This is a genomic window from Mesorhizobium sp. M0037, from assembly GCF_040323635.1.
Lineage (GTDB): Bacteria > Pseudomonadota > Alphaproteobacteria > Rhizobiales > Rhizobiaceae > Mesorhizobium.
In genome coordinates this window covers 57,672-112,115 of the sequence record NZ_JAMYVB010000019.1, presented here as the reverse complement: position 1 = coordinate 112,115, position 54,444 = coordinate 57,672, and the positions used below count along the sequence as shown (strand labels likewise).

Sequence of the window (54,444 nt, the reverse complement as noted above, 5' to 3'; positions counted from 1 at the left end):
GCGCCTTTTTCGCGATACAATCGCTCGGCCTCGAAATCGGCACCGCCTTCCGCATGGGACCGGGTTATTTCCCGCTGGTGCTGGCGACCGTGCTGATCGTGCTTGGCGCCATCATCCTCGTCCAGGCGGTGCGCGTCGAGGGCGAGCCGATCGGCCCCATTGCGTGGCGCGGCATGCTGTTCATCCTGCCGGCGCCGATCTTTTTCGGCATGACCGTGCGCGGCCTCGGCTTCGTCCCGTCGATCTTCCTGACGGCGTTGATCGCCTCTTTTGCCAGCGCCCGCATGAAGCCGCTGACGGCACTTCTGCTGTCGGCCGGCCTGACGCTGTTTTCGGTGCTGGTCTTCAGCTACGCGCTCGGGCTGCCATTCCAGCGCTTCGGCCCCTGGTTGCCCCAATGGTTGGCATTGTGAGGCGCTGAGATGGACCTCCTCAGGAACCTCGAACTCGGCTTCTCGACGGCCACCACGCCGGCAAATCTCGGTTTCTGCCTGATCGGCGTCCTGCTCGGCACGCTGATCGGCGTCCTGCCCGGCATCGGCGCCACCGCAACCATCGCCATGCTGTTGCCGATCACCTTCCAGATCGGCGACCCGGTGTCGTCCCTCATCATGCTGGCCGGCATCTACTACGGCGCCCAGTATGGCGGTTCGACCACCGCCATTCTCATCAACATGCCCGGCGAATCCTCCTCGGCCGTGACCGCGATCGACGGCTACCAGATGGCGAGGAACGGTCGCGCCGGGGCGGCTCTGGCGATCGCCGCGATCGGCTCGTTCTTCGCCGGCACGGTGTCCACCTTCCTCGTCGCCGTCTTTGCCCCGCCGCTGACGGCAATAGCCCTGCAATTCGGCGCGGCCGAATATTTTTCGCTGATGATCGTCGGCCTCGTCTCGTCCATCGCGCTCGCCCACGGCTCGATCGTCAAGGCGCTGGCGATGGTCGTGCTCGGCCTGCTGCTCGGCATTGTCGGCACCGACATCTACACCGGCACGCCGCGCTTCACGCTCGGCATCCGCGAATATGCCGACGGGCTGAACTTCGTCGCGGTGGCGGTCGGCGTCTTCGGCGTCGCCGAGATCCTGCGCAATCTCGAAAATGAGCACGAGCGCTCGGTGATGATCAAAAAGGTCTCCGGCCTGATGCCGACCCGCGACGACTTCAAGGCGATGGCAGCGCCCATCGTGCGCGGCACGATCATCGGTTCGGCGCTCGGCATCCTGCCCGGCGGCGGCGCGGTGCTTGCGGCCTTTGCCTCCTACACGGTCGAAAAGCGCGTGTCGAAACACCCGGAGGAGTTCGGCAAGGGCGCCATCGCCGGCGTCGCCGGCCCGGAATCGGCCAACAATGCCGGCGCCCAGACCTCCTTCATTCCGATGCTGACGCTCGGCATTCCGGCCAACCCGGTCATGGCGCTGATGATCGGCGCCATGATCATCCAGGGCATCGTGCCCGGCCCCAATGTCGCGATCGAGCAGCCGGCGCTGTTCTGGGGCATCATCGCCTCGATGTGGATCGGCAATCTGATGCTGATCGTGCTGAACCTGCCGCTGATCGGGCTGTGGGTGAAGCTGCTGACGATCCCCTATTATGTGCTCTTCCCGATCATCATGGCGTTTTGCTCGATCGGCGTTTACAGCGTCAACACCAACGCCTTCGATCTCTACGCGGTGGCATTCTTCGGCCTGCTCGGCTACATCCTGACCAAGCTGCGCTGCGAACCCGCACCCCTGCTGCTCGGCTTCGTGCTCGGCCCGCTGCTCGAGGAAAACCTGCGCCGCGCCATGATCCTGTCGCGCGGCGACCCTTCGACCTTCGTGACGCGGCCGATCAGCGCCGGCCTGCTGCTCGTCGCACTGGCCGTGCTCGTCGTCGTCTTCCTGCCGTCGGTCAAGAAGAAGCGCGAAGAGGTGTTCGTGGAGGAAAGCTAGTTGTCGGGACGCCGGGCGCCGCGATTTCCACGAGCGGCGCCGGCACGTCTGTCGTCTTCACCTCGGCCTTGCAGAGATCGGCGATGACGCAGGCCGGGCAATCGGGCTTGCGCGCCTTGCAGACATAGCGGCCATGCAGGATCAGCCAGTGATGTGCATGGCGCATATACTCGTCCGGGATGATCCGCAGCAGCCCTTGCTCGACTTGTTCGGGCGTCTTGCCTGGCGCCAGGCCGAGGCGGTTGCCGATGCGGAAAATATGGGTGTCGACCGCCATCGTGTGCTGGCCGAATGCCATGTTGAGCACGACATTGGCGGTCTTGCGACCGACCCCCGGCAGCTTGACCAATTCATCGCGCTCGCTGGGCACCTCGCCGCCGTAATCGCGTATCAGCGCCTCCGAGAGCGCCACGACATTCTTGGCCTTGTTGCGCCAGAGCCCGATCGTGCGGATGTACTCGCCGACCCTGGCTCCGCCCAGCGCCAGCATCTTTTCAGGTGTGTCGGCGACCTTGAACAACGCCCGCGTCGCCTTGTTGACGCCGGCATCGGTCGCCTGCGCCGACAGCACCACGGCCACCAGCAGCGTGAAGGCGTTGACATGCTCGAGCTCGCCCTTCGGCTCGGGCCGTTGCACCGAAAACCGCCGGAAGATCTCATGCACCTCGGCCGCGCTGTAGAGCGAACGGACCCGCGCCGGCGCCGGTCGCGGCTTGGCATTCGAGCCGTCGCGCCGCCCGGGCGGCAGTTCACTTTTGGATAGGGAAAGATTTTTGGACTTGGGGCTGGCCATTCCCTTCCTATAATATCCTGGGATGAGCGACACAAACGCCTCGTTTCAGGCCGACGAGCCATTCTTCCAGGCGCTGCTGACACCGCACCGCTCGCTGGGCCGCACCGGCTTTGCCGTGCTGATGGGCGCGCTGCTGTTCGGCTGGGTGGTGACCGGGGCGTTTTTCCTGTCGCGCGGCGCTTGGCCGGTGTTCGGCTTCTTCGGCCTCGACGTCATCGCCGTCTACATCGCCTTCCGCGCCAACTATCGTGCCGCCCGTGCCCGCGAGGAAGTGTCGGTGTCGCGCACCAGCCTCGACATCCGCAAGACGGCGCCCTCGGGAAAGTCGGAAGCGCATCGCTTCAACCCGTTCTGGGCGCGCTTTTCCGTCGCTCGCCGTGCCGAGATCGGCATCACCAGGATGACGGTGGAAGCACAAGGACAGAATGTGCCGATCGGGTCATTCCTGGACCCCGACTCCCGCGAGAGTTTTGCCACTGCATTTTCGCGCGCCCTGGCAACTGCCAAGACACGATGAGCCGGCGTTAGAACCGATAGCGCAAGATCCGGCCGACCTTGCGCAGCGCTGGGATATGCCTCCACAGCCCGATGAACAGTTTTGCGGACCAGCTCATGTGCGCTGTGCGTTCCGCGCTGTAGGCCGAGATATCGTCGACAAAGCGCAGCTTCGGAACGGCACGCTCCAGTACCTGCGGGTCGTCGATCGCCCAGTGAACCTCGGCGCCCGTCGCCCTGATGGTCGGATTGAGGCGCAGCATCTTCAGGCCGAAGCGGCTGTAGGCGTCGAACATCAGCTCGCCGCCGGCAAGATGCGCGACAAGGCGTGACAGCAGCCGTGGCCCCTCCTCTACCGGGAGATAAGGCGTCAACCCCTCCATCACCACGACGGCCGGACGATTGCGCGGCACTTCTGCCAGCCAGTCCGGGTCGGTTACCGAAGAGCCGACGAGGTGGTAATGGTCGCGGGACGGGTAAAGCTTGCGCCGGAGCGCGATGACATCCGGAAAATCGACATCGAACCACTCCACGCCTTCGGGTGGATCGACACGGAAAATGCGCGTATCGAGCCCGCAGCCGAGATGCAGCACGATGGCGCCGGGATTTCTGGCGATGAAGTCTTGAACTCGCACGTCGTAGGTCTTGGCTCGAATCGCCAATCCGATGCCGAGATTGGTGTCGACCTTGAGGTGCGAGAAATCATAGTCGATCTTGCGCACGGCCTCGTCGGCGAAGCGATCCCCGAGCAGCGAATGCGGCAGCCGGCTTTCCAGTGCCTTGCCATAAAGCGTCATCAGCAAGGTCTCCCTTGCTCCGCTCAGATTCACCCTTTCGCCGGCCATTGGCATCTCCCGGGGCGCAATCCAGTATTTATCTGGGAACAGGCGGCAACAAGGCAAGTTTCGGGTGGTTGCAAGGGGCGGAGAGACCGATATTCGCGGTCAAGGAGATATTGCCATGAACGCCCAGATGACCATGAATACGCAGATGAAACCGACAGCGATCCTGCAGCACGACATCACCCCCAAGGGCAGCGACTACGAGGTCGTGCGCCGCGCCATCGAGAAGATCAGCCTCGACTATCGCGACCAGCCCTCGCTGGAAGCCCTGGCAGCCGATGTCGGCGAGACACCCACGGGCCTGCAAAAACTGTTCACCCGCTGGGCCGGCCTGTCGCCAAAAGCCTTCCTGCAGGCGGTCACCCTCGACCATGCCCGCAAACTGCTCGATTCCGGCATGCCGCTCCTCGAAACATCGTTCGAACTCGGCATGTCCGGCCCCGGCCGGCTGCACGATTTGTTCGTCACCCATGAAGCGATGTCGCCGGGCGACTACAAGACGCGCGGCGCTGGCCTGACCATCCGCTACGGCTACCACATCTCGCCCTTCGGCATCGCCCTGATCATGGTCACCGACCGTGGCCTTGCGGGGCTCGCCTTCAACGATCCGGGCGGCGAGCGGGCGGCTTTCGCCGACATGTCGGGCCGCTGGCCGAACGCCACCTATGTCGAGGACATGAGCGCCACCCAGCCCTATGCGGCGCGCATCTTCGATCCGACATTGTGGCGCGCCGACCAGCCGCTGCGCGTGGTGATGATCGGCTCCGACTTCCAGCTGCGCGTCTGGGACGCGCTGCTCAGGATCCCGATGGGCAAGGCCTGCACTTATTCTTCGATCGCCTCCAGGATCGGCGCGCCAAACGCCAGCCGGGCGGTGGGGGCGGCGGTCGGCGCCAACCCATTGTCCTTCGTCGTCCCTTGCCATCGGGCGCTGGGCAAGTCCGGCGCACTCACCGGCTACCACTGGGGCCTGACCCGCAAACGCGCCATCCTCGGTTGGGAAGCGGGCCAGACCGCGTCCTGAAGCTGCCCGCATCAAACAACACCGGCGAAATCCCTTCGCCGGTGTTTTTCTTTTTGCGAGCTCCCGGCGCAAAACATCCGCACGCTCTGGCAAGCCGCCGGCTTACAGGTTAGCTTCCCGCGCATTCCGCAGGAGGCTTTCTTGATCATCGTTGTCGGCTCGATCAACCTCGACCTTATCGCCAATGTCGACCGCCTGCCTTCGCCGGGCGAGACGGTCCGCGGCTCCGGCTTCACCACCGCGCCCGGCGGCAAGGGCGCCAACCAGGCGCTGGCTGCGGCGCGCGCCGGCGCCAAGGTGCGCATGGTCGGCGCCGTCGGCAAGGACAATTTCGCAACCGAAGCCCTCGCTTTGCTCGTGGCCGGCAAGGTCGATCTCTCCGGCGTCGGCCAGAGCTTCGCCTCCACCGGCACGGCGCTGATCCTCGTCGGCGCCGATGGCGAGAATGTCATCGCCGTCGTGCCGGGCGCCAATGATTCGGTGCTGCCCGGCGATCTCGCCAAGGCTTTCCTTGCGAAGGGCGACGTCGTCCTGCTGCAGCACGAGATCCCGTTGCAGACTGTCGATGCAGCGCTTGACGCCGCACGCGCCGCCGCCGCGGTCACCGTGCTCAACACCGCGCCGTTCCGTAGCGAGGCGGCAGCGTTGCTCGGCAAGGCCGACTACGCCGTCGCCAACGAAACCGAATTCGACCTTTACGGCGAGGCGCTGTCGCTGAAAGGCCGAGACCGCCCGGCGCGCATGCGCGACTTCGCCGGCAAAACCGGCCGCACCATCGTCGTCACCCTCGGCGGCGACGGCGTGCTGGCGGCGACCCCGGAGGATTTCCTGACCGTGCCGGCGCTGAAAATCACGCCGGTCGACACGGTCGGGGCCGGCGATACTTTTTGCGGTTATCTCGCTGCCGGGCTGGCGTCCAACCTGCCGCTGGAGCAGGCTCTCACCCGCGCCGCAGCCGCCGGCTCGCTCGCTTGCCTGAAGCCCGGCGCCCAGCCGGCCATCCCGCTGGCGGCGGATGTGGACACCGCCCTGCGCAACAACGCCGGATGACAGCCCTGCGCCCCGCAACGAAGCACGCCGTGCCCCCCGCCGGCGACATCTGCCGGATGTCCGCTGTCGACCTGGCCGAGGCGATCCGGCTGCGCCGCCTGTCCGTGCGCGAGTTGGTCGCCGCATTCCTCGACCGCATCGACGCGGCAAAACCCGCTGGTCAATGCCATCGTCTCGTTGCGCGAGCGCTCCGACATCCTGCGCGAGGCCGACGCGGCGGACGCGCATCTAGCGCAAGGCGGGCCGGCCGGCTCGCTGTTTGGCCTGCCGATGGCGATAAAAGACCTCGCCATGACGCGCGGCTTGAGGACCAGTTTCGGCTCGCCGATCTTCGCCGATTTCGTGCCGCAGGAGGATGATTTCTTCGTCGAGCGCATCCGCAAGGCCGGCGGCATCATCATCGGCAAGACCAATGTTCCCGAATTCGGGCTGGGATCCAACACCTATAACAACGTGTTCGGCCCGACGCTGAACGCCTTCGATCCGGCGCTCACCGCCGGCGGCTCGAGCGGCGGCGCAGCGGTCGCCCTTGCGCTCGACATGGTCCCGGTCGCCGACGGCAGCGATTTCGGCGGCTCGCTCCGCAATCCGGCGGCGTGGAACAATGTCTATGGCTTCCGCCCGTCGCAGGGCCTTGTCCCCGGAGGGCCGGACCTGGAAGTCTTTCATGCTCAGATGGGCATAGACGGGCCGATGGGCCGCAGCATCAGCGACATGGCGCTGCTACTCGATGTGCAGGCGGGCTACCATCCGCATGCGCCCTTGTCCTGGGAAAAGCCTGGTTCATTCCTCGAAGGGCTGGCAACGCCGGCAAGCGGCGGCCGCGTCGGCTGGCTCGGTGATCTCGGCGGTCACCTGCCGGTAGAGCCTGGCATCCTCGATCTGTGCGAGGCCGCACTCGGCCGCTTCGCGGAGGCATCCTTCCTGACCGAGCCCTTGCTGCCGGATTTCGATTTCGAGGCACTGTGGCAAGCCTTCGTGACGCTGCGGCAGGCGAGCAGCGGCTCGGCGCTGAAAGTCCATTATGACGACCCGCACAAGCGCGCCCTGCTGAAGCCGGAAGCCGTCTGGGAGGTGGAGAACGCCATGCGGCTGACGGCGCCGCAGATCCGCGCGGCCTCGGTCATCCGCACCTCCTGGCACCGGACGCTGCTGTCGCTGTTCGAGCACTTCGATCTCATCTCGCTGCCGACGGCGCAGGTGTTTCCTTTCGAAGTCGGCACGCATTGGCCAAGTGAGGTCGCCGGACGGACGATGGACAGCTACCATCGCTGGATGCAGGTTTCGGCCTTCGCCACGCTCGGCGGCTGTCCTGCGCTCAATGTGCCGGTCGGCTTCGACGACAAAGGCCGTCCCATGGGCATGCAGTTGATCGGACGCCCGCGCGGCGACCTCGCCGTGCTCAGGGCCGGCGCGGCCTATGAGGCGACCTTGCCTTGGCAGGCGGGGGCGTCCTGACGCGAGGGGCGGCACGGTCTGCGACCGGCTTGCACCAGCCCCGCCGCCATGCATTGATTGCAGCCAGCCGCCTAAGCGCATCCTCGAGGAAATCCCCATGTCGCTGGAACTCTACGCTGCCTATGTCCTTGCCTGCATCGTCATCATCCTGGTGCCCGGTCCGACTGTCACGCTGATCATCGCCAACAGCATCCGCCATGGCTACCGCGCCGGCCTTGCCAATGTCGCCGGCACGCAGGCCGGGCTTGCCATCATGATCGCCATCGTCGGCATCGGCCTCAACACGCTGATATCGGGCATGGGCCACTGGTTCGAGTGGGTGCGCCTGATCGGCGCCGCCTATCTGATCTGGATGGGTGTGCAGATGTTCCGCGCCAAGGGCACGCTGAATGCCGACGGCACGGCGAGAAAGCCGCGCGGCGGCTTCTTCCTGCAGGGCCTGCTCGTGGCGCTGAGCAACCCCAAGACGCTGGTGTTCTTCGGCGCCTTCTTCCCGCAATTTATCGCCCCGCAGGGCAATTACACGCTACAGATCGTCGTCATGGGCCTCACCGCGATGATCTTTGCCGCCGCCTCGGACTCGACCTACGCGCTCGCCGCCAGCCGCGCCGGACGCCTGCTCTCGGCCAGCCGCATCAAGCTGATGTCCAGGATCAGCGGCAGCTTTCTGGTCGGCGGCGGCCTGTGGCTGGCTTTTTCGAAGGCGAAGTGACGACCGCCAACGGTCGTTCCCAACGGAGCCGGTACGTGAAGGCTGATTGAAAGTCAGTCTTCACGCCACCACATGAATCGGCGTGGGGGGATTCACGTCGATGTCATGGACTTACGCTGGCATAAAAAGGGACGCGCCCGGCGTGGTCCTGATCGTCGTCCTGTTTGCGGTGATGGTTCCTTCGGCTCTCTACAAATGGACGAATGATGCGAGCCCCATCCGGTCGGTCGAGCTAATCGACGCAACGGTCAAAAGTACCCATTCAGACAACGGCCGCACGCTTTATCTGGTTGCACTCGAAACCGGTTCGTCCATTCTTGTCGAAGACGACCTCCCGCATCTGATCGGCGCGCCGGCAAGATTGGAGCGCGTCACGCGCGAGAATGGATCGACCTTCTACAGGTTCGCAAATTGAACTACCGCCGGTCACGATACCAGTGAAACGCAGCGTCCTTGCTGTCAGGTGATACGCATTGGCCAAGGCTCGGCATTCCCTTGCCTGGATGACCCTGCAGGAGAACCTCAGGGGCATCCTCATCACCATCCTCGTCGTGGGCGTTTGCGCCCTTGCAATTGGCATCCCGATTGCGAGGCAAAGCAGCCCCATCGTCAATGTCGAACGCCTGACCGGTACAGTGGTCAACGTTCTCAACGCTCCTGCAAGTCCCGAGGTCGCGATCGGCAGCGGGTTCCGTTACTTGTATGGAATTCGCCTCGATGAAAATGACGGCCTGGTGTTTGCACATGACAACACGACAGTGCCGAGAGCCATTGGCTCCAAGGTTTCGATCGAGCGGCAGCGTCGCCGCAACGATACCGAAACATACCGCCTGCTTCGCGAATAAGTGCACAGGTATCGCCCAGAAGCGCTAAGCCCCTGGGCGAACGATCTGTATCAAGGCAGGCTTAAAGCCGAGCCAACCGCTCCACCAGCAGCGCAAAGAACGCGTCATGGTCGATGTCGCGCATCACCATGGCGTTCTTCGGCCGCTTGGTCACGCCCCACCAGTCGATCACGGTCATGCCCATGGTGAGTTCGGAGGCGGTTTCGACGGTGACGTTGCAGTTGCGGCCCTTGAACAGCTCCGGCTTCAACAGATAGGCGATGACGCAGGGGTCGTGCAGCGGGCCGCCATCGGTGCCGTATTTCTCCTCGTCGAAGCGCTCGAAGAACTCCAGCATCTCGGCCGTCGCGGTGCCGACCCGGGTGCCGAGCTGGCGGATGGCCTGCGTGCGCTTGGCCGTGGTCAGCGCCTTGTGGGTAACGTCGAGCGGCATCATGACGATCGGAATGCCGGATTTGAACACCAGGTCGGCGGCTTGCGGATCGACATAGATGTTGAATTCTGCGGTCGGCGTGACATTGCCGCCTTCGAAGAAACCGCCGCCCATCAGTACGATTTCCTTGATGCGCGGCGCGATCTTCGGCTCACGGATCAGCGCCAGCGCGACATTGGTGAGCGGGCCGAGCGCGCACAGCGTGATCGTGCCGGCCTCTTCCTTCATCAGCGTCTCGACGATGAAGTCGACCGCATACTGGCCCTGCAGCTTCATCTTCGGATCGGGCAGTTGCGGGCCGTTGAGGCCGGTCTTGCCATGCACTTCCTCGGCGGTGACCAGCTCGCGCGCCAACGGGCGGATGGCGCCTGCATAGACCTTGATGTCGGGCCGGCCGGCCAGTTCGCAGATTTTCCTGGCGTTCTTTTCGGTCAATTTCAGCGGCACGTTGCCGGCAACAGCAGAGATGCCGACGATCTCCAGCTCGGCGCTGCCGAGCGCCAGCAATATGGCGACGGCATCGTCCTGGCCGGGATCCGTGTCGATGATGATCTTGCGGGTCTGGGGCATTTCATTTCCTTATGCGGGGGAGTCTTTTTGGCGGGGGTGTTCGGCGGCTTGAACTTGGCCGCGGCGCGGACCATATCAAGACCATCGGGAAAAATGCCATCCGGGTTTTTCCAGTTTATGTCGCTCCAAAGAGGACAGTGTAACATGAGCCGAATGACGCCCTTCTCCAGCCCGCTTCTCCTTGGTTTCGATGCCATGGAAAAGACCCTGGAACGACTGGCGAAATCCGGTGACAGTTATCCTCCCTACAACATCGAGCGCCTCAGCGGTGCTGACGGCAAGGCCGAAAGGCTGCGCATTACGCTGGCTGTCGCGGGTTTCGCCGAAAGCGATCTCGATGTCACCACGGAGGAAAACCAGTTGGTCGTGCGCGGCCGTCAAACCGACGACACCGAGCGCGAATTCCTCCACCGCGGCATCGCCGCGCGCCAGTTCCAGCGCTGTTTCGTGCTGGCCGACGGCATGCGGGTGATCGCAGCGGAACTGAAGAACGGCCTTTTGTCGATCGATCTCGATCGGCCGGATACCGAACGGCTGGTACGGAAAATAAATATATCGGTGAAAGACTGATCTTTACCGATGGCTCTCATGCGGGATGGCCTTGAGCGGCGTCCTCGCGCCAAGGAGGCTTGAAATGACCAGAACTGACGAAACCATCATCATGACCAGCGGCGAATTCGCCCATCTCGGCGAAGGCTCGGTCGCTTATCTGCGCAAGGTCTCGAGCGACGAATTGCTCGGCCGCTTCCCCAATCTGGGCGAAATCGCGCCCGGCATGGTCCTGTGGGCCCTGTTTGCCGCCAACGGCCAGCCAATCCTGCTTTCGGATGCGAAAGACCGGGCTTTGGCCGGCGCCATGGAAAACGACCTGACCACGGTCGCCATTCACTAAGGCGACTGCTGGCGGTTGAAATGGAGAGGGCCGCCTTCGGCGGCCCCTGGAAGACTTAAATCCGAAGAACTTCAGGCGGCGTGCGAGGCCTGCGTGTCCGAAAGCAGTGCGTGGATGGCGACCGCGTCGCGCGTGCCTCTGATCTTGGCCACCGTGTCGGCGTCGCGCAAAACCCTGGCGATGCGCGACAGTGCCTTGAGGTGATCCGCGCCGGCGCCTTCCGGGGCCAGCAGCAAAAACACCAGATCGACCGGCTGGTCATCCAAGGCCTCGAAATCGACCGGCGTCTCCAGCCGGGCAAAGACGCCGGCGATGCGCTTCACCCCGGCGAGCTTGCCGTGCGGAATGGCGATGCCGTTGCCGACGCCGGTGGAGCCCAGCCGTTCGCGCTGCAGGATGGTGTCGAACACTTCGCGCTCCGGAATGCCGGAAATCGCCGCCGCTCTCTCGGACAGCAACTGCAGAAGCTGCTTTTTGGAGTTCGCCTTCAACGCCGGCAAGATCGCCGGAACGTTGAGAAGATCGCTCAGATCCATATTTGAAATCCCTTATTCGCCTGCCGTCGCCAGTCCTCGCCCCTCGCGCGGCTGGCTATTATCCCTGTGCGACCATTGTCGTCACCTGTGCGACCATTTTCGTTGTCGTCACGCCTGTGCGACTTTGGTCGTCGACGGGTCGATCCAGCCGATATTTCCGTCCGGCCGCCGATAGACGATGTTGAGGTGGTCGTTTCCGGCGTTGCGGAATACGAAAACCGGGCTGTCCTTGGTGTCGAGTTCGATAACCGCCGACGCCACCGACATGGTCTGCAGCGTCATGGTTGATTCGGCGACGATGGCCGGGGCGTAGTCCTCCGGAATGTCCTCATCGTCATCGGTCAGCGGCGCCATCACCGTATAGGCGATGTCGGTGATTTCACCATTTCCATTGCCTGAATTGTGCGATTTCAGACGGCGTTTGTAGCGCCGCAGCCTGGTTTCGAGGCGGTCCGCGGCCGCCTCGAAGGCAAGTGTCGGATCCTGGGAATCGCCGGTTGCCTGCAGCGAAGCGCCGGAATCCAGCCTGATCATGCAATCGGCCGAGTAACGCGACCCCGATTTGATGACCGTGACGTGCCCTGAAAAACCGCGATCGAAATATTTTCCAATCGCCTCGCCGACACGATCGGTAATGCGCGTACGCAGCGCATCGCCGATATCCATGTGTTTACCCGATATGCGCAATTTCATCTGAAAACTGACCTTCCTTGCTCAGGCTTCAAACTGGCCAGAGTTTATACTCGTGATCCGTGCGCACAAGCTTTGCGGCGTCAACTCGCGCCGATTTTAGATCCGAACTTTCCGGTTGATCACAATCCGCCTTCTTGGCCGTCCCGTGGCCTTCATCGTGACGGACCATCCGCATGCGGGCCGCGAGCCCGTCTCATGCGGGCGGGCTTCTAGACACTTCATTGCAGCTTGTCAATTAATGCATGTCGCCCAGAAGTGCGCTGCGGTTCTGGGACAACGACATGCATCAAAACAAAGACTTAAAGCGCGTCGTATGAATCCGTTTCAGCGCGATGCGCTTTGAGGTCGGAAAGTTGTGGAATCCAGCCATAGCAAAAGCCCTGCCGGGCAAGCAGACCTAGCGCCCCGCGCTCGCCAGAGCGCGCTTTTCACGCCGCCGCTGCACCGACGAGGGAATATTCATACCCTCCCGGTACTTGGCCACCGTGCGCCGGGCAATATCGACGCCGCTTTCCTTCAACATGTCGACGATTGCGTCATCGGACAGCACATCGGCGGGCTTTTCCTCGTCGATCAGCTGCTTGATGCGGTCGCGCACCGCTTCCGAGGAATGCGCATCACCGCCGCCCGACGCCGCGATCGAGGCCGTGAAGAAATAACGCAGCTCGAACACGCCGCGCGGCGTCAGCATGTATTTGTTGGCCGTCACCCGGCTGACGGTCGATTCATGCATGCCGATGGCATCGGCCACCGTGCGCAGGTTGAGCGGCCTGAGCTGGCGCACGCCATGGACGAGAAAAGCGTCCTGCTGGCGCACGATCTCCGACGCCACTTTCAGGATCGTCTTTGCCCGCTGGTCGAGACTGCGCGTCAGCCAGTTGGCATTCTGCAGGCATTCGGCCAGGAAATCCTTCTCCGCCTGATTCTTCGCATGCGGCGAGACCTGGGCGAAATAGATGTGATCGACCAGCACGCGCGGCAGCGTCTCGGCATTGAGCTCGACCGTCCAGCTGCCGTCATTGGCGGCGCGGACTTCGACATCAGCGACGATGGCGTCGCTGGCGCCTCCTGAAAACGCCATGCCCGGGCGCGGGTCGAGCGCGCGGATTTCGGCCAACATGTCGAGGAGATCCTCCTCGTCGACCCCGCAAAGCCGCTTCAGCGTCTGGAAATCGCGCCGCGCCAGGAGTTCTAGGTTGCCGATCAGCGTCTTCATCGCCGGATCGAGACGATCGCGCATGGCAAGCTGCAGCGACAGGCATTCGGCAAGGTCGCGCGCAAACAGGCCGACCGGCTCGAATGTGTGGCAGGCTGCCAGCACATTGGCCACCATCGCCTGATCGGCGCCGAGCCGTTTGGCGATCTCGGCGGGATCGGCGCGCAGATAGCCGGCCTCGTCCAGGCCGTCGGCCAGTTCGGCTGCGATCAGCCTTGCGGCCGGATCGGCAAAGGCAAGCGCGATCTGCTCGCCGACATGCTGGCGCAGCGTGATCGCCGCGGCTGCCATGTCGCCGACGTCGAAGCCTTCGGAAGAACCGGACGAACTATTGCCGGTGGCCGACTTCCACTGCGCCGTCAGGTCCGGACCGAGCCGCTCGCTGGTGCCGGGATCGTCGGGGAACAGATTTTCCAGCGAGCTGTCGAGCTTGTCGGAGATCGCTTCGGCGCTCCACGCCGTGTCGTTTTCGAACCAGTCGCCATCGGCGGCAGGCTCAGGAGCGGCATCGCCCTTCTGCACCTGGTCGCTTGCGGCGTCATCCTGGGGCTCGGCGCGCTCCAGCAGCGGGTTGCGCTCGATCTCGTCGTCGATGAAGTGGTCGAGCTCGACATGGGTGAGCTGCAACAGCCTGATCGACTGCATCAGCTGCGGCGTCATCACCAGCGACTGGGATTGTCGTAGCTGTAGTTTCGCCGCCAACGCCATGGTTCGGTTTCAAACGCCCTTCTGCACCCGGAAGCCTACACATCAGAAGCTGCCGGAAAATGAATTTTCCCGACCTTCCATAGAAACTGGCCCGGCTTTTGCTTGTCAAGGCGAACGATGGCAAAAGGCCCCTACCGAAGCATTATCTCACGCAAAATCGGAGAAAAAAGCCCGGCGGGGCGGCAAAAATCACGTCAGGAAACAAATTTCACGCTCAGAGCGTGAAACCTTCGCCGAGGTAGAGCCGGCGCACATCGGGGTTCGCCACCACCTCGTCGGCACGGCCATGAGTCAGCACCTGGCCGGCATGGATGATGTAGGCGCGGTCGATGAGGCCGAGCGTTTCGCGCACATTGTGGTCGGTAATCAGCACGCCGATGCCGCGCGCCGTTAGATGACGAACCAACTGCTGGATGTCGGCGACGGCAATCGGGTCGATGCCGGCGAACGGCTCGTCGAGCAGCATGTAGGCCGGGCGCGTCGCCAAAGCTCGGGCGATCTCAAGACGCCGCCGCTCGCCACCCGACAGCGACATGGACGGCGACTTCCGCAGATGGCTGATGTGAAATTCCTCGAGCAGTTCGTCGAGATTGCGCTCGCGCACCTTGCGGTCCTTCTCAACCACTTCGAGCACGGCGCGGATGTTCTGCTCGACATTCAGGCCGCGGAAGATCGAGGCTTCCTGCGGCAAATAGCCGATGCCGAGGCGGGCGCGGCGGTACATCGGCATCGAGGTGACGTCGAAACCGTCGATCTCGATCGTGCCCTCATCGACCGGCACCAAGCCGGTGACCATGTAGAAACAGGTGGTCTTGCCGGCGCCGTTCGGCCCGAGCAGCCCGACAGCCTCGCCGGCGCGCACGCCGATGGTGACACCGCTGACCACCTTGCGGCCCTTGTAGCTCTTGGTCAGACCCTTGGCGATCAGGGTGCCCTTGAACTTCGAGGAATCAACGGTGACTGTGGCCGGTGCTGCAAGTTTACTGGCCGCCCGTCCCGGAAGGCGGGTCAGCAGCGAAGACACGCCAGTCATTCGGGCTTCGGGGCCTCGGATTTCGGTGGCGGCGTCATCGACATGATGACGCGCCCGCCGCAGCCATCGACCTGAGCAAGGCCGCTTTTCATCTGCACGGTGAGCTTGCAGCCCTTAAGGACGTTGGGTCCTTGGGACAAGACGACCTCCTTGCCCGACAGAACTAGCACCTGCGTCTTCATGTCGAACGTGGCGTTGTCGCCGGTGGCGATCTGGTCATTCGACTTGATGTAGACTTTGTTCTTGACCACCAGATGGTCGATATTGGCCGAACCGGTCATCGCCGAAGCGCCGGCGGCAGCACCTTTGGCGGCGTTGGGGTCCTTGACGTAGTAGACCTCCATGCTGCCGGCCTTGAGCAGCGTTGGCCCTTGCGTGACGGTGACGTTGCCGCTGAACAGCGCCATGCTGTCGGCCTGGCGGACCTCAAGTTTGTCGCTCTCGATCTGGATCGGCTGGTCGCCCGACAGTTTGAGCCCGGACTGGCTGCTGGCGCTGGACTGAGCCCAGGACGGCGCCATACCCAGCAACAGCAAGGCCGAAGCTGCGGCGACTAGCCGTGCCGAATTACTGGGACGCATTCGTTTCTCCGCTCTTTGCCTCTGCCGCCTTCATAGTGGCCGGATCGATGTGAACGCTTACCTTGTTCTCGAAAACGATGACCTTGCCATTGTCTTCGACCGACATTGAACCCGCGGTGATCCGCGAGCCGTTACGGCTGACATCGACCGCATCACCTGTCTTCATAGAGCCTTTGCCCATATCGAGGAAGACCGATTTGAAGATGGCAGCGACGCCGTCGGTGGTGGTGACGGTAACGTCGCTGGTCATGTCCATCGTGTTGGCGTTTCTGTTGTAGATCCCGCGCTTGGCGTCGACGGTCGCCACATTGTCGGCCGTCAGCGGCAATTTGGCATGGATGCCTTCGAGTTCGATGATGTCCTGCTTGCCGACATCCTGGATGGCGCGCAAGGCCGTCAGCGAATAGGGCAGCTTGTCCTTGGTGAAGCCGTTGAGCTTCGGATTGGCCATCACCAGCTTGCCATCCGCGAAAGCGGTGCCGTCTGCCTGTATCGAAATGTTGATCGGCGCCGCCAGATAGGAATAGACCGGAAACGCAACCGCGATCCCGGCGGCAAGCACCGGCACGGCAAACTTAAGCACGCGCACGCGGCGCGAGTGGCGCTGGGCGCGGTCGAAGGCGTCGCCGCGCGTGCCCGCTGGCGCCGTGGGCGCCAAGGCCGCATCGGCATTGGTCGGTTCGTTCGATCGCGCAAGCATGACTGACTTCTAATAAACCCTTGTCCGCCAAAACACCTGCTATAGGTGGGTTGCCGGCCCCCGCAAGCAAGCACAAGCGGAGGAAAACCGCAAAAATGTGACGGCCGCTGTTTTACAGACGGAACTCAGGCGACACAATTTCGTCACTTCATAGCAGAAACGAACGCGCCGCGTCATTTTTTCCTGAAATGCCTCCGTCGTGAAGGTCGCTTCGTCGCAGGCTCTTGAGGAAGAGGTAGCCGGGCGCGGACGCTTGCTTTAAAAGCATCGCTTCCCACCGACTGTGAGGCAGACCATGGCACTGAGAGCCGACGACCTGATCGACCGCCGCCGCTTGCGGCGCAAGCTGACCTTCTGGCGCGGCGCCGCCATTGCCATCGTGGCCCTTGGGGTGATTGCGCTTGCAAGCTGGTTCTATGGGGGCGACCTCGGCGGTTCTTCCGTCGACCACATCGCCAAGGTCAGGATCGAAGGCACCATCACCGAGGACGAGGAACTGATCAAGCGGCTGGAAACCATCCGCACATCCTCGCAGGTCAAGGGCGTCATCCTGGCGATCGATTCGCCCGGCGGCACCACGGTCGGCGGCGAATCGATCTACGAGGAGGTGCGCAAGCTTGCCGCCGACAAGCCGGTGGTGGCCGAGGTCGGCACGCTGGCCGCATCGGCCGGCTACATGATCGCCAGTGCCAGCGACCATATCGTTGCCCGCAAGACGTCGATCGTCGGCTCGATCGGTGTGCTCATCCAGTATCCCGATGTCAGCGGTCTGATGGACAAGGTCGGCATCAAGCTCGAGGAAGTGAAATCCTCGCCGCTGAAGGCATCGCCCTCGCCCTTCAAGCCGACCAATGAAGACGAGCGAGCCATGGTCCGCAAGCTCATCCTCGACAGCTATGACTGGTTCGTCGGCATCGTCGCCGAGCGCCGCAAAATGACCCGCGATCAGGCACTGGCCCTTGCCGACGGCTCGATCTTCACCGGCCGCCAGGGCCTTGCCAACGGTCTGATCGACGCTGTCGGCGGCGAGAGCGTGGCGATCGACTGGCTGGCGACCAAGGGTGTCGACGCCAAGCTCAAGGTGGTGGAATGGAAGGACACCGAGCGGCGTGGCGGCTTCCTGTTCTCGAAAGCAATAGCGCGCAGCGTCGGCAGCGCGCTCGGCCTGTCGGAGGCCGGCAGCGACGTGCTTCACGAAATTGGCGCGGATCGCTTGTTTCTTGACGGTCTCGTTTCCGTCTGGCACCCTTGATCTGCCGGTTGGGGCGAGTAAAAAAGCAAATAAAATCATCCTGATAATTTGACCGCAGCGCTTTCACGGGGACCTTTCTAATGATCAAATCCGAGCTTGTGCAGATCATTGCCACGCGCAACCCGCATCTTTTCCTGCGCGACGTCGAAAACATCGTGGGAGCGATCTTCGACGAGATCACCGATGCCCTGGCGGAAGGCAATCGGGTCGAGTTGCGTGGCTTCGGCGCTTTTTCGGTGAAAAATCGCCCTGCCCGCACCGGCCGCAACCCGCGCACCGGCGAATCCGTAGAGGTCGAGGAGAAGTGGGTGCCGTTCTTCAAGACCGGCAAGGAATTGCGTGAAAGGCTGAATGGCGGCAAGTAGGCGCGGACCACGCGCCGACCTTATCAAGGCCTGCCTTCTCCAGGGAATCTCTATGTTGAACCGCTTCATACTTATCGTGGTCTTCGTGCCGCTCGCCGTCATCCTGATCGCGCTGGCCGTCGCCAACCGCGAGCTGGTCGCCTTCACGCTCGACCCGTTCAACCCCGGCAATCCGAAACTGACGCTGACCTTGCCGCTGTTCATCTTCCTGTTCGTGGCGCTCGCCATCGGCATGGTCGTCGGCAGCCTGGCGACCTGGGTCAAGCAGGGCCGCTACCGCAAGCTGGCGCGCCAGCGCGGGGTCGAGGCCGAGAATTTGCGCCAGGCGGTCAGCCGTATACCCGCCGTGCAGCAGGGCGCGGCCACCGGGCCGGCGCTGCCGAAGTCAACGGCCTGAAGCCGGCGCTTTTACCTTCGCGGAGTTTTGCATGCTGACCATTTCGGCCGACGCTGTCGACCAGGCGCTGACCTTTCCCGGGCTGGTCGAGACATTGCGCGCGGCCTTCCGCGAGGGTGCTGTGCAACCCGTCCGCCATCATCACGGGGTCGAGCGGCCCGACGGTGCCACATCCACGCTGCTTTTGATGCCGGCGTGGACCGACTTCCATGCGGCCGGCACATCGGTCGGGGGTCATATCGGCGTCAAGATCGTCACCGTATCGCCCGACAACAACGCCATCGGCAAACCGGCGGTGATGGGGCTCTACCTCCTGCTCAACGGCTCCACCGGCGAGCCCGAAGCGCTGATCGACGGCCAACGGCTGACACAGTGGCGCACCGCTTGCGCCTCGGCGCTGGCGGCCTCCTATCTCGCCTGCGAGGACGCATCGCGGCTTCTGGTGGTCGGCGCCGGCGCCCTGTCGCCGTTCCTCGCCAAGGCGCACTCCGCGGTGCGGCCGATCAAGACCATCCGCATCTGGAACCGCACGCCCGCCAATGCCGAAAAGGTCGCGGCTGATTTGCGCGCGGACGGTTTCAACGCCGAGGCCGCAAGCGATCTCGACGCCGAACTCGCCGAGGCCGACATCGTCTCATCGGCGACGATCACGACGACGCCGCTGGTCAAGGGTGCGCTGCTCAAGCCGGGCGCGCATGTCGATCTGGTCGGCGGCTTCACGCCGACCATGCGCGAGAGCGACGACGACGCGATCGCGCGCGCCCGCGTCTATGTCGACACCCGCGCCGGCGCCACCAAGGAAGCCGGCGACATCGTCCAGCCGCTCGCCTCCGGCGTGCTGAAGCCGGAAGCCATCGTCGCCGATCTGCATGAGCTGGCGCGCGGGGAAAAACAGGGCCGGCAGAGCCCCACTGAGGTCACGCTGTTCAAGTCGGTCGGCGCCGCGCTTGAGGACCTTGCCGCCGGCATTGCCGTCTACAGCGCGCTCAAGCAGTAGCGTCTGCCTGCACCGGCGCCGGCGCCGTTCCTGAGACCAAACTTCCTGACCGCTTCCGCGCTGCCCGCGCCTTGGTCCCATCCAAACATTAGGCGTAGGAGACCAAGCGACTGAGAAGCGTGGGGAAGCGGAACGGCGGCTTTCGGGCCAAATCGCCGCTTCGCGTACGTCAGTGGTGACCGACAAATCTACGGGCGTTTGAAAGAAACTAGAATTGTGAAAGCGAGGAGACCCAACCCAACGCTTATTGGTACGGCTCTTGGCGAAATCCAGTCCATGAGTGACCCGGTTCCAGTCGATCCCATAACGCTGCCTATGGAGTAGGCCAAAGAAAAGCTGGCAGTTCCGGCTACTAGCATCCCGCCCTCGAAGCGCTCGCCCAAGATTGTGAGGGCACAAGTGCTCAAGGCGAATGTTGCAACGCCGATTATAGCGAACACCACCAGGATAGCGGCCTCGGATTGCAAAAACGGGATTGCCAGGAACGCGACCGCTCCTAAAAGGCCGCAGCAGATCGTCACACCGGCACGCGATGTCTTGTCCAGCAACCATCCGACCAGAGGCTGGGCAAACGCGGTGGGAAGTGACAGCACGGTAATGGCATATGCTGCGAAAGCTTCGGAGTGGCCGACGCGAACGAAGTAGACCGCCATGCCTGAAATCGCGGCAATATCGGCAAAGCCGAAGGCCAATTCTATCAGAACCAGAATGGGTGCGGCGCTGATAAATCGGAGCAGCGCGCCTGCCGGCGCGCGTTCAGGCGATGTGCGGGTACTGCCGGTAAAGGCTGCGCAAGCAAAGCCAATCAATGCAATGTAACCGGCCACCAAGGCAAAAGCAGAACCGTTAGACGTGCCGACAAGCGGAATGGCCAATGGTCCGATGGCAAAGCCAGCGCACATGCCCGCTCCGTAGAATCCGGAGATACGCCCACGTATCCGGTCGGGACTCGCAGTATTTAGCCACGCTCCGCTTAGAATCGAGATCAAGCTCGCGCAGAAGCCGATCAAGAAGCGCGCTATGAACCAGATAGGCAAATAGTCAATTGTCGCGAATGTCGCCAAGCTGATCGAGCAGATAAACAGGGCCGCTACGATCAGCCTGTTTCCGCGAAACCGAGCTGTGAGCTGATCAATCCACAGGACGGCGACGATAGCTCCGGTCGCGTAGGCAGCGGCATTTAGCCCTATCAGGCTTCCGGCCACGCCCCTTCTTTCCAGCACAAGAGAGATGAGCGGAAACGTCAGGCCTTGGGCAACCGCAAAAGCTGTAACGCTCAGTATGACTATCACGATAGCAGCCCAATCCGGGGCATCGACTTCATGCGTTCTCGTGGCGACCATGGCTGCTGCTCTCCGTACGTTTATCAGCGCGGGCGGCCAGCTTAGGAGATATCGTTGTGTCTTAATGTCGATGATACGTTTATGAATATCTAGGATTCGTCAAACCGCTGGTTGTTACAAGATGATGCATCCAGGAGCGCATCCTCGATATATCCGCGAAATCGAAAGCCAAGAGATTGGCCAGGATCTCGGCTGGCACACTCATGATTTCGGGCAGTTCTTTTCCGCCATTCGCGGATCGATATACGTTGGCACGCGCAACCGCGTTCTCTTGCTAAGCCCAGCCATGGCAGTGTGGATACCGCCAGATGTGGAACACTGGCTGCGATATGTTACGGGCAACGAAATTCTTTATGTCGACGTCAACCGCGCGGAGTCAGGTAAGTTGGGCGCAGCGCCCCGTATCGTGCAAATGACGCCGCTTCTTCATGCTCTGATGCACGCGATTCCAGACAACAACTCCTCAAGTCTCCCAAAACCGCATGAGGCAGCTCTACACGAACTGCTTTTTCACGAAATTTTGGCGGCAAGGGATGTGCCGCTTTCAATCGCGATGCCCAAAGACAAGCGGATTTCCGATCTGGCGCATTCCGCCATGGACGATCCGGGTTCGATTGTCTCTGTTGATGAATGGCTCACCGGCGCTTCGGCCAGCCGCAAGACCATTGAACGCCTGTTCATAGCCGAAACCGGAATGCCGCCTTCGCGGTGGCTAAGACACGCCCGCATTCTCCAGGCCATCTCACAGCTCTCTGCTGGCAAGAAAATCAGTTCTGTTGCATTCGATCTCGGGTACGAATCCCCAAGCGCGTTTACCTACATGTTTCGTAGCGCTATCGGCTTGAGTCCACGCCGCTTCCTGCGGTCAGGAAACAACGTCGGCTAAAGTTCCCGGCGATCCGCCGCTTTGGGGCAACGGCAGAGCATCTCGAATGTCTCGGAAGCTGCCGCTACCTCTCATGGTAGGAATGGCCGGTCAGTCGGCCTTCATGGCAGCGCCCATCGCCTCGGCGATCAGCGCGAAATCATGCGCCGTAATTTCGAACAGGCCAAAGCGCAGTTGATAACCCCAGTTCGATTTGCCCGCGGTGAAGTCGAGCTGCTCGAGCAGCGGCTTGATCGGCGCCTCCTCGGCCTTGGCCCATTCGACATCCCTGCGGAACGGCGTGAAGCCACCGCCCATGTCGCCCTGGTAAGGCTCGCCTTCGCGCACGGTGCCGATTGCCGTGAAAGCCTGCAGGCCGTCCTTCTCGCGCAGAATTGTGGTCGGCGAGTAGTAGATGATGCCGTCGCCGGGCTTGATGCGGCGCAAAGGTGCCGCCTTGCCGTGGTTGACCTGCATGAAGCCGGCCTCGCGGCCGCGCCGGACATGTTCGGCGGAAGCGACAGCGATCCAGTGCGCACTCATTTCTGTTCTCCATTGGCCTGTTCCCCATTGGCCTGTTCTCCGTCGTTCAGCCAGTAGACGCGCAGCCGGTGCTTGTCGGGATCGAGCGCAACGAAGGTGCGGCCGAAGTCCATGTCGGTCGGCGTCTGCAGGATGGTCAAGCCGCGTCCTGCCCAGTCCGTGTAAGCGGCGTCCACCGCATCAGGCCGGTCCAACGCGAAGACGAGCTCCGCACCGCCGCCCGCGGCTGCGGCCGCCGGCTCCACGGTGTGGCGCGACCACAGGCCGAGCTTGAAGCCATTGTCGAGCACGAACAGCACGAAGGTCGGCGACGTCTCCACCGGCTGGCGTCCCAGCAGCGCACCGTAGAAGGCGCCGCTCCGCTCCGGGCTGTCGACATAAAGGATGACGAAATTGGGGGTGTTCATGTCTGCTCTCCAGGGTTTCGATTGGAGGAGCATAGGTGACCCCACTGTCAGATTCTGGCAGCAGCGGCTTGCGAGGGCGTAGAAAGGAGCATTAAGCGCCGGGCTGGCGCTTCGGTGCGTCCAGCGTCGCGCGCCATTCCTTCAGCAGCGCCTGCCGACGACGCGGATAGCGGATATCCGTGGTGTTGAGCCCCGACATCCGGTCGGCGCGAAAATGTCTGAAATCCTGCCGCGTCTCGCACCAGGCCACCACCACCCGCACCTTGTCGAAAAAGCCGAGCGCGAATGGCCAGATCAAGCGCTCGGAGGCGGCGCCGCCGGCGTCGCGGTAAAGAAAGCCGAGTTTTCTCTCGTTGCGGATCGCCTGGCGCACCAGGCCAAGGTCGATGCTTTCGACAGCATCGCCGTGCGGCCCGACCAAAAGCGCGGTCGCATCGAGGTCCTCGCGCAGATCATCCGGCAGCACAGCGGCGATCTTGGCCAGCGCGTCGGTGGCGGCGGCCGACAGCCGCTTGTCCGGTTGTCTGGCAACCCAACGCGATCCCAGAACGATGGCCTCGATCTCCTCGTCGGTGAACATCAGCGGCGGCAGCATGAAGCCGGGTTTCAGCACATAGCCCAGCCCAGCCTCGCCCTCGATCGGCGCGCCTTGCCCCTGCAGCGTGGCAATGTCGCGGTAGAGCGTTCGGATCGAAACGTCCATCTCGCCGGCAAGCGTGCGACCGCTCACCGGCCGGCGATGCCGGCGCAGGATCTGGATCAAGTCGAGCAGGCGTTCGGAACGGGACATGATTCCAGATTTGCCTGTTTCCTCAGCGAGGTCCACCACCTCAGACATTCGCACGCTGGACCATTTTGTTTGCGCAGCCGGTGACCCTATGTCAAAAGCGGCCTGCCGCCTCCGGAGACGCTCCTGCTTGAAGTCCTTTCGCGACAAACGCCGCGACAACCGTCCGCCCGCAAAGGGCAGGACCGAACAGGCGCGGCCGCAGCCGGGCACCGTACCAGTCCGACCCGAAGCCAGACAGCAACGCCACGAAACAAAACCGGACGACCGGTCTGATCCGAAGCCCGCCCCCCGTATCCTGGCGCGTCGCGAAGGCGTCCTGCCCACTGAGCGCCTGCCGGTGATCCTCGAAGTTGCGCCAAATCAGGATTATGCACTGCTCGACAGCGGCGCCGGCGAAAAGCTCGAACAATACGGCCCCTACCGCATCGTGCGGCCCGAGGGACAGGCGATCTGGCAAAAGGCCTTGCCCGCCAGGGACTGGGACCGAGCCGACGCCATCTTCACCGGCGATACCGACGAAGAAGGCATCGGCCGCTGGCGTTTTCCGAAGGTGCCGCTGGGCGAGACCTGGCCGATGAGGCATGACGGCATCGACTATCTCGGCCGCTTCACCTCGTTTCGCCATGTCGGCGTCTTCCCCGAGCAGGCTTCGCACTGGGACCATATGGCCAGCCTGATCGCGGCGGCCAACCGCCCGGTCAAGGTGCTGAACCTGTTCGGCTATACCGGGCTCGCGTCTCTCGTAGCCGCCCGCGCCGGTGCCGAGGTCACCCATGTCGATGCCTCCAAGAAGGCGGTCGGCTGGGCGCGCGAAAACCAGGAAATGGCCGGTCTCGGCAGCAAGCCGATCCGCTGGATCGTCGACGATGCTGTGAAATTCGCCGAGCGCGAAGAGCGCCGCGGCAGCCGCTACGACATCATCCTGTTCGACCCGCCCGCCTATGGCCGCGGCCCCAAGGGCGAGGTCTGGCAGTTGTTCGAGGACCTGCCCGGCCTGACCGACCTTTGCCGCGCGATCCTGACGCCGAAACCGGCCGCCATAGTGCTGACCGCCTATTCCATCCGCGCCTCCTTCTTCGCCATCCATGCCTTGATGCGCGACACCTTTGCCGGCATGGGCGGCACGGTTGAATCAGGCGAACTGATCATCCGCGAGCAGTCCGCCGGGCGGGCGCTGTCGACATCGCTGTTTTCGCGCTGGGTGGCCTGAATGCCCGGGAGACCTGAATGCCCGGGAGTCCCGAATGAATGAGCGGCACGCAGGTGCGCCCGGGCAGGTCAAGGAAGTCACCAGCCTTGCCAATCCGCTGATCAAGGACATCAAGGCGCTCGCCCAGAAGAAATTCCGCGACCAGCAGAACGCCTTCATGGCCGAAGGGCTGAAGCTGGTCATCGACGCCCTCGACCTCGGCTGGTCGATCAGGACGCTGGTTTTCGCCAAGGCCGGACGCGGCAATGCGGCGGTCGAAAAGGTGGCGGCGCGCACGGTTGCCGCCGGCGGCACCGTGCTCGAAGTGTCCGAAAAAGTGCTGGTCGCCATCACCCGCCGTGACAATCCGCAAATGGTGGTCGGCGTCTTCCGGCAAAAACTGCTGCCGCTAAGAGACATCCGCGCTCACGACGGCGACGTCTGGGTGGCGCTCGACCGGGTGCGCGATCCCGGCAATCTCGGCACCGTCATCCGCACCGTCGATGCCGTCGGCGCCAAGGGCGTCATCCTGGTCGGCGAGACTACCGATCCTTTTTCTGTCGAGACCGTGCGCGCCACCATGGGCTCGATCTTCGCCGTGCCGGTGACCAAGGCGACGCCGGAAGCATTTCTGGCTTGGCGAAACAGCTTCTCGGGCCTGGTGGTCGGCACCCATCTGAAGGGTGCGGTCGACTACCGCTCGGTCGATTTCTCCCGAGGACCGGTGCTCTTGATGATGGGCAATGAGCAGCAGGGCCTGCCCGACAATCTGGCGGAAAGCTGCGACCGGCTGCTGCGGATTCCGCAGGCCGGCCGCGCCGATTCACTCAATTTGGCGGTCGCCACCGGAATCATGCTGTTCGAGATCCGGCGCGGCGCGCTGAAACTTGCCCCCGAGGACGCCACATCGTGAAATCATGGTCTCCCTATGCGCTGCTGGTGGTGGTGGCAATCGCGCTCGACCAGTGGATAAAGCATCTGATCGAGACCGGCCTCGTCTTCCAGGAAAAGCTCGACCTGGTGCCATTCCTGGCGCTGTTTCGCACCTACAATACCGGCATCGCCTTCTCGATGTTCTCGTCCTTCGGCGACACCGGCCTGGTCGTCATCGCGGTCGTGGTCGTTGCCTTCGTGCTTTATCTGGCGACGCGCACGCCCTCCGGCCATGTGCTGGCCCGCATCGGCTTTGCCCTGATCATCGGCGGCGCGATCGGCAATCTGATCGACCGCGCCGTCTACGGCCACGTCATCGACTATATATTGTTCCACACGCCGGTATGGTCCTTCGCCGTCTTCAACCTTGCCGATGCCTTCATTTCGGTCGGCGCGGCGCTGGTCGTCTTCGACGAGTTCATCGGCTGGCGGCGCGAGGCCAAGCCGCAAGGCCCAGAAGCCTGACGGCCCGACTCTTTTGACCAATTGACCTCGCCGGACGGTCGCCGCACAGTTCGGCCAGAGCCAGCCAATGCCGACCGCCAGCCTTTGCGAAGCCGAGGAGAAGAGATGCCTGAAACCTTCAAAGCCATCCTCGTTTCGCGCGACGCCGAAAAGAAGCAATCGGTCGAGATCGTCGATTTCGGCGAAGCCGATCTGATGGAAGGCGACGTAACTGTCGCGGTCGAGGCGACGACGGTCAACTACAAGGACGGGCTGGCCATCACTGGGAAAGCGCCAGTGATCCGCCGCTGGCCGCTGGTGCCGGGCATCGATTTCGCCGGAACCGTCCTCTCCTCATCGCATGCCGACTGGCGCAAGGGCGACAAGGTCATCCTCAATGGCTGGGGCGTCGGCGAGACGCATTTCGGCGCCTATGCCGGGCGCGCGCGCGTCAACGGCGACTGGCTGGTGCCGTTGCCCGACGGCATCAGCGCGCACGATGCGATGGCGGTCGGCACCGCCGGCTATACGGCCATGCTTAGCGTCATGGCGCTGGAGCGGCACGGCATCCTGCCGGATCGCGGCCCGGTGGTGGTGACGGGTGCAGCCGGCGGCGTTGGGTCGGTCGCGGTCTCGATCCTGTCCAGCCTTGGCTATCACGTCATCGCCTCGACCGGCCGCAACGCCGAAAGCTCCTATCTGATCGACCTCGGTGCCGCCGAAGTGATTTCGCGCGAGGAACTCTCCCAGCCGGCCAAGCCGCTGGCCAAGGAGCGCTGGGCCGGCGGCATCGATGCCGTCGGCAGCCACACGCTGGCCAATGTGCTGTCGATGACCGCCTATGGCGGCGCGGTCGCCGCCTGCGGCCTGGCGAGTGGCATGGATCTGCCGTCGAGCGTCGCCCCTTTCATCCTGCGCGGCGTCTCGCTGCTCGGCATCGATTCAGTGACGGCGCCAAAGGCTGTGCGGCTGGAAGCCTGGCGCCGCATCGGCAGCGATCTTGATCTCAAGAAGCTCGCCGGCCTGTCGACGACCATCGGCTTCGACGGCATCATCACCGCCGCCCATGACATCGTCGAGGGCAAGATCAGGGGCCGCGTGGTTGTCGATATGTGAGGCTCCCGAAGCATGATCCCGAAAGGGAATCAGGTTTCGGAAAAGATCAGGCGATGCGGAAAACCGCCAAAAATGCATGACCGCTAAAATTCGAACGATCCGCCGCGCTTTTCCATAATCTCTATCTGGCAAGGAGTTCCGCATGATCGCGGAGTCCGCCAGGAAAGAGAAGAGCCGTGCCGAAAGCGTCGACGGGCCGAGTCCGGCGACGGCGAAGCGGCAGCGTGTTGCGCCGCCGCCTCTGGCGCCGGATTTGCCGCGCGCCACGTCCGAGGGCCTGCCGTTCCTGACGGTGGTCGCCAGTGTCGTGCTGGCGGGCCTCTCCCACCTCACCGGCGCTCCGATCTTCATCACCCTTGGCTTGCTGGCGACAGGCCTTGCCGGCGTCGCCATGCACCTGCGCAGCCGGCGCACCGTCCGCCGCGCGGCGGCCTTGCTCGACGAAACCGCGGCCCGCAGCCGCGCCGAGATCGAGACGCTGGCCGACCGCATGTGGGAGATGCAGGAGAGCGAGGAGCGTTTTCGCGGGCTGATCGATGCGCTCGGCGATCTCGTCGTCCACCGCGACCGCGACGGCCACATCGTCTACGCCAACAAGGTTTTCGCCAGCCTCGTCGGAACCGACCAACGCGACCTTGCCGGGAGGACCCTCGCCGAACACGGCATCGATGTCGGCATCGTCCCCGACGCCGCCTTTTCCGATCATGAATGCCTGAGTTCCACCGACGTCTCCATACGCACCCCGAACGGTCCGCGCTGGTTCTCGTGGATCGAACTGTCGGTACGCGACAAGGATAGCGGCGCCGTCTCGCACCGGGCGATTGCCCGCGACATCACCGCGCGCAAACGCGCCGAATCCTCGCTGATCACCGCGCGCGAGCGCGCCGAATATGCCAGCCAGGCCAAGTCGCGCTTCCTCGCCACCGTCAGCCATGAGATCCGCACGCCGATGAACGGCATCATGGGCATGGCCAAGCTTCTGGCTGACACCAATCTGTCGCCCGAGCAGCGCACCTATGTCGGCGCCATCTCGACCTCGGCCAGCGCGCTTTTGGCGCTCATCGAAGACCTGCTCGACTATTCCAAGATCGAGGCCGGCCGCTTCGACCCGGAACCGCAGCCGACATCGTTGCGTGAAATTGCCGACAACATCATCGAACTGATGGCGGCGAAAGCCTTCGCCAAGAACATCGGCCTCGGCTGTCATGTCGAGCCCGACGTGCCACAGATGATCATGGCCGATCCGGGAAGAGTCAGGCAGGTGCTGCTCAACCTGATCGGCAATGCGATCAAGTTCACCGACACCGGCGGCGTGCTGGTTTCGGTTGCACGGGCCCGCACCGAGACCAGCGAGCGCATCTGCTTCACCGTCGCCGACACCGGCCCTGGCCTGCGCGAAGAGGATATGGAGCGCATCTTCGAGGAGTTCGAACAGTCCGACGGCACCTCGACCCGCACCCATGGCGGCGCCGGCCTCGGTCTGGCCATATCGAGGCGCCTGGTCGCCGCCATGGGCGGTGCCATTTCGGTGTCGAGCCGGCTTGGCGAGGGATCGGAATTCGTCTTCGAGATCCCGGCGGCAGGAGCAACCGAAGCACCGCAGAGCCGGCAGAACATCCTGGCCGGCCGGCGCGCCGTGATCGTGTCGAAGAACGCCGTCGAGGCCGACGCCATCGCCCGCACCATCCGCGCCCATGGCGGCGCCGTCGACGTCGCCGCAACCGCTTCCCAGGCGACGCCCTTCGGCGAACATTGCGATGTGCTGTTGATCGACGCGGCCCTGGAGGACGGCGACGGCAGACTGCTCAAGCGCCTGCGCCAGAGTGGCTTTGCCGATTGCGAGGCGATCACGCTGATCGCGCCGACCGACCGCGGCATGCTTGGCGAATTCCGCACCAGCGGCTACGCCACCTTCCTGGCGAGGCCGGTGCGCGGCGAAACCCTGCTGCGCGTGCTGCTGACCAGTCATGCCCCTGCCTTGCCGCCGCCCAAGCCGGAAAAGACCCGCGCGTCCTCGCTTCGTGCCCATGGCGGGCGCCAGCAAGGTTTGTCGGTGCTGATCGCCGAAGACAACGACATCAACGCCATGCTTGCCCGCGCCACGCTTTTGAAGGCGGGACATCGCGTGAAAGTGGTCGGCAATGGCAAGGCCGCGGTCGAGGCGGTGACCGAGGCCGGGCTGAAAAATCGCTTCGATGTGGTGCTGATGGATTTACACATGCCGGTCATGGACGGGCTGGACGCGATCGCCGCCATCCGCCGCCACGAGGAGGAAATGGCTGTGCCGCCGGTTCCGATCATGGTGCTTTCGGCCGACAGCCAGGAAAAGACCCGCCACACCGTGCTCGCCCATGGCGCCAGCGGCTTTGTCACCAAGCCGCTCGATCCCGACGCGCTGGTCCATGCCGTCGAGGGCCAGGTGGCCGCCTGAATTCATGTCGCTCAAAAATGGCCCCGGTTTTGAGAAGACGACATGCACAAAACAAAGACTTGAAGCGGGTCGCGTGAATCGTCCCAGCGCGACGCGCTTCAAGGCGACATTGGCGCAATCCTCGCGTCACGTAGGTAGCCGAATGAGGGTTTTCGCCAGCCGACGAAGTATTGCCCGTCGCGCCGTATCACGGTACTGTCACAATCCTGTTGCACCTACACCGTATCCCCGTGCCAAGAGGGATGGCTCGAAGGAGAATCACTCGTGCACACAGTTATGCCGGAATGTGACACTCGGCCCAGCGCAGGCGGCGCTTTGCTCGCCGCGCGGAACGCCGATGCCGTCGCAACAGGCGCACCGCTGGGCCGTATCGGCAATCTCGAAGTGCGGCTTGCCCGCAATGAGGCCGAGATCGCCGCCGCGCAGGAAGTGCGCTACCGGGTGTTTTATGACGAGCTTGGCGCCAGGAAGGACCTGTTCCAGGCGCAGGACCGGCGCGACGCCGACCGCTTCGACCCGCTGTGCGACCATCTCCTCGTGCTGGACACTTCGATCTCCGGCCCCGAGCATCGCCGCATCGTCGGCACTTACCGCCTGCTGCGGCAAGAGATTGCCGCGACCGCCGGCGGCTTCTATTCCGAAGGCGAGTTCGAGCTGACCAAGCTGATCGCCCGCCATCCCGGCCAGCGCTTCCTTGAGCTCGGCCGCTCCTGCGTGCTGCCGGAATACCGCTCGAAGCGCACCATCGAGGCGCTGTGGCAAGGCATCTGGGCCTACATCAACCACTATGAGATCGGCGTGATGACCGGTTGTGCCTCGTTCCCTGGCACGGTGCCGGCTGCGCATGCCGAGGCGCTCACCTACCTTGCCCATCACTGCCGGACCAACTCCGCCTGGGATGTGCGGGCGGTCTCCGGGCGCTATTGCTCGATGGACCTGATGCCGATCGAGGCGGTCAACGCCAAGGCGGCGATTGCGGCCATGCCGCCGTTGGTCAAGGGCTATCTGCGCGTCGGCGCCCGCATCGGCGACGGCTGCGTCATCGACCGTGAGTTCTCCACCGTCGATGTGTTCGTGGTGATGCCGGTCAAGGAAATCGGCGCCCGCTACGTCAACTATTATGGCGGGGAAGCGCAGCGCTTTGCGGCGTGAGGCAGTAGGCAGTAGGCAGTAGGCAGTAGTGAAGGCTGCCGCGAATTGCTGACTACCGACTATTCCCTACTCACTAATCCCTCTCCCTATGGAATATCCTCCGGTCGCCGTCCCGGGCGGCTCTTGTAGGACGGAAAGGTCCAGCCGAATTTCAGCGCGCCGCCGCGCACCAGGAAAGCCGCGGCGAAGCCGGCGACATCCGAGGCCAGCGGCGGCAGGCCGGCGAGATCGCCAAGTGTGTAGAGGCCGGCGCCCGCGAGTGCGGCGGTGACGTAGATTTCGGGCCTGAGCAGCACCGATGGCTCGCCGGCCAGCAGATCGCGCAGGATGCCGCCGAACGTAGCGGTCAGCACGCCCATAACAACGGAGACGACCGGCGAGCCGGTGATGGCCAGCCCCTTGGCCGCGCCCATTATGGAAAAGGCCGCCAATCCGATGGCGTCGAGCCAGAGCAGCCATTTCCAGCGGGATTCGACGCGGTGAGCGATGAAGAAAACCAGCACCGCAACCGCCGCGCAAACCAGCACATAGCCGGAGTTGGCGACCCAAAAGACGGGCAGGTTGAGGATGACGTCGCGAAGCGTGCCGCCGCCAATGCCGGTGACGCTGGCCAGAAACAGGAAGCCGATAATGTCGAGCTGCTTGCGCGAAGCCGCCAACGCCCCGGTCGCGGCAAAGACGGCGACGCCGGCATAGTCGAGGAGGTCGATGGGTGTCAGGGACATGAGGTAGTAGGGATTGGGAATTAGGGAAAGTATGAATAACACGAAGCCGCGCGATTGATACGCCTGCCTATTCCCTCTTCCCTCTTCCCTATTCCCTCTTCCCTATTCCCTCTTCCCTATTCCCTACTGCCTACCCTACTCACGCATCCTTCTCGGCCTGCTCGTTCACCGGCCCCGGCTCGACCGGCGCTTCGGTGGCCGCGATCTTGGGGCCGCCCTTGGCGACCCCGACCATGGCCGGCCGCAGCACGCGCTCGCCGATCGAATAGCCCGGCTGCACGACCTGGACGACGGTGTTGGCCGGCACATCGGGATTGGGCACTTCGAACATCGCCTGGTGGAAATTCGGGTCGAACTTCTCACCTTCCGGCTCAAGCTTCTTCACCCCATGCCGTTCCAGCGTCGACAGCATGGCGCGCTCGGTGATCTCGACGCCGTCGATCAGCGCCTTGAAGCCGGCGTCTCCGGCCGCTTTCGCCTCGGCGGGGATAGCATCGAGTGCGCGGCGCAGATTGTCCGACACCGACAGCATGTCGCGGGCGAAATTGGCCACCGCATAGGCGCGCGCATCATGCACGTCGCGGGCGGTGCGGCGGCGCAGATTCTCCATCTCGGCTGCGACGCGCAGCGCGCGGTCCTTCAGCTCCTCGTTTTCCTTCAGCAGCCGCACCAGCGCTTCATAGTCGCCGTCGATGCCGCCTTGCGTGCGCTCGGCCTCGGCCGTTTCAATATCCTCGGGCGCGCGTTCGTCTTTTGTCTGGTCGCTCATCGCCATTTCCCGTCATTCGAATGGTTTGGATTTGCGCCCGATATCGAGGTTTGGCGGCCAAAAATCAAGGGGCAAGCCAAGAAGGACGCCCAACAGCAGACAATGTTGCGGGCTGCCCGTCGGACTTGGTGCGGGACGCAAAGACGTTCAAAATTAATTCAAACTTTACCGTAACGGCAGCCTTTGCTTGCCAATACCCCGCTATGGGGAACCATTCAAAGCTTGGAGGAGTTTTGAAACCGACACAGGATTTGAGATCATGGACCGCAATACTGGCAACAGAAGCGAAGAGCTCGCCGCCGACATCAGGCGCCAGTTCGGCACCGAGGCGACGACGCGCTTCTTGCGCACCTTGCCGGCCTTCCGCACCGAGGCCGACATTCCCGCCCGTTTCCGGGACCTGCTCGATCGGCTGGACGGCATAGAAGCCAGCATGGCCGGCGGCCAACGCCGTCAATAGCGATGCAATCGCGCGACAATTACGCGCAGTAATTTCGCGTGAGCTTTTCCTTGCAGCAGCGGGACGCCCCGCCTATGCTTCCTGATGAACATGATTTCCCCCGAGACGGCCGCCAACAGCAAGCGCGCCTGGTTGAAGATCCTGGCGCGCTACAAGAAGCCCGACCGGCGACGCAGCACTCTTGAACTCGCCATCACCCTTATTCCTTTCGTTACGCTGTGGGCGCTGTCTTCGGCAGCCTATTCCTATGGCCACTGGTGGGGCTTGATCCTGATCCTTCCCGCCGCCGGTTTTCTGGTGCGGATCTTCATGATCCAGCACGATTGCGGCCACGGCTCCTTCTTCGCCAACCGCACTGCCGACGACTGGATCGGCCGCGCGCTCGGCGTGCTGACGCTGACCCCTTACGATTGCTGGCGGCGCGCGCACGCCACCCATCACGCCAGCGCCGGCAATCTTGACGAGCGCGGCATGGGCGATATCAGGACGTTGACGGTTGCTGAATACCGCCGGCTGTCTTGGCGGGGACGCCTTGCCTATCGTCTCTACCGCCATCCCCTGGTGATGTTCGGCCTCGGGCCGATCTGGCTGTTCATCTTCGAGCAGAGGCTGCCCGTCGGCATGATGCGCGGCGGCCTGACGCCCTGGGTGTCGTCGATGACCACCAATCTCGGCATCGCGGTTGCGGCAGCGCTGCTTATCTGGCTGGTCGGCCCCGGCGCTTTCCTGATCGTCCATTTGCCGATCGTGATCCTGGCCGGATCGGCCGGCATCTGGCTGTTCTACGTCCAGCACCAGTTCGAGGAGACGGAATGGGCGAAGGACGAAGAGTGGGAATTCCAGCGTGCCGCCCTGCACGGCTCGTCCTATTACGATTTGCCGCCGGTGCTGAACTGGTTCACCGGCAATATCGGCGTCCATCACGTGCACCATCTCTCCGCCAAGGTACCGGGGTACCGGTTGCAGGAAGTGCTGCGCGACTATCCGGAATTGCGCGGCATCGGCCGCGTCACGCTTCTCGACAGCCTGCGCTGCGTCAAGCTGGCGCTATGGGACGAGAATCGCCGCAAGCTGATCTCGTTTCGCGAAGCGCGGGCCTTGGCCTAAAAGCATTCCAGCAAAGTGAAGCGGTTTTCCCGGGAAAACCGCGCAGCGCTTTCCCTCGGGATCGCATAAAACAAGAAATAAACCGCCGCACCAAAGGGGCGGCTGCATCTCCCAGAAGATCTGCTCAGGTTGCCTTGCGCTCCGCATCAGGACCTTGCAGCCCTGATCACGTCAGCCGCCTTTTCGGCGATCATGATGGTCGCTGCATTGGTGTTGCCGCCGATCAGCGCGGCTTCCTCCCTGGGGGATACTTCCGTCCGGACAGCCAAGAGATCACAGTCTTTGTAAAGACAGGCGAAATTACCGCTGCGTCAGCTGTTGCGAACGCGCCGCCAGGAGTATTTCGGCCCCTTCGGCTCCGACGCTTCGGTCGGCTGATAGTAAAGGCCCAGCCCGCCTGTGCGGCCTTCTTCGAGGCGCTTCAGCAGAACCGGGTTGGAGATTTCGAACTCGTCGAAGCCGAGGCGCAGCATATGCGGCAGCTGGTCGACGAGCACCTGGCCAGTGGCGCGGACCGCGCCCTCGAAATGGTAGCGGCTGCGCAGCAATTCGCCCTTGGAAAACGAGCGGCCGTCGCTGAAGGCCGGGAAGGCCAGCGCCACCAGCGACAGCTGGTCGAGCAGATCCACAATCTTTTCCAGCTGGTCGCCGGGCTGCAGCGCGACGCCAAGCCGCTCCTTGGCCGAGCGCCGCACTTCGGCATCGAGGCCGAGAAATGCCTGCAACGGCAGGATGAAGCGGCCATTGCCCGCCAGTGCATCCGCACTTTCGGCATGTGTCCACTCGTCTTCGCGAAAACCCGTCCGGGTCCAGAGGCGGGTCTCCGCTGTGGTCTGTTCAGTCATAGAAAATTCCTAAAGCCCTAAAAATCGAAAGTCCGCGAAAGCCGGTCCACACCAAACCGGCGGCCTCCGAGCGGAAGCCGCCGTTGCAGGCCAGCCTCACCTGAATATCACCATAGCTTAAAGGGATGCGTCGGTCAGCGACACTTCCAGTCCCGACAGATGGATGCCGCACTCGGTCTTGGCATGACCGGCCCAGCGTCCGCTTCGCGCATCCTCGCCCGGCTGCACCGGCTGCGTGCATGGGAAGCAGCCGATCGACAGATAGCCGTACGCAACCAGCGGATTTTCGCGCAGCGCATGCGCGCGCATGTAGTCAGCCTGGTCGGATGTCGTCCAGTGCGCCAGCGGATTGATGCGTACGCGCGGGCCGACCGCCTCGAACACCGGCAGCGCGGCTCGCGTCGCCGCCTGGAAGCGCTTGCGGCCGGTCAGCCAGGCCCGGAAGGGGGCGACGCCGCGCGCCAGCGGCTCGACCTTGCGCACGTCGCAGCAGGCATCGGTATTGCTCTGGTGCAGATTGCCGGTCGGATCGACCCGCTCGAGCGCCGCGTCTTCGGGCTTGATCACCCTGATGTTGGTCAGCCCGAAATCGGCGACCAGCGCATCGCGATAGCCCAGCGTCTCCTCGAAATGCTTGCCGGTGTCCAGGAAGATGACCGGCAGCGTGCGGTCGACCTTGGCGATCATATGCAGCAGGACGGCGGAATCCGCGCCGAAGGACGACACGGCGGCGATCTCGTCATGAAACAATTCGCTCGCCGCGCGTTCGATGATGTCGAGCGGGCTCAGATGTCCATACAGCGCGTCGAAGCCCGCCGCTTTGGCGGCGATGCTGTCGTCGACGTCGACGATGCGGTCAAGCGGCCTTGGTTTCGCCAGCATAGAGCGCCTCCTTGAACGGCGCGGGACCGACACGGCGGTAGGCGTCGATAAAACGTTCACTGGGACCGAGCCGAAGGCCGAGATAGGTGTCGACGATCTGCTCGATGGCGTCCGTGATCTCTTCCGAAGAGAAGCCGCGGCCGATGATTTCGCCAACCGAGGTGTTCTCGTCGGCCGATCCGCCAAGCGTCACCTGGTACAGTTCGGAGCCTTTCTTCTCGACGCCGAGGATACCGATATGGCCGACATGGTGATGGCCGCAGGCATTGATGCAGCCGGAAATCTTGAGCTTCAATTCGCCGATCTCGCGCTGCCGCTCGAGCGAGGCGAAGCGAAGCGAAATCTCCTGCGCGATCGGGATCGAGCGCGCCGTCGCCAGCGCGCAATAGTCGAGGCCAGGGCACGCGATAATATCGCTGATCAGGTTGGAATTGGCCGTCGCGAGGCCAATGTCGACCAAAGCGTCGTAGACCGCTTTCAAATCGGCGCGCGCCACATGCGGCAGGATCAGGTTCTGCTCATGGCTGACGCGCAATTCGTCGAAAGCGTATTTCTCGGCAATGTCGGCGACCGCTTCCATCTGGCTGTCGGTGGCATCGCCCGGCACCTCGCCGATGCCTTTCAGCGAAATCGTCACCGCGGCATAGTCGGGATGGCGATGGGTCACGACATTCTGGTCGAGCCAATCCGAGAAGCTTTTGGAATCGAGCCGCGCCAGCTTGATCGCCGCGTCGCCTTCCGGCCGGGCGGTCAGTGCCGGCGGCGCGAAATAGGCGTCGATGGCACGGATGTCGGCTTCCGGCAGCTTCAGCTCGGCGTCCTTCAGCTCCTGCCATTCGGCCTCGACCTGCCGGGTGATTTCCCCGACGCCGGTCTCGTGGACGAGGATCTTGATGCGCGCCTTGTACTTGTTGTCGCGGCGGCCATAGAGGTTGTACACGCGCAGGATCGCCGTGCAGTAGGACAGCAGGTCGGCTTCCGGCAGGAAGTCGCGGATCTTGCGCGCCACCATCGGCGTGCGGCCCTGGCCGCCACCGACATAGACGGCAAAGCCGAGCTCGCCGGCGGCGTTCTTCTTCAGATGCAGACCGATATCATGCGTCTGGATGGCGGCGCGGTCGCGCTCGGCCCCGGTCACCGCGATCTTGAACTTGCGCGGCAGGAACGAGAATTCCGGATGCACAGACGACCATTGCCGCAGGATCTCGGCATAGGGGCGCGGATCAGCGACCTCGTCGGCGGCGGCGCCGGCAAAGTGATCGGCGGTGACGTTGCGGATGCAATTGCCGCTGGTCTGGATGGCATGCATCTCGACGCTGGCGAGATCGGCCAGGATCGCCGGAATGTCGGACAGCGCCGGCCAGTTGAACTGGATGTTCTGGCGCGTGGTGAAGTGGCCGTAGCCCTTGTCGTATTTGCGCGCGATGTGGCCGAGCATGCGCAGTTGCGCGCTGTTCAGCGTGCCATAGGGCACCGCGATGCGCAGCATGTAGGCGTGCAGCTGCAGGTAGACGCCGTTCATCAGCCGCAGCGGCCGGAACTGATCCTCGGTGATCTCGCCGGACAGCCGGCGTTCGACCTGGTCGCTGAACTCGGCGACGCGGGCCTGGACAAAATCGTGGTCGAACTCATCGTAGCGGTACATGTTTCGTCTTTCAGGGCGCGTCCGCCCGTATTTTGTTAAGCTGCCCGCGCAGCCTGCTTGCCCAGATCTTCCCGGATGGTCGGGCCGGCGGCGCGGATCTTTTCGCGCAGCCGCACCGGCACGACGATGCCATTGACGACTTCAGCGTCGATCAGATTGACGTCGACAACCTGATTGTTGGCGTTGGCCTTGGCGCCGATTGCTTCCAGCCTGTCCTCTGCCGCTTGGTCATGGGCAAGGTCGGCATGGTCGACCGTCTCGGCCCAGCCACCATCGGCGTACCAGACGGCGATGCCGTCGGAGAGGCGGTTTGCGGTCAGTATCTTCATGGCTCGACCTCTGCGTCGGCCGCATTGGCGGCGCTCTCATGACTATGTGCCGCGAGCGGCTCGGAACGTTCAAAGTTGGCGCCGGCAACCGCGTCGCCGATGATGGTCATCACCGGACCAGTCAGATCGGCGCGCGCTTCCAGCGACGGCAAATCGGCCAGCGTGCCGTGGAAACGGCGGCGGTTCTGCAAGCTGGCATTCTCGACCACGGCAACCGCCGTGTCCGGCGACAGGCCGGCCTCGATCAGCCGTCCGGCGACTTCGGCGGCGACCGAGCGGCCCATATAGACGGCGACGGTGGCGCCGGAAATGGCGAGCTTGGCCCAATCCGGCAGCGAATTGCCCTTCAGATCATGGCCGGTGGTGAACACCATCGACGAGGAGACGCCGCGCAGCGTCAGCGGCAGCTCGAAATCGGCGGCGGCGGCAAAGGCGGCGGTGACGCCGGGGACGACATCATAGGCGATGCCGGCATCGCGCAGTGCGGCCATCTCCTCGCCGGCGCGGCCGAACACCAGCGGGTCGCCCGACTTCAGCCGCACGACGCGCTTGCCCTGCCTGCCAAGCTCGACCAGCAGCGCATTGATCTCGGCCTGGCTCTTGGTGTGGCATCCCTTGCGTTTTCCGACCGGCAGCCGCTCGGCGTCGCGGCGGCCCATGGCGACGATCGCCTCCGGCACCAACGCGTCATAGACGATGACGTCGGCTTCCATCAAAAGCCGATGCGCGCGCAGCGTCAGAAGATCCTCAGCACCTGGCCCGGCGCCGACCAGGGCGATATGGCCCGAAGCCGGAGCCTTCGACAGCAACAGATCGGTGGCGGCGTCATGCGCCTGCGAAAGCTCGCCGGCTTCGACGGCGCGCGCCGGTGCACCCTGGAAGAAACTGCTCCAGAACTGGCGGCGGGCGTTGCCTTTCGGCAGCAGCTTTTCGGCGGCACCCCGGAACGACGCGGCAAGCGCTGCCAGTGGCCCGAGCGACGGCGACAGCATGCGGTCGATGCGGCTGCGCAGCATCTGCGCCAGCACCGGACCCGCGCCTTCCGTGCCGATGGCGATGGCGACAGGGGCGCGGTTGACCAGCGCCGGGGTGAAGAAATCGCACAGCTCCGGCCGGTCGACGGCATTGACCGGAATGCCAAGGCGGCGCGCATCGTCGGCGACGCGGCGGTCGAGCGTCTCGTCGCCGCTGGCGGCAAACACCAAGACCGCGCCTTCGAGATGCGCGGCGTCGTAGGGGGCGTCGATACGGATGGCGCCGGTCGCGGCGATGAAGCTCAGCAATTCGGCGTCGGCAACATCGGCGATGATGCGAAGCACAGCACTTGACTGACCAAGCAGCCGCGCCTTGGCCAATGCTTCGCCTCCGCCGCCGACGATGGCCACGGCTTCGCCTTCGACCCGCATGAAGACCGGGAACGCGGTGAGCTTGGGATTGGCGTGCGGCATGACGAACAGATTCCGGAACAATTCGGCAGTTTTAGGCGCGGACGCGAAAAAGCTGAAGGAACCCACTCGCGCATCCCCTTGCGGGAGGCAATCGCTTTTCCGCAAGCCAAAGGGCCAAGAGAAAAATATTCCACATCCGCATACCAGGCGGATTCAAGCTGCTACCGCAGGCCTTGTTCTGCGGCTCTTTTATCCGGGAGCCGGCCAAGCTGCAAAATTATTTTTTCTGAATTCTACCAATCTAGTAGATTAAAGCCGTCACCTCGGACATTGCTCCGATGGACGATAGATCGGGCTTGATATGGCTGCGTGCGATCTCGGCGAACGAAGTGGAACGTTCCCGCTTCGCCACGCGTTCTGCCCCTGCCGTAACAGACAATCGTCGGCTGGATTTGAACCTTCAAACAGGAGCCCGCAAATGAGCAAGATCAACCTGAAACATGGCCTTCTGGTCATGGTGGCCGATGGCGAGAAAGCGCTGTTCCTGAAGAACGAGGGCGACAATCTCTATCCGAACCTGCAGCTCTTCCAGGAGATGAAACAGGACAATCCGGCAACGCGCGAACAAGGCAGCGACAGTCCCGGCCGCTACAATGACGGCCCCTCCGTGCATCGCAGCGCGGTTGAGGAAACCGACTGGCACCGGCAGGGCAAGGAACGCTTTGCCGAAGAGATCGCGGACCGGCTCTACAAGCTCGCCCATCACGGCATCTTCGACGACATCGTGCTGGTCGCGCCACCGCTGGTGCTCGGCACCATGCGCAAGAAATTGCACAAGGAAGTCACCGACAAGGTGCAGGCGGAGATCCCAAAGACACTGACCAACCGCCCGCTGATCGACATCGAGGCCATGCTGCAGGCGGCGTGACGCTCATCGATCATTCGCTATTGGCGCGCGCGGCGGTTTCGCTGCGCGCGCCTTTCGTTTTTTCAGCCCCTCGCGCCACCAATTTACGTCTTGCGGGTTGCGTCGCCCGCACCCCCTCCACCATATTGAAAAAGGCGGCGGCTTCGGGCGGCGCACACCCGACATTTCCCGAAAGGCGCTCCATAGACAATGCCGCATGACACGCCCCTTATCGCCACCATCGTCGCCGGTCTGGGGCTGGCATTCATCTTCGGGGCGCTCGCCAACCGCTTTCGCATCCCACCGCTGGTTGGCTACCTCGTCGCCGGCGTGCTGGTTGGGCCGAACACGCCCGGCTTCGTCGCCGATGCCGGCCTTGCCAATGAGTTGGCCGAAATCGGCGTCATCCTGCTCATGTTCGGCGTCGGCCTGCATTTCTCGCTGAAGGATCTTCTCTCCGTCCGCGCCATCGCCGTACCCGGCGCCATCGTCCAGATCGGCTTTGCCACCGCGCTGGGCGCCGGCCTTGCCTGGATGCTCGGCTGGTCGATGGGCGCCGGCCTGGTCTTCGGCCTGGCGCTTTCCGTCGCGTCCACAGTGGTGCTGTTGCGCGCGTTGCAGGAGCGACGGCTGATCGAGACCGAGCGCGGCCGCATCGCCGTCGGCTGGCTGATCGTCGAGGACCTCGCCATGGTGCTGGCGCTGGTGCTTTTGCCGGCGTTGGCCGGCGTGCTCGGCGGCCAGCCGCAGGTCGATGACCATGCGAGCCTTTTGTCGCTGCCGGCCAGCTACGGCATCTGGGGCGTCGTCGGCCTCACGCTGGCCAAGGTCGCCGCCTTCGTCATCGTCATGCTGGTGGTCGGCCGCCGGGTCATTCCGTGGATCCTGCATTACGTCGCCCATACCGGCTCGCGCGAGCTGTTCCGGCTGGCGGTTCTGGCGATCGCGCTCGGCGTCGCCTTCGGCGCCGCCAAACTGTTCGGCGTCTCGCTGGCGCTCGGCGCCTTCTTCGCCGGCATGATCATGAGCGAATCCGAGCTCAGCCACCGCGCCGCGGAGGAATCACTGCCGCTGCGCGACGCCTTCTCGGTGCTGTTCTTCGTCTCGGTCGGCATGCTGTTCGATCCGTTCAGCCTGATGAGCAATGGCTGGCCGATCCTGGCGACGCTGGCCATCATCGTGATCGGCAAGTCGCTGGCCGCCTTCGTCATCGTCATCGCCTTCCGCTATCCGCTGGGAACCGCCTTGATGATCTCGGCCAGCCTCGCGCAGATCGGGGAGTTTTCCTTCATCCTGGCCGAGCTCGGCGTCGGGCTGAAACTGTTGCCCGAACAGGGACGCGACCTGATCTTGGCAGGCGCCATCCTGTCGATCCTGGTCAATCCGCTGATGTTCCTTGCCCTCGACTGGATGAAGCCGTGGCTGGACGCGCGCGCCGCCAAGGCAGCACCACCGGAAGAGGCCAAGCCAGTCGGCCCGGCGACGCAGCCCGGACAAGTGGCCTCGGTGGCCGCTGCTGCCAAAGAGGACGGCCCGCCGCCACGCACAACGCTTTCGGGCCACACCATCCTGATCGGCTACGGCCGCGTCGGCAGCCTGGTCGGCGCGGCGCTGAAACAGGCATCGCTGCCCTTCCTGGTCATCGAGGACGCCGACAAGACGCTGGCGAGGCTCAGAGACGACGGCGTCGAAATCGTCTCCGGCAATGCGGCCAATGGGGGCGTGTTTGCCGCCGCCAATCCGCAGGGGGCCAAACGCTTGATCCTTGCCATCCCCAACGCGTTCGAGGCCGGGCAGATCGTGCTCAGGGCACGCGCCGCGAATCCCGGCATCAACGTCATAGCGCGGGCCCATTCCGATGCCGAGGTCGAGCACCTGATGGGGCTCGGCGCCGACACCGTCATCATGGGCGAACGCGAGATCGCCCGCGGCATCGTGCAAGAAGTGCTGGAGCAAAAGCCGATGCCGCGCCCCGAAGCCATTGAGCCCTCCCCGGCCTGAGGCTTGCCACAGGCGCATCGATCATCCAACGAAGGCGGAGCCGCCATTGTGCGCGACGCTGGCGAGATACTTTGCCGGCGGCTTGCCAAGCGCCTTCTTGAACATGGTGATGAAGGCGGTGACGGAGCCATAGCCAAGATCGCCTGAAACCTGCTGCACGCTGGCACCCGAGGCCAGCTCCCTTATGGCGACGATCAGATGCAATTGCTGGCGCCAGCGGCCGAAGCTCAGTCCGGTCTGCTTCACCACAAGACGGGCGAGACTGCTTTCTGAGAGCGCGACGCGGTTGGCCCACTCTGCAAGCGTGCTGCGGTCGGCAGGGTCTTGCGCCAACGCATCGGCGATCCGCCGCAAGCGCGGCTCGGCGGAGATCGGCAGATGCAGCTGCTGGACCGGCATGCGCGGCAGTTCGGAGAGCAGGATCGTGGTCAGGAGCCCGTCCCTCGCCTCATCCTCCTCCACGCGATCGGCCAGCTCGATGATCAGTTCGCGCAACAATGGCGAGATCGACAGCGTGCAGCACCGGTCCGGCAGATCGGCGGCTCCCGGCTCGATATAGACGAAGAAAATCCGCGCATTGGCCGTCGCGATATTGCTGTGTTCCATGCCACCGGGAATCCACACCCCGCAATGCGGCGGCACCATCCACAGACCGCTGGGCACGCGGCAGGTGACGCCACCGCCGAGCGCGAAGACGAGCTGGCCCTTCCGATGCCAATGGGCAGCCACTTCCGCTTTGGTTTCGGTAACGTCAACGCGCACGGCAATCGCAGGTGCCTGCACATCATCGACATCGAAATTGACCCAAGGGTAGCGGAGAGGCTGTCTCACAATTGACCGCTTTTAGCGACTATTCGCCATGATAGCTAAATTTTTTGATGCGGGAAGTCGATAGGCTCCGGTTCGTGGCTGGCATGTCACAAATCGTCAGGAAGGCTTCCCATGCGCGCGCTTGTCATCTCTCCCGACAGCACTACCCGGATCAGTCTTGCCGAGGTCGAGGACCCTCGGCCCCTCCCCAACGAAGCGCTTGTCTCAGTCCACGCTACCTCGTTGAACCGCGGTGAACTGCGCCTGCTCACCATACGCCCGGAAGGCTGGATACCTGGCCAGGACGTGGTTGGAGTGATCAAGCGGGCGGCAGCCGATGGCTCCGGGCCTGCCGTCGGCGCCCGGGTTGTGGCTTTGGTCGACGAGGCCGGCTGGGCCGAACGGGTCGCCCTTCCGACCGACCGTCTCGCCGTCGTCCCGGACGAGGTCAGCTTCGGGTCCGCCGCCACGCTTCCGGTCGCGGGCACGACGGCGCTCAGGGTCTTGCGCCATGGCGGCGACCTCGCGGGACAGCAGGTGTTGATCACCGGCGCCAGCGGCGCGGTCGGCCGTTTCCAGATCCAGATCGCCCGCGAGCAAGGCGCCGCGGTGACTGCAATCGCCGCCGCCCGGCACGCCGAGGATCTCCGCGGTCTTGGTGCTCACGAACTCGCCGAGTCGATCGAACTGGCCGAAGGGCCATTCTCTCTGATCACCGAGTCGGTCGGCGGCCAAAGCCTCGCCCATGCCATCGAACGCGTCGCCCCCGGCGGCACCATCGTCATGTTCGGTTCGAGCAGCGGCGAACTCACGCCGGTTAGCTTCAGACAGTTCGTTCCGGGCCATGAGGGAGCGAGGCTTCAGACTTTCGCCTACTACACATCCGGTCCAGCAATTGGCGCGGACATCGCCTCGCTGCTCGCTCTGGTCGCGGCTGGCCGGCTGGAAACCCGTGTGTCCATGACCGTGCCGTGGACAGACATCACCCAGGCCCTGGAGGCCCTGCGCCAGCGCAGCTTCAGCGGCAAGGCTGTTCTCACCATCGCCGAATGAGCAGTCTTTCAGTGCTCAGACGTGCTGGCCGCCATTGATGTGGATTTCCGAGCCCGTCACATAGGACGCCTGCTGCGAGCACAGGAAGAAGATGATGTCGGCGACTTCCGAGGTGGCGCCAAGGCGCCTGAGTGGGATCGTCTCGACGATCTTGTCGGTGCCCGGCGACAGGATCGCGGTGTCGATCTCGCCCGGCGCAATCGCATTGACGCGGATACCGTGCGGGCCGAAATCATGCGCCATCTCGCGCGTCAGCGAACCGAGCGCCGCCTTCGAGGTCGCATAGGCGGTGCCGGCGAAAGGATGCACGCGCGTGCCGGCGATCGAGGTGACGTTGACGATCGAACCTTTTGCTGCCGCAAGCTCCTTGAAGAGACCACGCGCGAGCATGATCGGCGCGAAGAAATTCACCTGGAACACATCGCGCCAGACATGCATCGGCGTGTCGATCGAATCCATGCGGCTGTTGCCGTCCTTGAGCTTCGGCGAAATGCCGGCATTGTTGACCAGCGCGTGCAATTGCCCGCCATGCGCTTCCAGCCGGTGACGGATCTCCGAGACGGCGATGCCGACATCCTCCTGGTCGGCGAGATCGACCTTGATGTGGTCCTCTGGGCCGGCTGGCCACGGGCAATCCTCGGCAAAAGCCTGGCGCGAACAGGTGATGACCCGCCAGCCCTCACGCGAAAAGCGCTTGACCGTAGCATGGCCGATGCCGCGGCTGGCTCCGGTCAGCACGATGGTTTTTCTGGTGTCGGTCTCAGCCATGTCTGTCACTCCGGCCGGAGATGTAGCCGAATGCCGCGGAGGTGGCGAGAGGCCGAATTGTCACCGCAGCTCTCATATGAGGAACGGATTGCCAGCTCGCCATTGGTTTGAAGCCAGAATGACGAGTCGCTCAGCCGCCGCCGAGAATATCCAGGATTGAGGTTTTCCGCTTCTTGGTGGGGCCGCCGACGCTGCCCGGCGGTACCGGATGCTTGATCGAGGCCGTGGTGCCGCCGTCGCCCGGCATGTTGAAACCGTCGGCATCGACGGTTTCGGCCGGACGGCGGACCGGTGCTTGTGCGGGTACAGCAGCAGGTGCCGGCGCGGCGGCAGGCTCAGAACGGCTGACGGCCACGGCAGGCAACGGCGCCGCCTGATTGTTATCGACTGACGGAATATCGTCGGGCACGATGGTGTCGGGCGGCGTCGACTTCCAGGTGCCGGGCAGCGGCCGGACCGGCACACCTTCATGCGCGGCCACCATGAACTCGTGCCAGGCCTGTGCCGGCAGCGCGCCACCGGTGACCTTCTTCATCGGCGTGCCGTCATCATTGCCGAACCACACGCCGGTGGTGAGGTTTGCGGTGTAGCCGACGAACCAGGCGTCGCGCGAATTCTGGCTGGTTCCGGTCTTGCCGGCCGACGGCCAGGCGAAGGCCGCCTTCCTGGCCGTGCCGATCTCGACCGTGCCGGTCATCATCGAGTTCATCATGCCGACAATGTTCTGCTTGACGACGCGCGGCGCGCTGCCGCCATTGTCGTCATAGAGCACCTTGCCTTCGGTCGTGGTGATGCGGCGGATGAAATGGATGTCGGGCTTGTAGCCGCCATTGGCGAACGGCACATAGGCCGATGTCAGCTCCAGCGGCGTCACTTCCGAAGTGCCGAGCGCGATCGAAGTGTTGGCGATCAGATCGGATTGGATGCCCATGCGGTGCGCCGCCTCGACCACCGCGTCGGGGCCGACCTCCATGGTCAGCTGTGCCGCGACGGAATTCAGCGACTTCGCCAAAGCGGTCGCCAACGTCACCTTGCCGAAATACTTGCCGCCGTAATTGTCCGGTGTCCACTTGCCGATCTTGATCGGTGCGTCGTTGCGCACGCTGTCGGGCGTGCGGCCGGCTTCCAGCGCGGCCATATAGACGAACGGCTTGAACGCCGAGCCCGGCTGGCGGCGTGCTTCGGAGGCGCGGTCGAACTGGCTGGTCGAATAGTCGTAGCCGCCGACCATGGCGCGCACGGCGCCGGAATTGTCGATCGAGACCAGCGCGCCTTGGCTGACATTGAGCTTCTTGCCGCTCTCGTCGATCAGCCGGCGGATCGACTGTTCGGCGAGCTTCTGCAGGTTGAGGTCGACGGTGGTGTCGACGACGATGTCGCTGCGCACGTCACCAATCAAATCGGGCAATTCTTCCATGATGGTGTCGGCGACATAGTTTTCCGAGCCGGTCCAATAGGATGGCGCGCGCGTTGCCGGCGCGCTCATCGCCGAGGCCAGTTCCTTGGCGCTGATCTTGCCTTCGTCGCGCATGGCGGCCAGCACCAGTTGCGAGCGCTCCTCCGCCGCCTTCGGATCCCGCGCCGGCGACAGTCGCGACGGCGCCTTCAAGAGGCCGGCGAGAAGGGCCGCCTCCGACAGAGTGACATCGCGTGCGCTCTTGCCGAAATAGCGACGCGAGGCCGCCTCGACGCCATAGGCGCCGGAGCCGAAATAAACCCGGTTGAGGTACATTTCGAGGATCTGGTCCTTGTTATGCTTGTGCTCCAGCCAGAGCGACAGCAGCACTTCCTGCACCTTGCGCTCCAGCGTGCGGTCGGGCTTCAGGAACAGGTTCTTGGCCAGCTGCTGGGTCAGCGTCGAGCCGCCCTGCGAGAAACGCCGGCCCAGAACATTGGTCACCATGGCGCGCGACAGGCCGATCGGGTCGATGCCGAAATGCGAATAGAAGCGGCGGTCCTCGATGGCGATGACGGCTTCGGGAATATAAGGCGACATTTCGTGCAGGCCGACCGCCTCCCCGCCGCTCATGCCACGGTTGGCAAGCAGTTGCCCGTCGACCGAGACGATCTTGATGTTGGGGGCACGGTCGGGGATGGACCAGGTGGTCGCCGCCGGCATCTTGGCGCCGTAATAGACGACAATGCCGGCCACCGCGATGCCGCCCCAGATGCAGAGCACGAAGCACCAGTAGAACATCCGGGCCATCACGCCGAACAGCCCGCGCCGGGGTTTGCCGCGCCGGCCGCGTGAGGATGATTTTGCTCTGGAGGTTTTGCGCGCCGTGGAGGATTTGCGATTGCCCGGCACGACGCGATCCTCCTCGTTCACCGAGAAACCGGCCGCGGATTTCGCCTTTGGCGATCCCTCGAAGCTGGGTTCGATGCGACTATCTCTGCGGTTCGCCATGCGTTGCGCTGTCTTCCCGGTGTCAATGGCGCTCGGGTTGGAGGGTAGATGCGGCGGTTTAAGGGCGCGTTAAAGCAGGGTTTATGCACCCTTTTCAGATTCCTTAAGAATTTCTAAAATCCGCTGCCGCCAACTGGGTCCGAAAGGCGCATCCTCGCGGCCTGTCTGCCGCAAAAGGCAGAGGCCCTGGCTACCCCGAATATTTCAATTCTGCTGGATCGAAATGCCCTTGTCGTCGATCTTCAGTTCGACGCCCTTGGGCTTAGTCTGTTCGTGATAGACATATGCACCGAGCGCGATGACCACGACAACGAGCGCGCCGACAAGGAGATAGAGAGTGTTCTGTTTCACGGCGCGCTCCTTTTGGAGCAATCCCAGGAAAGCGCAGGCTTTCCGCTGAGGAATTGCGTTCAGTAAAAACTTCGAGCGTCACGCTCGCTTCAGAACCTTGACCAGCACCAGCAGGATGACGGCGCCGATCGTTGCGTTGATGATGGCAGCCAGAATGCCGCCTCCGATAGCGAAGCCGAGCCTTGGAAATAGCCAGCCGGCGATGAGGGCGCCGATAATGCCGACGACGATGTTGCCGATCAGGCCGAAGCCGAAGCCCGAGACGATGAGGCCGGCGAGCCAGCCGGCAATGGCGCCGATGATGATGAAGATGAGAAGGCTTTCGATGCCCATGACGCGTTCCTCCAGGAAGAGAGGCTACGGAGCGGAAGACCCCGAATCGGCCTCGATATCAAGGACTTCAGGCTATGCGAAAGCAGTTGCACCCGCCAGCGGCGCTCATTGGTCGTCGTCATCGTCGCTGGAGACTGGCCGCCAGCTGGTCGGGTCGACCTTTTTCTGGGTATCGCTGTCGGTGTAGACCCACCAGGCGCCGTCGCGATATTGCCCGACGGATTCGCTGACGACGCCGGCGCCGTCCTTCCACAGGACAGTGACCTTGGAGCCATCCGTCGGGGCGGTCGCTATCGGTTTGCGGTCTGCCACGTCATCCCCCTCATTGAGTCGACAGAAACGCCACGACGCGTGTCTGGTTCCAAGGCTGCCGGAAGCGTTATCCGAAGGCCATCAGCTGTGGGCAAAAATATCCTCTTCGTCCCAACCCATCAAATCGAGCTTGGCACGCGTCGGCAGGAAGCGGAAGCAGGCGTCGGCTTCCTTGGTGCGCCCGTCCCGCGCCAGGCGTCCAGCCAGCACCTCGCGCAGACGGTGCAGATAGAGAACGTCGGAAGCGGCATATTCGAGCTGTTCGGGCGACAGGGTCTCGGCCGCCCAGTCCGACGATTGCTGCGCCTTCGACAGGCCGACGCCGAGCAGTTCGAAGCAGATGTCCTTCAGCCCGTGCCGGTCGGTATAGGTGCGGGTCAGCCGCGAGGCGATCTTGGTGCAGAACACCGGCTCGGGCATCACCCCAAATGCATTGTACAGCACGGCGAGGTCGAAACGGCCGTAATGGAAAAGCTTGGTGATGCCGAGGTTGCGCAGCAGGCTGACGAGGTTCGGCGCTTTCTTCTGGCCGGGCGCGATCTGGATCACGTCGGCGGAGCCATCGCCGGGCGAAATCTGCACCACGCACAGCCGGTCGCGGTGCGGGTTCAAGCCCAGCGTCTCGGTGTCGATGGCCACCGCGTCGACATTGTAGTGGGCGAGGTCGGGCAGATCGTTCTTGTGGAAGCGGATGTCGGCCATGGTTTTCTCCGGATCGCGGCGTAACCCGTCCTCGCCGCGATCCGCTGAAAAATCAACAAGAAAACTTCCCAGCCTCCTCAGCGTGTCAGCGCATCGAGAATGCGCGCCCAGGAGCGCTGGCCCTTGTGGAAGGAGGTCAGCTCGTATTTCTCGTTGGGCGAGTGGATGCGGTCGTCGTCGAGGCCGAACCCGACCAGCAGCGATTCCATGCCGAGATAGGTCTGGAAGTCGCCGACCACCGGTATCGAGCCGCCGCTGCCCGTCGTCACCGCTGGCTTCGGCCATTCATCCGACAGCGCAGTCTTGGCCTTGGCCAGGAATGGCGAGTCGTAGGAAAGCTGAATTGCCGGCCCGCCGCCATGCGGGTGGAATTCGACCGAACAGTCCCCGGGAATGCGCGCCTTGACGAATTTCCGGAAAGCGGCGCGGATCTTCTCGGGGTCCTGCTTGTGGACGAGGCGGAAGGAGATTTTGGACGACGCTTCCGCCGCGATCACCGTCTTGAACCCCTTGCCGGTATAGCCGCCGATGATGCCGTTGAACTCGGCCGTCGGCCGCGCCCAGGTCAGTTCCATCACCGAGCGGCCTTTTTCGCCCGACGGGATCGACAGGCCGATCGGTCCGAGGAAGGTTTCGGCGGTCTCGCCCAGAGTTTCCCATGATTTCAGGATCTGCGACGGCGTTTCCTCGACCCCGTCATAGAAGCCGGGAATGGTGATGTGGCCGTTCTCGTCATGGATGTCGGCGAGGATTTTCGCCAGGATGCGGATCGGGTTGGCGGCGGCGCCGCCATAGAGGCCCGAATGCAGGTCGCGATCGGCAGCCTTGACCGTGACCTCCTCGCCGACCATTCCGCGCAGCGAAACGCAGATCGACGGCGTTTCGCGGTCCCACATGCCGGTGTCGCAGACCAGAGCGAAATCGGCCTTGAGTTCCTCGGCATTGGCCTCGAGGAACGGCTTGAGCGACGGCGAACCGGACTCCTCCTCGCCCTCGAACAGGATGGTGATGCGGCAGGGCAGATTGCCATGCACCTGCTTCCAGGCGCGGCAGGCCTCGACGAAGGTCATCAGCTGCCCCTTGTCGTCGGCCGAGCCACGGCCGGTGATTACCTTGTGACCGGGCTCGATCTCATTGACCGCCGGCGCAAACGGGTCGTTCTCCCAAAGCTCGATCGGATCGACCGGCTGCACGTCGTAATGGCCGTAAAACAGCACATGCGGCGAACCGGCGGGGCCTTCATGGTGCGCAACCACCATCGGGTGTCCCGGCGTGTCGCGCACCGAAGCGTCGAAGCCGATCAGCTTGAGGTCCGCCACCAGCCATTCGGCGGCCTTGCGGCAGTCGGCGGCATAGTCTGAATCGGTGGAGATCGACTTGATGCGGAGCAGGCCGAACAGGCGCTCCAGGCTCTGGTCGAGATTTTTGTCGAGACGGTCGAGGACGGGGGTGATTGTGGACATGTCTTGCGGGCCTTTCTTTTCGGTGGCCGAACCGTAAAGGCAGCGCATCAAAACGAAAAGCCCGCGATCGTTGGACCACGGACCGTAAACACTTGTCAGAAGGCAAAAAAGAACCGCCGTGGTGGAGGGGAACCACGGCGGTCTTTTACTCGAAACGATGCGGCAGCCCGGAGAGGGGGGATAGGCTGCCGCAATTGTCCGGGATAGGCGGGGGACGGGCCTTGCTCCGGACTCGGCGAAAACTGCCGATGACCTTTATTTGTGTCTCGGATCGTGGCGTTTCAAGGGCACAAAAATTACACTTTTGTAACATAGCCGTGAGCGCCGAGGCAAACAGCAGCAGGGCCTATTGGCAGGCAGGCTCTGTCAGCATGTCGCCGCAACACCTGTTGGAAGCCCGCCTTTGCCATGGACCGCGCCGTCCTGCCGCGCTATCCCTGCCGGCATGAAAAAAGGCGACCATCTCTTCCTTATCGACGGCTCCGGCTACATCTTTCGCGCCTATCATGCGCTGCCGCCGCTGACCCGCAAATCCGATGGGCTGCCGGTCGGCGCGGTCTCCGGCTTCTGCAACATGTTGTGGAAGCTGATGCAGGACGCCCGCAACACCGATGTAGGAATTGTACCGACGCATTTAGCGGTCATTTTCGATTATTCGTCGAAAACCTTCCGCAACGATCTCTACCCGGAATACAAGGCCAACCGCAACGCACCGCCCGAAGACCTGATCCCGCAATTCGGTCTGATCCGCCAGGCAACCGTGGCCTTCAACCTGCCTTGCATCGAGATCGAAGGCTACGAGGCCGACGACCTCATCGCCACTTATGCCAGGCTGGCGTGCGAGGCCGGCGGCGACACCACTATCATCTCCTCTGACAAGGATCTGATGCAGCTGGTCGGACCCACGGTCGGCATGTACGACCCGATGAAGGACCGCCAGATCGGCATCCCCGAAGTCATCGAGAAATGGGGCGTGCCGCCGGAAAAGATGATCGACCTGCAGGCGCTGACCGGCGACTCCGTCGACAATGTGCCGGGCGTACCCGGCATCGGGCCGAAAACGGCGGCGCAGCTTCTGGAACAGTTCGGCGACCTTGACGGGCTGCTCGCCCGGGCCAGCGAGATCAAGCAGGACAAGAGGCGCGAATCCATCATCGCCAATGCCGACAAGGCGCGCATATCGCGCCAGCTGGTGACGCTGAAGAACGACGTGCCGGTGACCGACGGGCTCGACGATTTCGTGCTGCATGCGCCGGATGGGCCGAAGCTGATCGGCTTTCTCAAAACCATGGAATTCACCTCGCTGACCCGCCGCGTGGCCGAGGCGACCAGCACCGAAGCCGGCGATGTGCAGGCTGTCGCCGTCACCGTCGAGCGCGCCGACACCGCGCACGGCCCCGATGTCGGTTCCGGCATAGCGGCGCCTGCGGCAACACAGGATGAAGCCAAAACCGAAACCGCCAGGGCCGGCGACGCCCCTTCGCTGCTTGCCGCACTTCGCCTGGAAACGGCCACCGCGGCCAAAATCGATCCCGCCGCCTATGTCGCCATCCGCGACACGCCGACGCTCAAGGCCTGGCTGGCCCAGGCCAAGGAGACCGGAACCGTCGCCTTCGACACCGAAACCACGTCTTCCGATCCGATGCTGGCCGACCTCATCGGTTTCTCTCTGGCGATCGGCCCCGGCCGCGCCGCCTATGTGCCGCTCGCCCACAAGAGCGGCGCCGGCGACCTGCTCGGCGGCGGCACGCTGGAGAACCAGATTCCGGTCCGCGAGGCGCTGGCGCTGCTGAAGCCGCTGCTGGAAGACAAATCGGTGCTCAAGATCGCCCAGGACGCCAAATACGACATCGTCGTCATGAGCCGCCACGGCATCGATATCGCGCCCTTCGACGATACTATGCTGATCTCCTATGTGCTCGATGCCGGCACCGGCCACCACACTTTGTCCTCGCTTGCCGACAAATGGCTCGGCCATGCCACGACGCCGCTCAAGGATCTCGCGGGCTCCGGCAGAAGCTCGGTCGGGTTCGACCAGGTCGACATCGACCGGGCGACCGCCTACGCCGCCGGCCATGCCGACGTAGCGCTGCGGCTATGGCAGGTGCTGAAGCCGCGGCTGGCCGCCAAGGGCCTGGTCTCGGTCTATGAGCGGCTGGAGCGGCCGCTGGTGCCGGTGCTGGCGCGGATGGAGCAGCGCGGCATCTCGGTCGACCGCCAGATCCTGTCGCGGCTCTCCGGCGAGCTGGCGCAAGGCGCCGCACGCCTGGAAGAGGAAATCTACGGCCTTGTCGGCGAGCGCATCAACATCGGGTCGCCAAAGCAGCTGGGCGACATCCTGTTCGGCCGCATGGGCCTGCCCGGCGGCTCCAAGACCAAGACCGGGCAATGGTCGACTTCCGCGCAGCTTCTGGAAGACCTCGCCGCCGAAGGCCACGAACTGCCGCGCAAGATCGTCGACTGGCGCCAGCTGACCAAGCTGAAATCGACCTATACCGACGCGCTGCCGGGCTTCATCCATCCCGACACCAGGCGCGTCCACACCTCCTATGCGCTGGCCGCGACGACCACGGGCCGGCTGTCTTCCTCCGACCCCAATCTGCAGAACATCCCGGTGCGCACCGCGGAGGGACGCAAGATCAGGACCGCCTTCATCGCCGACAAGGGCCAGAAACTGGTCTCGGCCGACTACAGCCAGATCGAATTGCGCGTGCTTGCCCACGTCGCCGAAATCCCGCAGTTGAAGCAAGCCTTCGCCGATGGCGCCGACATCCACGCCATCACCGCCTCGGAAATGTTCAACGTGCCGGTCGAAGGCATGCCGTCCGAAGTGCGCCGCCGCGCCAAGGCGATCAATTTCGGCATCATCTACGGCATCTCGGCCTTTGGGCTGGCCAACCAGCTGTCGATCCCGCGCGAGGAGGCCGGCGCCTACATCAAGAAATACTTCGAGCGTTTCCCCGGCATCCGCGACTATATCGAGGCAACAAAAGCCTATGCCCGCGAGCATGGCTTCGTCGAAACCATCTTCGGCCGCCGCATCCACTATCCTGAGATCCGGTCGTCAAACCCGTCGATCCGTGCCTTCAACGAGCGCGCCTCGATCAACGCCAGGCTGCAAGGCACCGCTGCCGATATCATCCGCCGCGCCATGGTGCATATGGACGAGGCGCTGGAAAAGGCCGGCCTGTCCGCCCGCATGCTCTTGCAGGTGCATGACGAATTGATCTTCGAGACGGTTGAAGCGGAAGTCGAGGCGACGATCCCCGTGGTGCGCAGGGTGATGGAGAACGCGCCGATGCCGGCCATCTCGATGTCGGTGCCGCTGCATGTCGATGCCCGCGCAGCGAACAACTGGGACGAGGCGCATTGAAGGTGCGATGATTGTCTTTGTCACCGGAGACCTGCTGGCCGCCCAGGAAAGCTATATCGCTCAAGGCGTGGCAGAGGGCAATCAAGAGGGCCTTGGCACCGGACTTGCGCTGAAGATTTCGAAAAAGTGGCCGAATGTGCAGGCTGCGTTCAAGAAATATGCTCGGACCGGCAGGTTTATTGGGGGTCATATCTGGACATTGGAGCCAGACGGCAATCAGCCGGGCTTCATTTATCTGGCAACCCAGCCAGATATGTATCACGCCACGCTTCCCTATTTACGGAAAGCAGTTCGCGGGCTTGTGAAATGGGCCGACAAAAACCGGGTAGAATCCATCGCCTTGCCAAAAATCGGGTCTGGGCTTGGCAAATTATCTTGGCTCGACGAGGTGAAACCCCTGCTTATGGAGCAGCTAACACCTGGGCCTACGCGGTACGTCGTCTATGAGACATTCTTGAACGAATTCGAGAATAGCGCACCGCCTCGGCTCAAGTAGGAAGCAAGCTAAGCCGCCTCAGCCAGGCACTTGGCACACGTCCCCCGAAACTCGATGACCGCCTTCTTCGCAGCAAACCCGGTCGAGCGCACCCATTCGTCCAGCCGGTGGCCGACGTCATGGTCGGACATCTCCATCACCTGCCCGCATGTGTCGCAGATAGCGAAGGCTGTCATCGAATGCGTATGGTCGTGCGGTTCGGCGCAGGCGACGAAGGAGTTGAGGCTTTCCAACCGGTGCACGAAGCCTGACTTCACCAGGCTGTCGAGCGCCCTATAGACCTGTAGCGGCGCGCGGAAACCGCGCTCGCGCAGCTGGTCGAGAAGCGTATAGGCGCTGAGCGGTCCGCTGGCGGCCTCAAGCTTTTCGAGCACGCTCAGCTGATTCTTCGTCAGCACATCCCTTGCCGCCATGATCCCGTTTTCCGATCGTTTAGAGCATGATGCCGAAAAGTGTGAAGCGGTTCTCGGACGACATCATGTTCTATCTGTTTGATCCAGCGCCGCTCGCAAATCATTTCTGCCATGCGGCGGTCTCAATTCCCTTGAGATAGCGATGAAGCAGGCTTTTTGCCACTGTTTC

The 54,444-nt window shown here is 63.4% G+C and carries 59 protein-coding genes and 1 pseudogene (1 of these 60 cut by a window edge); 30 read left to right on the top strand and 30 right to left on the bottom strand.

Annotation, left to right across the window (positions count from 1 at the left end):
• Together NKJ78_RS25065 and NKJ78_RS25060 are read left to right on the top strand one after the other, a co-directional pair.
• Positions 1-413: the 3' portion of a tripartite tricarboxylate transporter TctB family protein gene (locus tag NKJ78_RS25065; protein ID WP_352460476.1), read on the top strand. 61 nt of this gene lie to the left of the window's left edge; 413 of the gene's 474 nt are visible here — the last part of the coding sequence; its start codon lies beyond the left edge, outside the window; its stop codon occupies positions 411-413.
• Positions 414-422: 9 nt separating this feature from the next.
• On the top strand, positions 423-1,931 hold the full coding sequence (locus NKJ78_RS25060; RefSeq protein ID WP_023683079.1) for a tripartite tricarboxylate transporter permease: 1,509 nt from the start codon (positions 423-425) through the stop codon (positions 1,929-1,931).
• On the opposite strand, the gene nth is transcribed toward NKJ78_RS25060, so the two are convergent.
• Entirely contained in the window at positions 1,891-2,724 is an 834-nt protein-coding gene (gene nth, locus NKJ78_RS25055; RefSeq protein ID WP_023691952.1) for an endonuclease III, read from the bottom strand. The genes NKJ78_RS25060 and nth overlap by 41 nt on opposite strands.
• 22 nt (positions 2,725-2,746) lie before the next feature.
• Here nth and NKJ78_RS25050 point away from each other — a divergent pair, with 22 nt between their 5' ends.
• The gene (locus NKJ78_RS25050; protein ID WP_352460475.1) at positions 2,747-3,241 is read left to right on the top strand and encodes a DUF2244 domain-containing protein; all 495 of its coding nucleotides are present in this window, start codon (positions 2,747-2,749) and stop codon (positions 3,239-3,241) included.
• A 7-nt stretch (positions 3,242-3,248) separates the two neighbouring features.
• On the opposite strand, the gene NKJ78_RS25045 is transcribed toward NKJ78_RS25050, so the two are convergent.
• Positions 3,249-4,064, bottom strand: coding sequence for a class I SAM-dependent methyltransferase (locus tag NKJ78_RS25045; RefSeq protein WP_023728523.1), 816 nt, complete (start codon positions 4,062-4,064; stop codon positions 3,249-3,251).
• Positions 4,065-4,179: 115 nt separating this feature from the next.
• Between NKJ78_RS25045 and NKJ78_RS25040 the strand changes: the two genes are divergently transcribed.
• The 6 genes and pseudogenes from NKJ78_RS25040 (at position 4,180) to NKJ78_RS25015 (ending at position 9,150) form a co-directional block, all read left to right on the top strand.
• Positions 4,180-5,085 (top strand): methylated-DNA--[protein]-cysteine S-methyltransferase, encoded by a 906-nt coding sequence (locus NKJ78_RS25040; protein ID WP_031244703.1) that lies wholly within the window; start codon positions 4,180-4,182, stop codon positions 5,083-5,085.
• A 141-nt stretch (positions 5,086-5,226) separates the two neighbouring features.
• On the top strand, positions 5,227-6,135 hold the full coding sequence (locus NKJ78_RS25035) for a ribokinase (RefSeq protein ID WP_023714115.1): 909 nt from the start codon (positions 5,227-5,229) through the stop codon (positions 6,133-6,135).
• Positions 6,132-7,593 (top strand): annotated as a pseudogene (locus tag NKJ78_RS25030) (amidase). The gene NKJ78_RS25035 and the pseudogene NKJ78_RS25030 overlap by 4 nt, the downstream one beginning before the upstream one ends.
• Before the next feature lie 97 nt (positions 7,594-7,690).
• Complete coding sequence (locus tag NKJ78_RS25025) at positions 7,691-8,305, top strand: LysE family translocator (protein ID WP_352460473.1); 615 nt, start codon at positions 7,691-7,693, stop codon at positions 8,303-8,305.
• A gap of 142 nt (positions 8,306-8,447) precedes the next feature.
• A complete protein-coding gene (locus NKJ78_RS25020; RefSeq protein ID WP_245260358.1) occupies positions 8,448-8,720 on the top strand; it encodes a hypothetical protein in 273 nt (90 codons plus the stop codon).
• A gap of 58 nt (positions 8,721-8,778) precedes the next feature.
• Positions 8,779-9,150 (top strand): hypothetical protein, encoded by a 372-nt coding sequence (locus NKJ78_RS25015; protein ID WP_023737538.1) that lies wholly within the window; start codon positions 8,779-8,781, stop codon positions 9,148-9,150.
• A gap of 61 nt (positions 9,151-9,211) precedes the next feature.
• Here NKJ78_RS25015 and NKJ78_RS25010 read toward each other — a convergent pair whose 3' ends face one another.
• Complete coding sequence (locus tag NKJ78_RS25010) at positions 9,212-10,153, bottom strand: nucleoside hydrolase (RefSeq protein WP_023669740.1); 942 nt, start codon at positions 10,151-10,153, stop codon at positions 9,212-9,214.
• Positions 10,154-10,297: 144 nt separating this feature from the next.
• Here NKJ78_RS25010 and NKJ78_RS25005 point away from each other — a divergent pair, with 144 nt between their 5' ends.
• Positions 10,298-10,723: an Hsp20 family protein gene (locus NKJ78_RS25005; RefSeq protein WP_023669741.1), complete on the top strand. Its 426-nt coding sequence runs from the start codon at positions 10,298-10,300 to the stop codon at positions 10,721-10,723.
• Between the two features lie 64 nt (positions 10,724-10,787).
• Positions 10,788-11,045 carry a BQ00720 family protein gene (locus NKJ78_RS25000; RefSeq protein WP_023686566.1) on the top strand — a complete coding sequence of 86 codons (258 nt, stop codon included), beginning with the start codon at positions 10,788-10,790 and terminating at the stop codon, positions 11,043-11,045.
• A gap of 71 nt (positions 11,046-11,116) precedes the next feature.
• Here NKJ78_RS25000 and ptsN read toward each other — a convergent pair whose 3' ends face one another.
• From ptsN to lptC, 6 genes are all read right to left on the bottom strand, one after another.
• On the bottom strand, positions 11,117-11,581 hold the full coding sequence (gene ptsN / locus NKJ78_RS24995; RefSeq protein WP_023669743.1) for a PTS IIA-like nitrogen regulatory protein PtsN: 465 nt from the start codon (positions 11,579-11,581) through the stop codon (positions 11,117-11,119).
• Positions 11,582-11,689: 108 nt separating this feature from the next.
• Complete coding sequence (hpf, locus tag NKJ78_RS24990; RefSeq protein WP_023751408.1) at positions 11,690-12,274, bottom strand: ribosome hibernation-promoting factor, HPF/YfiA family; 585 nt, start codon at positions 12,272-12,274, stop codon at positions 11,690-11,692.
• Between the two features lie 397 nt (positions 12,275-12,671).
• On the bottom strand, positions 12,672-14,198 hold the full coding sequence (gene rpoN, locus NKJ78_RS24985; RefSeq protein ID WP_352460471.1) for an RNA polymerase factor sigma-54: 1,527 nt from the start codon (positions 14,196-14,198) through the stop codon (positions 12,672-12,674).
• Positions 14,199-14,412: 214 nt separating this feature from the next.
• On the bottom strand, positions 14,413-15,231 hold the full coding sequence (gene lptB / locus NKJ78_RS24980) for an LPS export ABC transporter ATP-binding protein (RefSeq protein ID WP_023669746.1): 819 nt from the start codon (positions 15,229-15,231) through the stop codon (positions 14,413-14,415).
• Complete coding sequence (locus NKJ78_RS24975; RefSeq protein WP_023683069.1) at positions 15,228-15,812, bottom strand: LptA/OstA family protein; 585 nt, start codon at positions 15,810-15,812, stop codon at positions 15,228-15,230. Before NKJ78_RS24975 ends, lptB begins: the two co-directional genes overlap by 4 nt.
• A complete protein-coding gene (gene lptC / locus NKJ78_RS24970) occupies positions 15,799-16,512 on the bottom strand; it encodes an LPS export ABC transporter periplasmic protein LptC (protein WP_023669748.1) in 714 nt (237 codons plus the stop codon). The genes NKJ78_RS24975 and lptC overlap by 14 nt, the downstream gene beginning before the upstream one ends.
• A gap of 295 nt (positions 16,513-16,807) precedes the next feature.
• On the opposite strand from lptC, the gene sppA reads away from it, so the two are divergent.
• The 4 genes from sppA to lhpI all read left to right on the top strand — a co-directional run bounded on the left by sppA (position 16,808) and on the right by lhpI (position 19,523).
• Positions 16,808-17,764: a signal peptide peptidase SppA gene (sppA, locus tag NKJ78_RS24965; protein WP_023698204.1), complete on the top strand. Its 957-nt coding sequence runs from the start codon at positions 16,808-16,810 to the stop codon at positions 17,762-17,764.
• Between the two features lie 80 nt (positions 17,765-17,844).
• Complete coding sequence (locus tag NKJ78_RS24960; RefSeq protein ID WP_006200394.1) at positions 17,845-18,129, top strand: integration host factor subunit beta; 285 nt, start codon at positions 17,845-17,847, stop codon at positions 18,127-18,129.
• 52 nt (positions 18,130-18,181) lie between these two features.
• The gene (locus tag NKJ78_RS24955; RefSeq protein WP_352460470.1) at positions 18,182-18,526 is read left to right on the top strand and encodes a DUF1049 domain-containing protein; all 345 of its coding nucleotides are present in this window, start codon (positions 18,182-18,184) and stop codon (positions 18,524-18,526) included.
• A 31-nt stretch (positions 18,527-18,557) separates the two neighbouring features.
• On the top strand, positions 18,558-19,523 hold the full coding sequence (gene lhpI / locus NKJ78_RS24950) for a bifunctional Delta(1)-pyrroline-2-carboxylate/Delta(1)-piperideine-2-carboxylate reductase (RefSeq protein ID WP_352460469.1): 966 nt from the start codon (positions 18,558-18,560) through the stop codon (positions 19,521-19,523).
• 188 nt (positions 19,524-19,711) lie between these two features.
• Here the strand turns inward: lhpI and NKJ78_RS24945 are convergent, their stop codons facing one another.
• Positions 19,712-20,866 (bottom strand): MFS transporter, encoded by a 1,155-nt coding sequence (locus NKJ78_RS24945; protein WP_352460468.1) that lies wholly within the window; start codon positions 20,864-20,866, stop codon positions 19,712-19,714.
• A 121-nt stretch (positions 20,867-20,987) separates the two neighbouring features.
• On the opposite strand from NKJ78_RS24945, the gene NKJ78_RS24940 reads away from it, so the two are divergent.
• A complete protein-coding gene (locus NKJ78_RS24940) occupies positions 20,988-21,752 on the top strand; it encodes an AraC family transcriptional regulator (protein ID WP_352460467.1) in 765 nt (254 codons plus the stop codon).
• Positions 21,753-21,842: 90 nt separating this feature from the next.
• On the opposite strand, the gene NKJ78_RS24935 is transcribed toward NKJ78_RS24940, so the two are convergent.
• The 3 genes from NKJ78_RS24935 to NKJ78_RS24925 form a co-directional block, all read right to left on the bottom strand.
• Positions 21,843-22,274, bottom strand: a complete 432-nt coding sequence (locus NKJ78_RS24935) for an EVE domain-containing protein (RefSeq protein WP_023698201.1) — start codon at positions 22,272-22,274, stop codon at positions 21,843-21,845.
• Complete coding sequence (locus tag NKJ78_RS24930; protein WP_352460466.1) at positions 22,271-22,681, bottom strand: VOC family protein; 411 nt, start codon at positions 22,679-22,681, stop codon at positions 22,271-22,273. The genes NKJ78_RS24935 and NKJ78_RS24930 overlap by 4 nt, the downstream gene beginning before the upstream one ends.
• Before the next feature lie 91 nt (positions 22,682-22,772).
• Entirely contained in the window at positions 22,773-23,471 is a 699-nt protein-coding gene (locus NKJ78_RS24925; protein WP_023700107.1) for a helix-turn-helix transcriptional regulator, read from the bottom strand.
• A 127-nt stretch (positions 23,472-23,598) separates the two neighbouring features.
• Here NKJ78_RS24925 and NKJ78_RS24920 point away from each other — a divergent pair, with 127 nt between their 5' ends.
• From NKJ78_RS24920 to olsB, 6 genes are all read left to right on the top strand, one after another.
• A complete protein-coding gene (locus tag NKJ78_RS24920) occupies positions 23,599-24,681 on the top strand; it encodes an RsmD family RNA methyltransferase (RefSeq protein ID WP_352460465.1) in 1,083 nt (360 codons plus the stop codon).
• A gap of 34 nt (positions 24,682-24,715) precedes the next feature.
• Positions 24,716-25,573, top strand: coding sequence for a TrmH family RNA methyltransferase (locus NKJ78_RS24915; protein WP_023683061.1), 858 nt, complete (start codon positions 24,716-24,718; stop codon positions 25,571-25,573).
• Positions 25,570-26,058, top strand: coding sequence for a signal peptidase II (gene lspA / locus NKJ78_RS24910; RefSeq protein ID WP_023669760.1), 489 nt, complete (start codon positions 25,570-25,572; stop codon positions 26,056-26,058). Before NKJ78_RS24915 ends, lspA begins: the two co-directional genes overlap by 4 nt.
• Before the next feature lie 105 nt (positions 26,059-26,163).
• Entirely contained in the window at positions 26,164-27,153 is a 990-nt protein-coding gene (gene acuI / locus NKJ78_RS24905) for an acrylyl-CoA reductase (NADPH) (RefSeq protein WP_023737536.1), read from the top strand.
• Between the two features lie 142 nt (positions 27,154-27,295).
• Complete coding sequence (locus NKJ78_RS24900; RefSeq protein ID WP_023737535.1) at positions 27,296-29,584, top strand: response regulator; 2,289 nt, start codon at positions 27,296-27,298, stop codon at positions 29,582-29,584.
• A gap of 276 nt (positions 29,585-29,860) precedes the next feature.
• Entirely contained in the window at positions 29,861-30,736 is an 876-nt protein-coding gene (gene olsB, locus NKJ78_RS24895; RefSeq protein WP_023683057.1) for a l-ornithine N(alpha)-acyltransferase, read from the top strand.
• A gap of 86 nt (positions 30,737-30,822) precedes the next feature.
• Here the strand turns inward: olsB and NKJ78_RS24890 are convergent, their stop codons facing one another.
• Together NKJ78_RS24890 and grpE are read right to left on the bottom strand one after the other, a co-directional pair.
• Positions 30,823-31,455: a trimeric intracellular cation channel family protein gene (locus NKJ78_RS24890; RefSeq protein ID WP_023737534.1), complete on the bottom strand. Its 633-nt coding sequence runs from the start codon at positions 31,453-31,455 to the stop codon at positions 30,823-30,825.
• A gap of 145 nt (positions 31,456-31,600) precedes the next feature.
• Positions 31,601-32,230 carry a nucleotide exchange factor GrpE gene (gene grpE / locus NKJ78_RS24885; protein ID WP_023691975.1) on the bottom strand — a complete coding sequence of 210 codons (630 nt, stop codon included), beginning with the start codon at positions 32,228-32,230 and terminating at the stop codon, positions 31,601-31,603.
• A 259-nt stretch (positions 32,231-32,489) separates the two neighbouring features.
• Here grpE and NKJ78_RS24880 point away from each other — a divergent pair, with 259 nt between their 5' ends.
• Both NKJ78_RS24880 and NKJ78_RS24875 read left to right on the top strand, forming a co-directional pair.
• A complete protein-coding gene (locus NKJ78_RS24880) occupies positions 32,490-32,690 on the top strand; it encodes a hypothetical protein (protein ID WP_023669766.1) in 201 nt (66 codons plus the stop codon).
• Positions 32,691-32,774: 84 nt separating this feature from the next.
• A complete protein-coding gene (locus tag NKJ78_RS24875; RefSeq protein ID WP_352460464.1) occupies positions 32,775-33,797 on the top strand; it encodes a fatty acid desaturase in 1,023 nt (340 codons plus the stop codon).
• A gap of 146 nt (positions 33,798-33,943) precedes the next feature.
• Here the strand turns inward: NKJ78_RS24875 and NKJ78_RS24870 are convergent, their stop codons facing one another.
• The 6 genes from NKJ78_RS24870 to cysG form a co-directional block, all read right to left on the bottom strand.
• Positions 33,944-34,066 (bottom strand): hypothetical protein, encoded by a 123-nt coding sequence (locus tag NKJ78_RS24870; protein WP_352460463.1) that lies wholly within the window; start codon positions 34,064-34,066, stop codon positions 33,944-33,946.
• Positions 34,067-34,108: 42 nt separating this feature from the next.
• On the bottom strand, positions 34,109-34,642 hold the full coding sequence (locus NKJ78_RS24865; protein ID WP_352460462.1) for a DUF934 domain-containing protein: 534 nt from the start codon (positions 34,640-34,642) through the stop codon (positions 34,109-34,111).
• A gap of 117 nt (positions 34,643-34,759) precedes the next feature.
• Positions 34,760-35,524 (bottom strand): phosphoadenylyl-sulfate reductase, encoded by a 765-nt coding sequence (locus NKJ78_RS24860; protein WP_023700114.1) that lies wholly within the window; start codon positions 35,522-35,524, stop codon positions 34,760-34,762.
• Positions 35,499-37,169 (bottom strand): nitrite/sulfite reductase, encoded by a 1,671-nt coding sequence (locus tag NKJ78_RS24855; RefSeq protein WP_023747039.1) that lies wholly within the window; start codon positions 37,167-37,169, stop codon positions 35,499-35,501. Before NKJ78_RS24855 ends, NKJ78_RS24860 begins: the two co-directional genes overlap by 26 nt.
• Positions 37,170-37,204: 35 nt before the next feature.
• Positions 37,205-37,498 carry a DUF2849 domain-containing protein gene (locus NKJ78_RS24850; protein WP_023691980.1) on the bottom strand — a complete coding sequence of 98 codons (294 nt, stop codon included), beginning with the start codon at positions 37,496-37,498 and terminating at the stop codon, positions 37,205-37,207.
• Positions 37,495-38,946: a siroheme synthase CysG gene (gene cysG, locus NKJ78_RS24845; RefSeq protein ID WP_352460461.1), complete on the bottom strand. Its 1,452-nt coding sequence runs from the start codon at positions 38,944-38,946 to the stop codon at positions 37,495-37,497. The genes NKJ78_RS24850 and cysG overlap by 4 nt, the downstream gene beginning before the upstream one ends.
• A gap of 418 nt (positions 38,947-39,364) precedes the next feature.
• On the opposite strand from cysG, the gene NKJ78_RS24840 reads away from it, so the two are divergent.
• From NKJ78_RS24840 to NKJ78_RS24830, 3 genes are read left to right on the top strand one after another with little or no spacing between them, the layout of a single operon-like run.
• Positions 39,365-39,814 carry a baeRF12 domain-containing protein gene (locus NKJ78_RS24840; RefSeq protein ID WP_023669773.1) on the top strand — a complete coding sequence of 150 codons (450 nt, stop codon included), beginning with the start codon at positions 39,365-39,367 and terminating at the stop codon, positions 39,812-39,814.
• Positions 39,811-40,014, top strand: coding sequence for a hypothetical protein (locus NKJ78_RS24835; RefSeq protein ID WP_352460460.1), 204 nt, complete (start codon positions 39,811-39,813; stop codon positions 40,012-40,014). The genes NKJ78_RS24840 and NKJ78_RS24835 overlap by 4 nt, the downstream gene beginning before the upstream one ends.
• On the top strand, positions 40,004-41,794 hold the full coding sequence (locus NKJ78_RS24830; protein ID WP_352562661.1) for a cation:proton antiporter domain-containing protein: 1,791 nt from the start codon (positions 40,004-40,006) through the stop codon (positions 41,792-41,794). Before NKJ78_RS24835 ends, NKJ78_RS24830 begins: the two co-directional genes overlap by 11 nt.
• 21 nt (positions 41,795-41,815) lie before the next feature.
• Here the strand turns inward: NKJ78_RS24830 and NKJ78_RS24825 are convergent, their stop codons facing one another.
• A complete protein-coding gene (locus NKJ78_RS24825) occupies positions 41,816-42,625 on the bottom strand; it encodes an AraC family transcriptional regulator (protein ID WP_352460458.1) in 810 nt (269 codons plus the stop codon).
• A 111-nt stretch (positions 42,626-42,736) separates the two neighbouring features.
• Here NKJ78_RS24825 and NKJ78_RS24820 point away from each other — a divergent pair, with 111 nt between their 5' ends.
• Positions 42,737-43,657, top strand: coding sequence for a zinc-binding dehydrogenase (locus NKJ78_RS24820; RefSeq protein WP_352460457.1), 921 nt, complete (start codon positions 42,737-42,739; stop codon positions 43,655-43,657).
• A gap of 15 nt (positions 43,658-43,672) precedes the next feature.
• On the opposite strand, the gene NKJ78_RS24815 is transcribed toward NKJ78_RS24820, so the two are convergent.
• The 7 genes from NKJ78_RS24815 to NKJ78_RS24785 all read right to left on the bottom strand — a co-directional run bounded on the left by NKJ78_RS24815 (position 43,673) and on the right by NKJ78_RS24785 (position 49,993).
• Entirely contained in the window at positions 43,673-44,425 is a 753-nt protein-coding gene (locus tag NKJ78_RS24815) for an SDR family NAD(P)-dependent oxidoreductase (protein ID WP_023669777.1), read from the bottom strand.
• Positions 44,426-44,555: 130 nt separating this feature from the next.
• Positions 44,556-46,832, bottom strand: a complete 2,277-nt coding sequence (locus tag NKJ78_RS24810) for a transglycosylase domain-containing protein (protein WP_352460456.1) — start codon at positions 46,830-46,832, stop codon at positions 44,556-44,558.
• Positions 46,833-47,036: 204 nt separating this feature from the next.
• Positions 47,037-47,183, bottom strand: coding sequence for a hypothetical protein (locus NKJ78_RS24805; protein ID WP_023686592.1), 147 nt, complete (start codon positions 47,181-47,183; stop codon positions 47,037-47,039).
• A 78-nt stretch (positions 47,184-47,261) separates the two neighbouring features.
• Positions 47,262-47,516, bottom strand: a complete 255-nt coding sequence (locus NKJ78_RS24800) for a GlsB/YeaQ/YmgE family stress response membrane protein (protein WP_023683047.1) — start codon at positions 47,514-47,516, stop codon at positions 47,262-47,264.
• Between the two features lie 105 nt (positions 47,517-47,621).
• Positions 47,622-47,828, bottom strand: a complete 207-nt coding sequence (locus NKJ78_RS24795) for a hypothetical protein (RefSeq protein WP_023683046.1) — start codon at positions 47,826-47,828, stop codon at positions 47,622-47,624.
• An 81-nt stretch (positions 47,829-47,909) separates the two neighbouring features.
• A complete protein-coding gene (locus tag NKJ78_RS24790) occupies positions 47,910-48,530 on the bottom strand; it encodes a ribonuclease D (protein ID WP_352460455.1) in 621 nt (206 codons plus the stop codon).
• 77 nt (positions 48,531-48,607) lie between these two features.
• Positions 48,608-49,993, bottom strand: a complete 1,386-nt coding sequence (locus tag NKJ78_RS24785; protein ID WP_352460454.1) for a M20/M25/M40 family metallo-hydrolase — start codon at positions 49,991-49,993, stop codon at positions 48,608-48,610.
• A gap of 445 nt (positions 49,994-50,438) precedes the next feature.
• Here NKJ78_RS24785 and polA point away from each other — a divergent pair, with 445 nt between their 5' ends.
• Both polA and NKJ78_RS24775 read left to right on the top strand, forming a co-directional pair.
• Positions 50,439-53,366 carry a DNA polymerase I gene (polA, locus tag NKJ78_RS24780; RefSeq protein ID WP_352460486.1) on the top strand — a complete coding sequence of 976 codons (2,928 nt, stop codon included), beginning with the start codon at positions 50,439-50,441 and terminating at the stop codon, positions 53,364-53,366.
• A gap of 7 nt (positions 53,367-53,373) precedes the next feature.
• Positions 53,374-53,862, top strand: coding sequence for a macro domain-containing protein (locus NKJ78_RS24775; RefSeq protein ID WP_023691986.1), 489 nt, complete (start codon positions 53,374-53,376; stop codon positions 53,860-53,862).
• Between the two features lie 8 nt (positions 53,863-53,870).
• On the opposite strand, the gene NKJ78_RS24770 is transcribed toward NKJ78_RS24775, so the two are convergent.
• The gene (locus NKJ78_RS24770; RefSeq protein WP_023686595.1) at positions 53,871-54,275 is read right to left on the bottom strand and encodes a Fur family transcriptional regulator; all 405 of its coding nucleotides are present in this window, start codon (positions 54,273-54,275) and stop codon (positions 53,871-53,873) included.
• Between the last annotated feature and the right edge of the window lie 169 nt (positions 54,276-54,444).

What these genes read in the sequence shown, in the direction of transcription:
- NKJ78_RS25060 (WP_023683079.1), top strand. Translation starts at nt 423, where the DNA reads ATGGACCTCCTCAGGAACCTCGAACTCGGCTTCTCGACGGCCACCACG.
- nth (WP_023691952.1), bottom strand. Translation starts at nt 2,724, where the DNA reads ATGGCCAGCCCCAAGTCCAAAAATCTTTCCCTATCCAAAAGTGAACTG.
- NKJ78_RS25050 (WP_352460475.1), top strand. Translation starts at nt 2,747, where the DNA reads ATGAGCGACACAAACGCCTCGTTTCAGGCCGACGAGCCATTCTTCCAG.
- NKJ78_RS25045 (WP_023728523.1), bottom strand. Translation starts at nt 4,064, where the DNA reads ATGGCCGGCGAAAGGGTGAATCTGAGCGGAGCAAGGGAGACCTTGCTG.
- NKJ78_RS25040 (WP_031244703.1), top strand. Translation starts at nt 4,180, where the DNA reads ATGAACGCCCAGATGACCATGAATACGCAGATGAAACCGACAGCGATC.
- NKJ78_RS25025 (WP_352460473.1), top strand. Translation starts at nt 7,691, where the DNA reads ATGTCGCTGGAACTCTACGCTGCCTATGTCCTTGCCTGCATCGTCATC.
- NKJ78_RS25010 (WP_023669740.1), bottom strand. Translation starts at nt 10,153, where the DNA reads ATGCCCCAGACCCGCAAGATCATCATCGACACGGATCCCGGCCAGGAC.
- NKJ78_RS25005 (WP_023669741.1), top strand. Translation starts at nt 10,298, where the DNA reads ATGAGCCGAATGACGCCCTTCTCCAGCCCGCTTCTCCTTGGTTTCGAT.
- NKJ78_RS25000 (WP_023686566.1), top strand. Translation starts at nt 10,788, where the DNA reads ATGACCAGAACTGACGAAACCATCATCATGACCAGCGGCGAATTCGCC.
- ptsN (WP_023669743.1), bottom strand. Translation starts at nt 11,581, where the DNA reads ATGGATCTGAGCGATCTTCTCAACGTTCCGGCGATCTTGCCGGCGTTG.
- hpf (WP_023751408.1), bottom strand. Translation starts at nt 12,274, where the DNA reads ATGAAATTGCGCATATCGGGTAAACACATGGATATCGGCGATGCGCTG.
- rpoN (WP_352460471.1), bottom strand. Translation starts at nt 14,198, where the DNA reads ATGGCGTTGGCGGCGAAACTACAGCTACGACAATCCCAGTCGCTGGTG.
- lptB (WP_023669746.1), bottom strand. Translation starts at nt 15,231, where the DNA reads ATGACTGGCGTGTCTTCGCTGCTGACCCGCCTTCCGGGACGGGCGGCC.
- NKJ78_RS24975 (WP_023683069.1), bottom strand. Translation starts at nt 15,812, where the DNA reads ATGCGTCCCAGTAATTCGGCACGGCTAGTCGCCGCAGCTTCGGCCTTG.
- lptC (WP_023669748.1), bottom strand. Translation starts at nt 16,512, where the DNA reads ATGCTTGCGCGATCGAACGAACCGACCAATGCCGATGCGGCCTTGGCG.
- sppA (WP_023698204.1), top strand. Translation starts at nt 16,808, where the DNA reads ATGGCACTGAGAGCCGACGACCTGATCGACCGCCGCCGCTTGCGGCGC.
- NKJ78_RS24960 (WP_006200394.1), top strand. Translation starts at nt 17,845, where the DNA reads ATGATCAAATCCGAGCTTGTGCAGATCATTGCCACGCGCAACCCGCAT.
- NKJ78_RS24955 (WP_352460470.1), top strand. Translation starts at nt 18,182, where the DNA reads ATGTTGAACCGCTTCATACTTATCGTGGTCTTCGTGCCGCTCGCCGTC.
- lhpI (WP_352460469.1), top strand. Translation starts at nt 18,558, where the DNA reads ATGCTGACCATTTCGGCCGACGCTGTCGACCAGGCGCTGACCTTTCCC.
- NKJ78_RS24945 (WP_352460468.1), bottom strand. Translation starts at nt 20,866, where the DNA reads ATGGTCGCCACGAGAACGCATGAAGTCGATGCCCCGGATTGGGCTGCT.
- NKJ78_RS24940 (WP_352460467.1), top strand. Translation starts at nt 20,988, where the DNA reads ATGATGCATCCAGGAGCGCATCCTCGATATATCCGCGAAATCGAAAGC.
- NKJ78_RS24935 (WP_023698201.1), bottom strand. Translation starts at nt 22,274, where the DNA reads ATGAGTGCGCACTGGATCGCTGTCGCTTCCGCCGAACATGTCCGGCGC.
- NKJ78_RS24930 (WP_352460466.1), bottom strand. Translation starts at nt 22,681, where the DNA reads ATGAACACCCCCAATTTCGTCATCCTTTATGTCGACAGCCCGGAGCGG.
- NKJ78_RS24925 (WP_023700107.1), bottom strand. Translation starts at nt 23,471, where the DNA reads ATGTCCCGTTCCGAACGCCTGCTCGACTTGATCCAGATCCTGCGCCGG.
- NKJ78_RS24915 (WP_023683061.1), top strand. Translation starts at nt 24,716, where the DNA reads ATGAATGAGCGGCACGCAGGTGCGCCCGGGCAGGTCAAGGAAGTCACC.
- acuI (WP_023737536.1), top strand. Translation starts at nt 26,164, where the DNA reads ATGCCTGAAACCTTCAAAGCCATCCTCGTTTCGCGCGACGCCGAAAAG.
- NKJ78_RS24900 (WP_023737535.1), top strand. Translation starts at nt 27,296, where the DNA reads ATGATCGCGGAGTCCGCCAGGAAAGAGAAGAGCCGTGCCGAAAGCGTC.
- olsB (WP_023683057.1), top strand. Translation starts at nt 29,861, where the DNA reads ATGCCGGAATGTGACACTCGGCCCAGCGCAGGCGGCGCTTTGCTCGCC.
- grpE (WP_023691975.1), bottom strand. Translation starts at nt 32,230, where the DNA reads ATGAGCGACCAGACAAAAGACGAACGCGCGCCCGAGGATATTGAAACG.
- NKJ78_RS24880 (WP_023669766.1), top strand. Translation starts at nt 32,490, where the DNA reads ATGGACCGCAATACTGGCAACAGAAGCGAAGAGCTCGCCGCCGACATC.
- NKJ78_RS24875 (WP_352460464.1), top strand. Translation starts at nt 32,775, where the DNA reads ATGAACATGATTTCCCCCGAGACGGCCGCCAACAGCAAGCGCGCCTGG.
- NKJ78_RS24865 (WP_352460462.1), bottom strand. Translation starts at nt 34,642, where the DNA reads ATGACTGAACAGACCACAGCGGAGACCCGCCTCTGGACCCGGACGGGT.
- NKJ78_RS24860 (WP_023700114.1), bottom strand. Translation starts at nt 35,524, where the DNA reads ATGCTGGCGAAACCAAGGCCGCTTGACCGCATCGTCGACGTCGACGAC.
- NKJ78_RS24855 (WP_023747039.1), bottom strand. Translation starts at nt 37,169, where the DNA reads ATGTACCGCTACGATGAGTTCGACCACGATTTTGTCCAGGCCCGCGTC.
- NKJ78_RS24850 (WP_023691980.1), bottom strand. Translation starts at nt 37,498, where the DNA reads ATGAAGATACTGACCGCAAACCGCCTCTCCGACGGCATCGCCGTCTGG.
- cysG (WP_352460461.1), bottom strand. Translation starts at nt 38,946, where the DNA reads ATGCCGCACGCCAATCCCAAGCTCACCGCGTTCCCGGTCTTCATGCGG.
- NKJ78_RS24840 (WP_023669773.1), top strand. Translation starts at nt 39,365, where the DNA reads ATGAGCAAGATCAACCTGAAACATGGCCTTCTGGTCATGGTGGCCGAT.
- NKJ78_RS24830 (WP_352562661.1), top strand. Translation starts at nt 40,004, where the DNA reads ATGCCGCATGACACGCCCCTTATCGCCACCATCGTCGCCGGTCTGGGG.
- NKJ78_RS24820 (WP_352460457.1), top strand. Translation starts at nt 42,737, where the DNA reads ATGCGCGCGCTTGTCATCTCTCCCGACAGCACTACCCGGATCAGTCTT.
- NKJ78_RS24815 (WP_023669777.1), bottom strand. Translation starts at nt 44,425, where the DNA reads ATGGCTGAGACCGACACCAGAAAAACCATCGTGCTGACCGGAGCCAGC.
- NKJ78_RS24810 (WP_352460456.1), bottom strand. Translation starts at nt 46,832, where the DNA reads ATGGCGAACCGCAGAGATAGTCGCATCGAACCCAGCTTCGAGGGATCG.
- NKJ78_RS24800 (WP_023683047.1), bottom strand. Translation starts at nt 47,516, where the DNA reads ATGGGCATCGAAAGCCTTCTCATCTTCATCATCATCGGCGCCATTGCC.
- NKJ78_RS24790 (WP_352460455.1), bottom strand. Translation starts at nt 48,530, where the DNA reads ATGGCCGACATCCGCTTCCACAAGAACGATCTGCCCGACCTCGCCCAC.
- NKJ78_RS24785 (WP_352460454.1), bottom strand. Translation starts at nt 49,993, where the DNA reads ATGTCCACAATCACCCCCGTCCTCGACCGTCTCGACAAAAATCTCGAC.
- polA (WP_352460486.1), top strand. Translation starts at nt 50,439, where the DNA reads ATGAAAAAAGGCGACCATCTCTTCCTTATCGACGGCTCCGGCTACATC.
- NKJ78_RS24775 (WP_023691986.1), top strand. Translation starts at nt 53,374, where the DNA reads ATGATTGTCTTTGTCACCGGAGACCTGCTGGCCGCCCAGGAAAGCTAT.
- NKJ78_RS24770 (WP_023686595.1), bottom strand. Translation starts at nt 54,275, where the DNA reads ATGGCGGCAAGGGATGTGCTGACGAAGAATCAGCTGAGCGTGCTCGAA.